Source organism: Terriglobia bacterium (assembly GCA_035712365.1).
GTDB lineage: Bacteria > Acidobacteriota > Terriglobia > UBA7540 > UBA7540 > SCRD01.
This window is the reverse complement of record DASTAW010000021.1, coordinates 57,672-115,342: the sequence shown is the minus strand read 5'-3', so window position 1 is coordinate 115,342 and position 57,671 is coordinate 57,672. Positions and strand designations below refer to the sequence as shown.

Annotated in this window: 50 protein-coding genes and 2 tRNA genes (2 of these 52 cut by a window edge); 32 read left to right on the top strand and 20 right to left on the bottom strand. The window is 59.1% G+C overall.

The features are described from left to right. A protein-coding gene (locus tag VFQ24_06540; protein HET9177998.1) for an ATP-binding protein crosses the window boundary here: on the top strand, positions 1 to 1,207 show its 3' portion. Its footprint begins 641 nt before the window's first position; only the last 1,207 of its 1,848 coding nucleotides appear in the window; the start codon falls outside the window, past its left edge; it ends in the stop codon at positions 1,205 to 1,207. After that, on the top strand, positions 1,188 to 1,664 hold the full coding sequence (locus VFQ24_06535; GenBank protein HET9177997.1) for a response regulator: 477 nt from the start codon (positions 1,188 to 1,190) through the stop codon (positions 1,662 to 1,664). Before VFQ24_06540 ends, VFQ24_06535 begins: the two co-directional genes overlap by 20 nt. Before the next feature lie 139 nt (positions 1,665 to 1,803). On the opposite strand, the gene VFQ24_06530 is transcribed toward VFQ24_06535, so the two are convergent. After that, positions 1,804 to 1,891, bottom strand: a tRNA-Leu gene (locus tag VFQ24_06530). 331 nt (positions 1,892 to 2,222) lie between these two features. On the opposite strand from VFQ24_06530, the gene VFQ24_06525 reads away from it, so the two are divergent. The 4 genes from VFQ24_06525 to VFQ24_06510 all read left to right on the top strand — a co-directional run bounded on the left by VFQ24_06525 (position 2,223) and on the right by VFQ24_06510 (position 7,224). After that, positions 2,223 to 3,356, top strand: a complete 1,134-nt coding sequence (locus VFQ24_06525; GenBank protein HET9177996.1) for a mandelate racemase/muconate lactonizing enzyme family protein — start codon at positions 2,223 to 2,225, stop codon at positions 3,354 to 3,356. 297 nt (positions 3,357 to 3,653) lie between these two features. Next, positions 3,654 to 4,097 (top strand): large conductance mechanosensitive channel protein MscL, encoded by a 444-nt coding sequence (gene mscL / locus VFQ24_06520; GenBank protein ID HET9177995.1) that lies wholly within the window; start codon positions 3,654 to 3,656, stop codon positions 4,095 to 4,097. A 291-nt stretch (positions 4,098 to 4,388) separates the two neighbouring features. Continuing rightward, positions 4,389 to 6,014 (top strand): citramalate synthase, encoded by a 1,626-nt coding sequence (gene cimA / locus VFQ24_06515; GenBank protein HET9177994.1) that lies wholly within the window; start codon positions 4,389 to 4,391, stop codon positions 6,012 to 6,014. Positions 6,015 to 6,597: 583 nt separating this feature from the next. After that, positions 6,598 to 7,224 (top strand): dihydrofolate reductase family protein, encoded by a 627-nt coding sequence (locus VFQ24_06510; GenBank protein ID HET9177993.1) that lies wholly within the window; start codon positions 6,598 to 6,600, stop codon positions 7,222 to 7,224. A 101-nt stretch (positions 7,225 to 7,325) separates the two neighbouring features. On the opposite strand, the gene VFQ24_06505 is transcribed toward VFQ24_06510, so the two are convergent. The 4 genes from VFQ24_06505 to VFQ24_06490 all read right to left on the bottom strand — a co-directional run bounded on the left by VFQ24_06505 (position 7,326) and on the right by VFQ24_06490 (position 12,356). Next, positions 7,326 to 8,375: a YncE family protein gene (locus VFQ24_06505; GenBank protein ID HET9177992.1), complete on the bottom strand. Its 1,050-nt coding sequence runs from the start codon at positions 8,373 to 8,375 to the stop codon at positions 7,326 to 7,328. A 345-nt stretch (positions 8,376 to 8,720) separates the two neighbouring features. Then, positions 8,721 to 9,965, bottom strand: a complete 1,245-nt coding sequence (locus tag VFQ24_06500) for an MFS transporter (protein HET9177991.1) — start codon at positions 9,963 to 9,965, stop codon at positions 8,721 to 8,723. 96 nt (positions 9,966 to 10,061) lie between these two features. Further along, positions 10,062 to 10,940: an MqnA/MqnD/SBP family protein gene (locus VFQ24_06495; GenBank protein ID HET9177990.1), complete on the bottom strand. Its 879-nt coding sequence runs from the start codon at positions 10,938 to 10,940 to the stop codon at positions 10,062 to 10,064. 150 nt (positions 10,941 to 11,090) lie between these two features. Continuing rightward, positions 11,091 to 12,356 carry a cation:proton antiporter gene (locus VFQ24_06490; GenBank protein ID HET9177989.1) on the bottom strand — a complete coding sequence of 422 codons (1,266 nt, stop codon included), beginning with the start codon at positions 12,354 to 12,356 and terminating at the stop codon, positions 11,091 to 11,093. Positions 12,357 to 12,705: 349 nt separating this feature from the next. On the opposite strand from VFQ24_06490, the gene VFQ24_06485 reads away from it, so the two are divergent. The 17 genes from VFQ24_06485 to VFQ24_06405 all read left to right on the top strand — a co-directional run bounded on the left by VFQ24_06485 (position 12,706) and on the right by VFQ24_06405 (position 32,779). Further along, complete coding sequence (locus VFQ24_06485; GenBank protein ID HET9177988.1) at positions 12,706 to 14,406, top strand: proline--tRNA ligase; 1,701 nt, start codon at positions 12,706 to 12,708, stop codon at positions 14,404 to 14,406. Positions 14,407 to 14,599: 193 nt separating this feature from the next. After that, positions 14,600 to 14,734, top strand: a complete 135-nt coding sequence (locus VFQ24_06480; GenBank protein HET9177987.1) for a hypothetical protein — start codon at positions 14,600 to 14,602, stop codon at positions 14,732 to 14,734. Positions 14,735 to 14,785: 51 nt separating this feature from the next. Then, complete coding sequence (locus tag VFQ24_06475) at positions 14,786 to 17,371, top strand: PBP1A family penicillin-binding protein (protein HET9177986.1); 2,586 nt, start codon at positions 14,786 to 14,788, stop codon at positions 17,369 to 17,371. 32 nt (positions 17,372 to 17,403) lie between these two features. Continuing rightward, positions 17,404 to 18,231 carry a tetratricopeptide repeat protein gene (locus VFQ24_06470; GenBank protein HET9177985.1) on the top strand — a complete coding sequence of 276 codons (828 nt, stop codon included), beginning with the start codon at positions 17,404 to 17,406 and terminating at the stop codon, positions 18,229 to 18,231. 104 nt (positions 18,232 to 18,335) lie between these two features. After that, complete coding sequence (locus VFQ24_06465) at positions 18,336 to 20,003, top strand: tetratricopeptide repeat protein (protein HET9177984.1); 1,668 nt, start codon at positions 18,336 to 18,338, stop codon at positions 20,001 to 20,003. Beyond that, on the top strand, positions 20,000 to 21,316 hold the full coding sequence (locus VFQ24_06460) for a nodulation protein NfeD (protein HET9177983.1): 1,317 nt from the start codon (positions 20,000 to 20,002) through the stop codon (positions 21,314 to 21,316). The genes VFQ24_06465 and VFQ24_06460 overlap by 4 nt, the downstream gene beginning before the upstream one ends. Positions 21,317 to 21,436: 120 nt before the next feature. Further along, complete coding sequence (locus VFQ24_06455) at positions 21,437 to 22,228, top strand: slipin family protein (GenBank protein HET9177982.1); 792 nt, start codon at positions 21,437 to 21,439, stop codon at positions 22,226 to 22,228. Between the two features lie 21 nt (positions 22,229 to 22,249). Beyond that, positions 22,250 to 22,927, top strand: a complete 678-nt coding sequence (locus VFQ24_06450) for an SPOR domain-containing protein (protein ID HET9177981.1) — start codon at positions 22,250 to 22,252, stop codon at positions 22,925 to 22,927. Positions 22,928 to 23,026: 99 nt separating this feature from the next. Continuing rightward, complete coding sequence (lnt, locus tag VFQ24_06445) at positions 23,027 to 24,622, top strand: apolipoprotein N-acyltransferase (protein HET9177980.1); 1,596 nt, start codon at positions 23,027 to 23,029, stop codon at positions 24,620 to 24,622. A 9-nt stretch (positions 24,623 to 24,631) separates the two neighbouring features. Continuing rightward, positions 24,632 to 25,739, top strand: a protein-coding gene (gene prfB, locus VFQ24_06440; GenBank protein HET9177979.1) for a peptide chain release factor 2 whose coding sequence is annotated in 2 segments (ribosomal slippage) — positions 24,632 to 24,700 and positions 24,702 to 25,739 — 1,107 coding nt in all. Because the reading frame shifts where the segments join, the coding sequence is not laid out codon by codon here. A gap of 130 nt (positions 25,740 to 25,869) precedes the next feature. Next, positions 25,870 to 26,130 carry a hypothetical protein gene (locus VFQ24_06435; protein ID HET9177978.1) on the top strand — a complete coding sequence of 87 codons (261 nt, stop codon included), beginning with the start codon at positions 25,870 to 25,872 and terminating at the stop codon, positions 26,128 to 26,130. A gap of 270 nt (positions 26,131 to 26,400) precedes the next feature. Continuing rightward, positions 26,401 to 27,555: a methionine adenosyltransferase gene (metK, locus tag VFQ24_06430; GenBank protein ID HET9177977.1), complete on the top strand. Its 1,155-nt coding sequence runs from the start codon at positions 26,401 to 26,403 to the stop codon at positions 27,553 to 27,555. Further along, positions 27,555 to 28,829 (top strand): adenosylhomocysteinase, encoded by a 1,275-nt coding sequence (gene ahcY, locus VFQ24_06425; protein ID HET9177976.1) that lies wholly within the window; start codon positions 27,555 to 27,557, stop codon positions 28,827 to 28,829. The genes metK and ahcY overlap by 1 nt, the downstream gene beginning before the upstream one ends. 206 nt (positions 28,830 to 29,035) lie before the next feature. Then, a complete protein-coding gene (locus VFQ24_06420) occupies positions 29,036 to 30,493 on the top strand; it encodes a TldD/PmbA family protein (GenBank protein ID HET9177975.1) in 1,458 nt (485 codons plus the stop codon). A gap of 74 nt (positions 30,494 to 30,567) precedes the next feature. Beyond that, entirely contained in the window at positions 30,568 to 31,902 is a 1,335-nt protein-coding gene (locus VFQ24_06415; protein HET9177974.1) for a TldD/PmbA family protein, read from the top strand. A 156-nt stretch (positions 31,903 to 32,058) separates the two neighbouring features. Continuing rightward, positions 32,059 to 32,133: transfer RNA gene (locus VFQ24_06410), tRNA-Glu, on the top strand. A 403-nt stretch (positions 32,134 to 32,536) separates the two neighbouring features. Further along, on the top strand, positions 32,537 to 32,779 hold the full coding sequence (locus VFQ24_06405) for a hypothetical protein (GenBank protein ID HET9177973.1): 243 nt from the start codon (positions 32,537 to 32,539) through the stop codon (positions 32,777 to 32,779). A gap of 90 nt (positions 32,780 to 32,869) precedes the next feature. Here the strand turns inward: VFQ24_06405 and VFQ24_06400 are convergent, their stop codons facing one another. Beyond that, positions 32,870 to 33,109, bottom strand: coding sequence for a hypothetical protein (locus VFQ24_06400; protein HET9177972.1), 240 nt, complete (start codon positions 33,107 to 33,109; stop codon positions 32,870 to 32,872). Between the two features lie 152 nt (positions 33,110 to 33,261). Between VFQ24_06400 and VFQ24_06395 the strand changes: the two genes are divergently transcribed. From VFQ24_06395 to VFQ24_06385, 3 genes are all read left to right on the top strand, one after another. After that, positions 33,262 to 33,894, top strand: a complete 633-nt coding sequence (locus VFQ24_06395; GenBank protein HET9177971.1) for a hypothetical protein — start codon at positions 33,262 to 33,264, stop codon at positions 33,892 to 33,894. Between the two features lie 267 nt (positions 33,895 to 34,161). Continuing rightward, positions 34,162 to 34,626, top strand: coding sequence for a hypothetical protein (locus VFQ24_06390; protein HET9177970.1), 465 nt, complete (start codon positions 34,162 to 34,164; stop codon positions 34,624 to 34,626). A gap of 101 nt (positions 34,627 to 34,727) precedes the next feature. Further along, positions 34,728 to 35,162, top strand: coding sequence for a polymer-forming cytoskeletal protein (locus tag VFQ24_06385; GenBank protein ID HET9177969.1), 435 nt, complete (start codon positions 34,728 to 34,730; stop codon positions 35,160 to 35,162). 147 nt (positions 35,163 to 35,309) lie between these two features. Here VFQ24_06385 and VFQ24_06380 read toward each other — a convergent pair whose 3' ends face one another. The 4 genes from VFQ24_06380 to VFQ24_06365 form a co-directional block, all read right to left on the bottom strand. Beyond that, positions 35,310 to 36,428, bottom strand: a complete 1,119-nt coding sequence (locus VFQ24_06380; GenBank protein ID HET9177968.1) for a hypothetical protein — start codon at positions 36,426 to 36,428, stop codon at positions 35,310 to 35,312. A gap of 107 nt (positions 36,429 to 36,535) precedes the next feature. Continuing rightward, a complete protein-coding gene (locus tag VFQ24_06375) occupies positions 36,536 to 37,849 on the bottom strand; it encodes a di-heme oxidoredictase family protein (GenBank protein ID HET9177967.1) in 1,314 nt (437 codons plus the stop codon). A 249-nt stretch (positions 37,850 to 38,098) separates the two neighbouring features. Further along, positions 38,099 to 38,992, bottom strand: coding sequence for a VOC family protein (locus VFQ24_06370; GenBank protein ID HET9177966.1), 894 nt, complete (start codon positions 38,990 to 38,992; stop codon positions 38,099 to 38,101). 129 nt (positions 38,993 to 39,121) lie between these two features. Continuing rightward, positions 39,122 to 40,840: a pyrrolo-quinoline quinone gene (locus VFQ24_06365; GenBank protein HET9177965.1), complete on the bottom strand. Its 1,719-nt coding sequence runs from the start codon at positions 40,838 to 40,840 to the stop codon at positions 39,122 to 39,124. 909 nt (positions 40,841 to 41,749) lie between these two features. On the opposite strand from VFQ24_06365, the gene VFQ24_06360 reads away from it, so the two are divergent. The 4 genes from VFQ24_06360 (at position 41,750) to VFQ24_06345 (ending at position 45,676) form a co-directional block, all read left to right on the top strand. Continuing rightward, the gene (locus VFQ24_06360) at positions 41,750 to 43,327 is read left to right on the top strand and encodes a sigma-70 family RNA polymerase sigma factor (protein HET9177964.1); all 1,578 of its coding nucleotides are present in this window, start codon (positions 41,750 to 41,752) and stop codon (positions 43,325 to 43,327) included. Between the two features lie 280 nt (positions 43,328 to 43,607). Continuing rightward, positions 43,608 to 44,009 (top strand): hypothetical protein, encoded by a 402-nt coding sequence (locus VFQ24_06355; GenBank protein ID HET9177963.1) that lies wholly within the window; start codon positions 43,608 to 43,610, stop codon positions 44,007 to 44,009. 397 nt (positions 44,010 to 44,406) lie between these two features. Further along, the gene (locus tag VFQ24_06350; GenBank protein ID HET9177962.1) at positions 44,407 to 44,919 is read left to right on the top strand and encodes a response regulator; all 513 of its coding nucleotides are present in this window, start codon (positions 44,407 to 44,409) and stop codon (positions 44,917 to 44,919) included. A gap of 172 nt (positions 44,920 to 45,091) precedes the next feature. Further along, positions 45,092 to 45,676, top strand: coding sequence for an NAD(P)H-dependent oxidoreductase (locus VFQ24_06345; GenBank protein HET9177961.1), 585 nt, complete (start codon positions 45,092 to 45,094; stop codon positions 45,674 to 45,676). Positions 45,677 to 45,744: 68 nt separating this feature from the next. Here VFQ24_06345 and VFQ24_06340 read toward each other — a convergent pair whose 3' ends face one another. From VFQ24_06340 to VFQ24_06320, 5 genes are all read right to left on the bottom strand, one after another. Beyond that, on the bottom strand, positions 45,745 to 46,029 hold the full coding sequence (locus VFQ24_06340; GenBank protein HET9177960.1) for a hypothetical protein: 285 nt from the start codon (positions 46,027 to 46,029) through the stop codon (positions 45,745 to 45,747). Positions 46,030 to 46,313: 284 nt separating this feature from the next. Beyond that, positions 46,314 to 47,363 (bottom strand): class I SAM-dependent methyltransferase, encoded by a 1,050-nt coding sequence (locus tag VFQ24_06335; GenBank protein HET9177959.1) that lies wholly within the window; start codon positions 47,361 to 47,363, stop codon positions 46,314 to 46,316. A gap of 99 nt (positions 47,364 to 47,462) precedes the next feature. Continuing rightward, a complete protein-coding gene (locus tag VFQ24_06330; protein HET9177958.1) occupies positions 47,463 to 48,557 on the bottom strand; it encodes an alanine racemase in 1,095 nt (364 codons plus the stop codon). Positions 48,558 to 48,570: 13 nt separating this feature from the next. Next, a complete protein-coding gene (locus tag VFQ24_06325; protein ID HET9177957.1) occupies positions 48,571 to 48,963 on the bottom strand; it encodes a RidA family protein in 393 nt (130 codons plus the stop codon). 160 nt (positions 48,964 to 49,123) lie between these two features. Continuing rightward, positions 49,124 to 49,885: an SDR family oxidoreductase gene (locus VFQ24_06320; GenBank protein HET9177956.1), complete on the bottom strand. Its 762-nt coding sequence runs from the start codon at positions 49,883 to 49,885 to the stop codon at positions 49,124 to 49,126. Positions 49,886 to 50,218: 333 nt separating this feature from the next. Here VFQ24_06320 and VFQ24_06315 point away from each other — a divergent pair, with 333 nt between their 5' ends. After that, on the top strand, positions 50,219 to 51,583 hold the full coding sequence (locus VFQ24_06315) for an amino acid permease (protein HET9177955.1): 1,365 nt from the start codon (positions 50,219 to 50,221) through the stop codon (positions 51,581 to 51,583). A gap of 98 nt (positions 51,584 to 51,681) precedes the next feature. On the opposite strand, the gene VFQ24_06310 is transcribed toward VFQ24_06315, so the two are convergent. The 4 genes from VFQ24_06310 to VFQ24_06295 all read right to left on the bottom strand — a co-directional run bounded on the left by VFQ24_06310 (position 51,682) and on the right by VFQ24_06295 (position 55,252). Beyond that, entirely contained in the window at positions 51,682 to 52,275 is a 594-nt protein-coding gene (locus tag VFQ24_06310; GenBank protein ID HET9177954.1) for a cysteine hydrolase, read from the bottom strand. Between the two features lie 15 nt (positions 52,276 to 52,290). Then, complete coding sequence (locus VFQ24_06305) at positions 52,291 to 53,670, bottom strand: nicotinate phosphoribosyltransferase (protein ID HET9177953.1); 1,380 nt, start codon at positions 53,668 to 53,670, stop codon at positions 52,291 to 52,293. 135 nt (positions 53,671 to 53,805) lie between these two features. Next, a complete protein-coding gene (locus tag VFQ24_06300) occupies positions 53,806 to 54,006 on the bottom strand; it encodes a hypothetical protein (protein HET9177952.1) in 201 nt (66 codons plus the stop codon). Between the two features lie 70 nt (positions 54,007 to 54,076). Then, positions 54,077 to 55,252, bottom strand: coding sequence for a glycoside hydrolase family 27 protein (locus VFQ24_06295; GenBank protein HET9177951.1), 1,176 nt, complete (start codon positions 55,250 to 55,252; stop codon positions 54,077 to 54,079). 190 nt (positions 55,253 to 55,442) lie between these two features. Between VFQ24_06295 and VFQ24_06290 the strand changes: the two genes are divergently transcribed. Further along, positions 55,443 to 56,633 (top strand): integrase, encoded by a 1,191-nt coding sequence (locus VFQ24_06290; GenBank protein HET9177950.1) that lies wholly within the window; start codon positions 55,443 to 55,445, stop codon positions 56,631 to 56,633. Between the two features lie 180 nt (positions 56,634 to 56,813). Here VFQ24_06290 and VFQ24_06285 read toward each other — a convergent pair whose 3' ends face one another. Next, positions 56,814 to 57,671, bottom strand: the 3' portion of a protein-coding gene (locus VFQ24_06285; protein HET9177949.1) for a TlpA disulfide reductase family protein. The gene runs 354 nt beyond the window's last position; the window shows 858 of its 1,212 coding nt (coding positions 355-1,212); its start codon lies off the right edge, out of view — the gene reads right to left on this strand; its stop codon occupies positions 56,814 to 56,816.

Below are 57,671 nucleotides of genomic sequence, written 5' to 3'. Positions count from 1 at the left end.
TGAAATCTCCATTCTGGTCGAATCTTTCAACGCCATGCTGTCGGAGATTCAAAAACGTGATACCGCCCTCCAGGAGCGTGAGGAGCAATTTCGGACCCTTGCCAATTCGGTCCCGCAATTGGCCTGGATGGCGGACGCGGACGGTGGGACCCTCTGGTATAACGAGCGATGGTACGATTACACGGGAACAACGCCTGAGGATGTGCTGGGTTGGGGATGGCAGTCGGTCCACGATCCCAAGGTGCTTCCGGAAGTCCAGGCAAGGTGGCGCGCGTCAATTGACACCGGGAAGCGTTTCGAGATGGTTTTCCCAATTCGCGGCCGGGAAGGGACCTATCGCGAATTTCTGACCATCAGCGTTCCCGTGCGTGACCACCTCGGAAACGTTGTGCGCTGGTTTGGAACCAATACGGACATCACGGAACAGCGCCGCGCTCAGGAAGCGTTGCGAAAAAGCGAGAAACTTGCGGCAACCGGACGCCTGGCGGCCAGCATCGCCCATGAGATCAACAATCCGCTGGAGGCCCTCGCGAATCTGCTGTATCTGGCGAAGAAAAAACCCTCGGAAGGCGAGAAGTATTTGTCGGTTGCGGAACAGGAACTGGACCGTATCGCCGAGATCACCCGGCATACGCTGGGCTTCTACCGTGATGCGGCGGCCCCTGTGAAGGTAAATATCGCTGAGCTCGCAAGCGGCGTCCTGGCGCTGTATGACCGGAAGCTGCAATTTAAGCAAGTCCACGTTCAAAAAATATTTTCGGAAGCCACGGAAGTTTCGGGCTATCCTGGCGAAATTCGGCAGATACTGGCAAATCTGGTGACCAACGCAATCGACGCCCTGGGTCCGCGGGGCCGCCTGGGCCTGAAGGTTACCCGTGCGCTGGAGTGGGGCGGCAGCCGGCGCCAGGGGGTCCGTGTTATAATAGCCGATAGCGGTTCCGGTATTACTCGTGAACAAATGCGGAACATCTTTGAACCGTTCTACACTACGAAGAAAGACGTGGGGATCGGCCTGGGTCTGTGGCTGACGCAAAACCTCGTACAGAAGCACCATGGAACCATACGAGTGCGAAGCACAGTCGATTCCGGCCGGAGCGGGACTGCCTTTGCAATATTCTTTCCCCGCGAAATTGCGCAGGAGGCGCAGCGGGCGGAAAATAGCCAGGGCAGGACGGAGGGGAGGCCCAGTGTTACAAAGCCATCTTGATTCTGAAGTCTGGTGCATTGAGCCAGGTAAACTGTCCGCGGGATTTCCAACTGAGGACGATCAGTCCCGGAATTCAAGCGGCGGGCCGGAGAAACTCAAGGTCCTGATTGTGGACGACGAACTCACAATCGCCGATACGCTTGTCGAGATCCTGACCGGCGAGGGATATAAAGCAGTGGCTGCCGCCACCGGCGATTCTGCGCTTGCTTCCGCGCGAAGTTTCCTGCCGGACATCGTGATCAGCGACGTTGTCATGCCGGGCATTAATGGCGTGGAGCTTGGCATCAGAATCCGGCGGGACCTCCCCGAGTGCCGCGTCATCTTATTCTCCGGCCAGACCGAGACTTCAGACCTTCTCGGCGAAGCCCGAAATCGCGGCCATGAGTTCGAGATCATTGCGAAGCCGATCAGGCCGCAGGCTTTGCTCGCCAAGATTCGATTTCGCGCGGACCGCTGAGAACGGCCGCGGCAGCTCTGGTTTTTTCCTGCTCTTGTGCCTGTTCCACCTGAAGATGGCTTTGTGTCCGAGTGCGAGCAGACAGGCCGAGCGCGCAAGAATATCCCCATCAAAAATCAGACAAGCAGTTGGAAAGCAATGGTGCTGGAGGAGGGAGTCGAACCCTCACGCTCTTTTGGAGCGCCAGATTTTGAGTCTGGTGCGTCTGCCAGTTCCGCCACTCCAGCGAAGGCAAGTAAGTGATTATGGCAGGCCGTATGCGGACGGTCAACCAAGGGGGATTCCCTTCCGCGAGCGGCCAAAGGCCTCCTCCTCAGTCGCGTCCAGACTGCGAGCATGGATCTCGTTCTGCGGCCTACGCGCTCGTTGGGCGAGGCGCCCGCGGCCTCATTTTTTCTGGACTGACACATCCCAGAAAATGCGCTCCCCTGCTTCGAAGCCTTCAGGCCAGGCTTTGGCCTTGTATCTTTTGGACAAACAGCTTGAATTTGCTGTCCCTGTGGGCAAAACTGTGCTATCCGGTCCTAAGCCGTTTCGAACGGAGGAGACCTTGTGAGCATCAAGATCCGCGAAATTCGGGCAGCCGGGCTGCGAGGCCGAACACCCAAAGGCGGATGGACAAATGAGCCGCAGCCGCAGGATTGCATCCACACCTTGATTGCGGTCCTGACGGACGACGGTGTTACAGGCTGGGGGAGCGCCTTCACCAATGACGATCTCGTTCGCGGCGCGTTGGCGGTGCTGCGCCCGCTTTACCAGGGCCAAAATGCGCTGGAACCCGAGCGAGTGAGCGAGATGCTGCACCAGAACACCTTTTGGCTGGGGCGTGGCGGCTCGATCACGCACACCATCAGCGGCATCGACATCGCGCTTTGGGACATTCTTGGGCAGGCCACGGGACAGCCGGTCGGACGCCTCCTGGGAGGCCGTTACCGCGATCGCGTCCGGCCTTACGCTTCGCTCCTGATGCAGGAGCCGGACCGCATGGCCGGAGAGTTGCTCCCTCTCAAGGAGCAGGGGTTTCGCGCCTTCAAGATCGGCTGGGGACCCTTTGGGCGGCACGACGCGGCAAGGGACGAAGCCATCGTCCGGGCAGCGCGAGAAGCGATCGGCCACGACTGCCTTCTGATGGTCGATGCCGGCGCCAGCGACGCCTTCTGGCCGCGCGATTTCAAGTGGGCCTTGAGGACCGCTGAGATGCTGGCCGAATATGAGGTTGCCTGGTTTGAGGAGCCTTTGCCGCCGGATGCCCTTGATGATTATGTGGCGCTGCGCCGCCAGTCTCGTGTGCCCATTGCTGGCGGCGAAGTGCTGACGCGGCGGCAATCTTTCCAGCCTTGGCTGCAGGCGGGCGCATTCGATATTGTCCAGCCGGACGCCACCAAGGTGGGCGGGTTGAGCGAGTCCCGCCGCATCGGCTGGATGGCGGAGGAACACGGCGCGCGGATGGTCCCGCACGGGTGGAACACGGCCGTAGGTCTTGCCGCTGATCTGCAACTGGCCTCGGCATTCCACAACACTGACCTCGTGGAGTACCTTACCGGATCTCCCTTCATCGACGGGATTGTTGACCATCCCTGGAAACTCGACACGGACGGTATGCTTACCATCCCGGAAAAGCCTGGGCTCGGAATCGCAATCGACCTCGAGGCCCTGGAGGAGTTCACCGGCCTGAATTCTTTTCTCGATTGACTGGAACGTGACAATCGTTCCAGCACGGGCCGAGGTCCGCTCGATACGGCGCCTCATGGAAGCTCAGCAGATAGACTTTCTGCGCACGGAGGGGCGTGGACACGTAGCTCACAACCCCCGCTGCAGACCGCAAGAAAAATACCATTGCCTTCGCAACCGGATTGGGTTATAGCTTTTCATACCCTTGTGCATCGGTTACCGAAATCAGAAGAATTGGCCGAGTATTGGAGCGTCGGGGGGCCGGCGCCCCGGTACGGCAGGGAGTAGTGCGATCTCAAATCTCAATGGAGGAATCCCATGTGGAAAGAGTTCAAGGCTTTCGTAATGCGGGGCAACGTGTTGGATATGGCCGTGGGAATCATCATCGGGGTTGCGTTTGGCAGGGTCGTCACCTCGCTGGTGAATGATATTCTTATGCCTCCCATCGGCAAGCTGCTGGGCAATATCGATTTCTCGAACTTCTTTGTTACCCTGTCCACCCAGCAATTCGCTACGGTGGCGGATGCCAAGAAGGCCGGGGTAGCCACTATTGCCTACGGGACCTTCATCAATACAGTGATCGAGTTTATCATCGTCGCCTTTGCCGTTTTCGTGCTCATCAAGTGGGTTAACCGATTGATGCCAAAACCCGCCGCGGCGCCGGCAGCCCCCACCACGAAGGATTGCGGCTATTGCAAGATGAGCATTCCGCTGACGGCTACACGCTGCCCACACTGCACCTCGCAGCTCAGTGCAGCTTAAGGCGTCTGGGAACCCTGCCTGTGTCAGCAGTCAAGTCTTGCGAGGGTGCAGACCAGGACGTGAAGCTGATGCCGTTTCGGCGGGCCGGGCCGTCCCCATGTTCAGGGGCGGACCAATGTCCACGCTGATAGAGGCTCTGCCGCAGCCTGCTCTGCCGCATCGAACAGATCACGGCGGACGCTGTCACGCGTGCGCGGGTTCGCCCGCGGGCGGTTTTTAAGGTAGAATTGACTTCTATCGGGGGACCGTTCAACCTCGTTTCCTCCGTATTTTACGGGCGTTTGTAAGCCGATGAGAAAAATTGAGATCTACGATACGACGCTCCGAGACGGTTCGCAGGGCGAAAATATTTCCTTTTCGCTGGAAGACAAGCTTCACATCGTCCAGAAGCTCGACGGGCTGGGCGCGGATTATATCGAAGGCGGCTGGCCGGGCTCAAACCACAAAGACCTGGAACTCTTCCGCCGCGCAAAGGAATTGACGTTACGGCACGCCAAAATGGCTGCCTTCGGCAGCACGCGCCACCCGCGCCACCAGGCACACCAGGACCCGAACCTGCACGCACTGGTGGAAGCGAGCACGCCGGTGGTGACGATTTTCGGGAAGAGCTGGGACCTGCACGTAAGGACCGCGCTGGAAATCACTCTGAAGGAGAACCTCGATTTGATTCGCGAGTCAGTGGCCTTCCTGAAATCATGCGGCAAGGAAGTGATTTACGACGCCGAGCACTTTTTCGACGGGTTCAAGGCCGACTCGGAATACGCGCTGGCTACGTTGAAGGCGGCCGAACAGGCGGGCGCAGACACGATCGTGCTGTGCGACACCAACGGCGGCACGCTGAGTTCTGACATCCGTGATCGCTTCGCGCGGGCCTCCGGGCACGTCAAGACGCCGCTCGGCATTCACACGCACAATGACAGCGAAATGGCGGTTGCCAACTCGATTGTGGCGGTGCAGGCGGGCGCAATGCAGGTGCAGGGAACCATTAATGGCTATGGTGAGCGTTGCGGAAACGCCAACCTCTGTTCCGTCATCGCCAACATCGAGCTGAAACTGGGCATGAATTCGATTGGCAAGGAGAATCTGAGCCGGCTGACAGAGGTCTCCCATTACGTCAGCGAGCTGGCCAACCTGCTGCCCCGCACGGAGCAGGCGTACGTCGGCAAGAGCGCGTTTGCCCACAAGGGCGGAATCCACGTGAGCGCGGTGATGAAGGAAGCTTCCGCTTATGAACACATCGATCCGGCGCTGGTGGGGAACGCCCGCCGGGTGCTGGTGTCAGAACTGTCCGGGAAGAGCAACATTCTCTACAAGGCCGCCGAGCGGGGACTGAATATCGATAAGTCCAGTGCCGCCGCCAAAGTCGTGGTGGACAAACTCAAAGAGATGGAGCACTACGGCTATCAGTTCGAGGGCGCCGAGGCCTCGTTCGAAGTGCTGTTTGACAGGCTGGTACACGAAACGAAAGACCTTTTTGAGCTGGATGGCTTCCGCGTCATAACGGAAAAGAAGGGGACGGCGGAGCCCCAGTCCGAGGCCGTGATCAAACTGCGGGTGGACGGCGCGGAAGAGCATACGGCTGCCGAAGGTTCGGGTCCGGTCAACGCACTGGACATGGCGCTGAGAAAATCCCTGACCACATTTTTCCCCTGCATCCGGGATGTTCGTCTGACCGATTTCAAAGTGCGCGTGCTGAATTCGGAAGGCGGGACCGAGGCCAAGGTCCGGGTTCTGATCGAGTCGAGCGACGGACAGGAAAGCTGGGGAACGGTGGGCGTCTCAGAAAACCTGATCGAGGCCAGTTGGCAAGCGCTGGTGGACAGCATCACCTACAAGCTGAAAAAGGAGTATGGCCGGCATGGGAAGGGAAGCGAGGCCAGACGCCCCGCGCCGCACGAGCCGGTGCCACACCATTAATAACCTGCCGCTTCAAAGCTTTCCAGGCGCAAGGCGCCGGTATTTCATTCAGTAGGCTCAGGACATTTCACATTCGCGTCAGCGGGATAAGTAGACCTCTGCAATTCGCCGACTATATCTCCGGGGAACTTTCCTGAGTGTGGTAAGGCGATTTCTTACGCTCTGGCAGGGAAACAGCCGATTGCACTGCCTCAAGTTGACCCATAGCATATTACGAATGTAGCTGTGCGGAAATCACATGGCGGGGGAAACCTTGGGGACGCAGTTTGCGGCTCATCGATGCGACCCTTCCAGGCTGAATGCCAGTTCAGCAATTGCACACGCCAACTCTAGTCCTGATACTGAACGGCGCCCAGACGACCCCACAACGAAACACAGGATGTTTTTGGACCGAGCCTTGAGGGTTTTGACGGACACGATGGTCCCCTAAGGAACCGGGGCATACGGGCCAGCTAAACGTTCCAGGCCGGGTAACATCCGCTCAACACAACCCCATCGGATGAACTCGGCAGACGCACCTCAGCGGGGTTGTCAGACCCAGGTTATGAACTTGCAGGGAGGCGCGATGCGGGGCAGAGCATTATTGAAATCAATAGGTGAGGATTATAAGTCAATCACACATCTGGGGCTCCCTGGGTTTGGCGACCATGGCCCGCCAGTGCTTGCCGAGGAGACCCGGGCAGTCAAAATCCCGGCGTGCTACTACGTGGCCAGCAGCATGGATGGGCTGATCGCGGACAGGCTCGGCAATGTCGACTGGCTAAACCCTTTCTTCGGAGTAGACTACGGCTTCCATGGTTTTCTGGATTCCATCGACACCGTGGTGATGGGCAGGCGGACCTATGAGCGCCTCCTGATGAACTCGACGAGGAAGAACCCCTACGAGGGAAAACTCTTCGCCGTTCTCTCCCGCACACGGACAAGCGGGCCATTTGCCCATCTGTTCTGGCAGGGCCACTTGGAGCGGCTGATGGTTCGACTGGAGGAGATGGGATCAAAGTCGCTGTGGATTGTTGGTGGCGGATCAGTGGCAGGGACATTTCTCGATGCCGGGCTGCTTAGCGAAGTGCAGCAATTCGTGATGCCTCTGGTGCTCGGTTCGGGCACGCCCCTCTTTGGCCCGCTGCGGCAGCAAACCTCGCTGCGGCTCATTGACAGCCAGTCGTTTGAAAATGGCGTTCTGCAACTGCGATACGCTGCCGAAATCTAATCCCAGCGAGCGCGCCTGCCAGATATTGCGCGCGCGGCGTTACGTCCCGTGTCGAGAATTACCGCCTCCTTCGGACAGTCGGTGGGCGGTCGCTGGATCTATTACTTTCTCACCGCCCAGGCCAGCCCATCGGGGCCGCGGTCCGTGTTAATGCGTCCGACTTGCTTGAGCGTCTTGAGGTCGATCACGGCCACGTAGTCATCGGGACTGCAGGAAACGTAGGCCCTCGAACCGTCCGGCTGCATCAATATTCCTCCAGCGCCCCGGCCGAGGCCCAGCCGCTTCACCTCACGGCGCGTCGCGACATCAAAGATCGCCACATCCCCGCCGTTGCTGGCCAACATCGAGACGAATACATATTTACCATCGGGGGTGAACTTCAGCCGGTTTGCGCGCGTGACGTGCGCATCCAGAGTTTGTGCCAACTTTTTTGTCGCAAGATTGATGATGGAGACTGTGCCTGCCTCGGCAGCGGCAGACCAGAGCTCCCGGCCGTCGGGAGAAACATCAAATCCCTCAGTCCCCAGACCGGTGTGGAGCACCGTTTCTTCCCATCCCTGCGCGCCGCGTGGCGGGCCTGGGCGACGGCTGGCGCTGGGCGGCGGTGGGGGCGTGCCTGAGTTTCCGGCGGTTTTTTCGATGATGCTGATGGTGCCCGAGTTGACATTCGAAGTGTAGATGCGCGTGAGGCCGCTCGAGACAATAAGCATGTGGGTGCGGTCCTGCCCCGTGCCGAGTATCCAGTCGATTTTCCGGGTGGCTGGGTTCAATCGGCCTATGACCTTGTTGACTTCCGCGGTGAAGTAAAGTTCTCCGCCGGCAAAGTCCAGCCCGTGCGGCCCGCGCAGCGGGCCGAGGTCGACGAGCGGCAGCGCCCTCTGGGCCACGAGGTCCGCCACGGAGATGGTGTTGAAGGCCCCGGAGCCGTAGTTGGAGATGTATGCCAGTTTCCCATCCGATGACGCCGCCACCTCATGAGGGTCGTTTCCGGCTGGGACCTTTGCCACCACTTTGAGCGTTGCCGGATCAACAATTTCGAGGGTATGGTCCTGCTTGGCAAGCACCAGCAGCGCCGGCGAAGGCGTGCTTCCGGCCCACAGCGTTACGCTGCCCAGACACAGCACGAAGGCAAGAATCAATCGCGGTCTCATCAGCCCCTCACTTCTCCTTATCACCGAAGGTTGCATAATCTAGTGATACGTTGTTTTTGTAGCGCCGCCGTCTCGGCGGCATTTATCGAGGCCGGTCCCGCTTGGCGGGACCGGCGCTACGCGAAAACGTCACTATATTTTGCAATCCTCAATAAGTTGTTTCAGAGCCTAGCAACCGCCCTAGGCCACTGCGGCTTTCCGGGGGAGGCGCCAGCCGGCTGCCGCGTTTGATTCTACATCCAGCAATCCTGAATGGCGATTCTTAAATTCCGGGCTACGGGCCCTTATCCTTACACTTCCGAACCAGCTTGGATAAAGGGCGAGTGAGCGAGAGCTCCAGCAAAATCAGGATACGTGGGCGGGGCGTTCCGAGTGGACTATTCTCGATGCGGGAACTGCCAGCATCAGGGCGAAACCCATAACGGCAGCTATCATCAGTGTTACCATCATGCCGGTTTCGGCCGCTGCGTGCGCAAGCGCCCCGGCGATGGCATAGCCCGCGAAACTGCCCAGGAACTGCATGCTGCTATAAACGCCCAGCGCGCTGCCCTGCGCGGTGTCCGGACTGGCTGAGCTGACCATGCTGGGAAGCATCGGCTCGAGACCGGTGAAACCGATGTAGAAGAGCGTTCCGCCCGCCAGAAGGGCGGCGAGGCGGCTTGGATCAATCCCCAACAGCGCAGGATGGAACAGCAGAATGGCGCTCGGCAGAAAGGCGAGGAAGGCGATTGCCGCAAGCGGCCGGGCCATCCCATGGTCCGCTCCCTTCGTGAAGGCAAACATGGTAACGCCGCTGATGACGATCATCGGAAGCAGGACTTCGTAGTATTGGGTCATTTTCATGTGGTAGCGGCCGGTGACGATCAGGGGAAAGTAGAAAAAGAACGTGCTCATAAAGAAGTTCATCAGAAAGCCGCCGGCGTCCAGGGCCAGCAATGCCTTTGTGCGGATGATTTCGCCCAGCGGGACAGGCGCAGCGCCCGAGGGGGTCGTTTCCGGCAGGTAACGTATCAGGAGCATGTCGGTGCCAATCCCCAGGACCCCGGTTATCCAAAAGAGCGACGCGGTCCCGAACATACCAGCAATGATGGGACCTATGATTACCCCAACGACGAATGCGGCGCCGATCGGTACGCCGAGGATGGCCATGGCGGTGGACCGTCGCTCGGGCTGAATGTGATCGGCGACCGTGGCAAAGGCCACCGAAATAATGGCGCCGCCGCCTTGGATCAGGCGGCCGGCGATCAAAACGCCGATTTGGATACCAGAGGGAAACCAGTGTGGCACTGCGCAGATAAAAGAGCCCAGGCTGAAAAGCGCCATGCCAAGGATCAAGACTTTGCGGCGGCCAATGCGGTCCGAAAGGCGGCCAAGCGGAATCTGAAGGACAGCCATGGTGAGGCCATAGCATCCAGAGGCAAACCCCACCAGAAAGCGCGAATGCGTGAAATGCAGCCCGTAAAGCGTAAAGACCGGGAGGACGAGGAAAAGACCCAGCATCCGCAGTCCGACCACGCTGGCCAGCGTCCCCAGTATCTTCTTCTGAAGGCTGGTGAATGGAACGCGGGCGGTTTTTGGTTTTTCGGCCATGTCGGAGCAGGGAAATCAAACTGCTGAAGAGTTCGTCAGGTTATCGGCGCAACCGGACAGGACCGCACTCTGCCTATCCGATGAACGGAGGGCGGATCACTGCCCCACGAACTCCGCTTTGACAGCCTGAGGGATGACGCCGGCCTGGAAGCCGCGGTCGAGTAAGGTTTGCACGGCCCGCCGGCCCTGTTCGCCGTAATCGAGTGTCCATTGGTTGACGTACATTGAAATAAAGTGTTCAGCCGTTGCGCGGTCGAGTCCCCGGGCAAAGTTCAATGCGTATTCCAGCGCTTCGTCCCGATGTTCGAGGCCATAGGCGATGCTTTCGTGAAGCAATTCATCCGCCCGGCGGATGACTTCCGGACCCAGCGCGCGCCGGATGACGTTTCCGCCCAGCGGCAGCGGCAATCCCGTTTCATTCTTCCACCAGACTCCCAGATCAACCTTCCGGGCAAGTCCGAAACTTCCGTAAGTTAACTGGCCCTCATGGATAACGACGCCGGCTTCCGCGTCTCCTTTGATCACCTTGTCCAGAATCTCGTCAAAGCGCGTCTCGACGGGCTCGAAATCGGGTTCGTAGAGGCAGAGCGCCAGATATGCCGTCGTCTTCCTGCCCGGGATTGCAATGCGTTTGCCTTTCAGGCTTTCTCCCTGGAGGGTGGCGCGGGTGACGATGATGGGCCCGTAGCCGTCTCCGAAGCTGGCGCCCGAAGACATCAGGATGTAACGGTCTGCCAGTTCCGCGTAGGCGTGAAATGAGACCGCCGTGATGTCGTAAATTTCCTCCCGGGCTTTCCGGTTGAGGGTCTCGATGTCTTCGAGCACGTGCGCGAAGTCCATGTTGCCGGTGGCGATCTTCTTCGTCGCCAGCGCGTAAAACATGAAAGCGTCATCGGAATCCGGGCTGTGGGCCAGGCGGAGATCGACGGTCGAAGCAGTCATCCTGGGGCTTTGTTCGGCAGAATTCTGGGGCATCATCACCCTTGTGTCGCTTTGGCGATAAACAGAAACAGCGATTTTAGCACAATGCTGAACTGCCCCTCAATCGCGCATGCCGTGCTGGCGAGCGCCTGGCCTTGCATTCCTGCCCGCCATTGACGAAAGGGCGCGCCAGGCTGAGGGATGTCAGGTCGCGATAACGGACGAGTGTTCGCTTTTGGCTTGGGTCTCGAACGAGTCTGAGTTTGAAGGGATGCGGGAAGCGCGAACGCTTCCGATGATCACCATCAGATTGGTCGCCAGGATGGTGGCAAAGGCCAAAGCGGGTAGAAAATTGAAGGTGCTGCCGCGGACCTGGACAACCTCAAGGGCGAGGACGACAGTGATCAGGCCGCGCGGCATGATCCAGAGAATCAGTTCGCGCTCCGGGGCGCGCAGACCGTTCCAGGACCAACTGCTGGCCTTCACCGCCAGCGCGCGCGCAAGGATCACGGCGCCCAGCACTCCCAGCACCTGGGGCAGGTAGTAGAGCAGCGCTCTCAACTCGACGACGGCGCCCAGAAGGACAAAGAAGAAAGTCCTGACCAGAAACGACAGCTCGGCGTGGAAGGTGAGCAACTGCGCATGGTGCTCCTCACCGGCGAATTTAAGCCCCAGTGAGTCCCTGATGACGTCCAGTTGGCCCCGCCGGACGTTGGCGAGGAAAATCCCAAAAAAGAAGACGGTGATCAATCCGCTGACCCCGACTTGCTCTGCCGCGGAATAGAGCAGAAGCACCACTGCGAGCGTCAGCGGGTTCCTGAAGCGGCGGTCCGAGACTTTCGGCAGAAGATATGACCACGCGACGGCCATGACGATGGCAAGCAAAAAGGATATGAATGCGACGTAAAGGAATTGGCCCAAAAAACGCGCCGCAATCAATTCCTTGCTGTGTCCGAGATCGATCAGGACGCCCACCGTGAGGATCGCAAACGTATCGCTGAGGGACGCGTCGAGCGTCATGATGACGCGCCCCGGCGTGCTGGTTTCAATTTGTTGCAAAACCGGCAGAGTAATGGAACTGCTGGTGCATCCCAGCACGGCGCCGACAATCAGGGCGGTCCTGGCGGGAATGTGCATGCTCCAGCGCATCACCAGGGCTATGGCGGCCAGGCTGAAGACATATGCCAGAAACGAAAGCAGCAGCCCGCCGGGAAAGTGGCGGAGCACCGTACGCAGGTCGAGCTCGAGGCCGCCCTCAAAAAGAATAAGGATAAAGGCCAGCGTGCCGAGCGTGTAGGTGATAGGTTCGAACTGGCTTCCCTTTACCAGGCCCAGGATCGGACCCAGGAGCACGCCCGTCACCATCAGCACAATGACGTCAGGGACGCGGGTGCGCCGGAAAAGCTGGCGGGCCACGAAGGCAAGCGCGGTCAGTGCTCCCAGCAACGCAAACAAGAGTGTGGTGCTCATAGCATGCCTGGCACGCTTTACCAGAGTCCGGAGAGGGTCCGCTGGCGCCCCGCGAAACCCCGCCGCCGGCCCAACCTGACATTCTCCCACAGTCCCGGCGAATCAAGGCCCTCCAACAAGGCTGATGAGGGATCCCCTCCGCCATCTGTGAGGCGAACGCGGCCGACGCCCGCCGCCGCGCGGCGCGCTAATCCGTCCGGGCGGTCCTCACCTTGACCGCCGCAAGCCGGCCCTTGCTTTTCTTGACATTACAGGCAGGTTTCCACAACAATGACGGATTGTCAACCGGCAGACTTGATTCGGAGTGGACCGGGGTCCTCAGAAACTGAAGGCAAGAAAGGCTGCAACCATGCGCTGGAGTCAGGTTTTCATCCCAACGCTTCGTGAAGTTCCGGCTGAGGCCGAAGCCGTGGGCCATCAACTCCTGTTGCGGGCGGGCTACATCCGCCAGGTTGCGGCGGGAGTGTACGCGCATCTGTACCTGGCCCAGCGGTCCTTTCTCAAAATCAAGCGGATCATTCGCGAGGAGATGAACCGGATCGGGGCACAGGAATTCTATCTGCCCGCGCTCAACCCGGCAGAGCTCTGGAAGGAATCCGGCCGCTGGGACTCCGTGGACGTGATGTTCAAATTCAAGGACCGGAACCTCCACGACATGTGTCTTGGCGTGACCCACGAAGAAGAAATGACGAACATTGCGCGAAGCGAGCTGCGATCGTACAAGCAACTACCGCAAATCTGGTACCAGATTCAGGAAAAATTCAGGGACGAGCCGAGGCCCAAGTCCGGCCTGTTGCGTTTGCGTCAGTTCATGATGAAAGATTCCTATTCATTTGACCTCGACGAAGCGGGCCTGGATGCGAGTTACGACAAGCATGTGGATGCTTATCACCGCATTTTCAGGCGCAGCGGCCTGCGATATTTGCATGTGGACGCCTATTCCGGAATGATGGGTGGCAAAGTTTCCAGCGAATTCACCGCGCCGGCCGAGTCGGGCGAAGACTGGATTGCACAAAGTGATTGCGGCTACGCTGCCAACCTCGAGAAGGCCGAAGGGCGCGCCGTTCCCGTCGAAGATCCTGCGGGTGATATGGCTATGGAGTCTTTCCCGACTCCGGGACAGAAAACAATTGATGATCTGGTCAAGTTTACGGGCGAGCCGGCCTCGCGGATGATTAAGACTTTGGTTTACGTTGTCGAGAGTAAACCTATGGTTCTATTGCTGCGCGGCGATCACACGCTGAGCGAAACCAAGCTGGCTTCGGTGCTGGGCACTTCGGTGTTCCGCCCTGCCACGCCAGGGGAAGCGTTTGAACTGCACGGAGCCAACCTGGGGTCGCTGGGGCCGGTGGGAATTAAGGGCGCCAGGATTGTGGCAGACCTTGCACTTGAGTCGCGCCGCGGTTTGATCACTGGGGCGAACCGGGACGACACGCACCTGAAAAACGTCGTGCCGGGCCGAGACTTTGCCGCCGAGTATGCAGATCTGCGCGCGGTCCAGGCTGGGGACCTTTGTATTCAATGCGGCAAACCACTGCGGCTGACCAAGGCAATCGAACTCGGGCACGTTTTCAAGCTCGGACGCCGCTATTCGGAGACCCTGCACGCCACGGTGTTGGACGCGAACGGCAAGGAAGTTCCGCTGGTCATGGGGTCATACGGCATCGGCGTCGAGCGCATCCTCGCCGCTGCTGCGGAACAGAACCACGACGTGGATGGATTGTTCCTGCCGCGGGCCATTGCTCCGTTTGACGTTATTTTGACCGCCGCCAACATGGACGACCCGGGCGTGAGAGCAGGCGCGGAAAATATCTACAAGCAATTGCAGGGGCTTGGCTTGGACGTTCTATTTGATGACCGGGAAGAAAGACCGGGGGTTAAATTCAAGGACGCCGACCTGATTGGCGTGCCGCACCGCATCACGCTGGGCAAGAAAAAGCTTGCCCTTGGCCTGGGCGAAATCTATGATCGCTCGACAAAGCGGGTTCACGATGCTAACCTTGACTCGTTGGCGGTCGCGCTGCGGGAACGCTTAGAGGGCCGGAATTAATGAGGATTGCATAATTGAGTGACGGACTTTCGTAGCGCCGGTCCCGCCAGGCGCGACTGGGCCTCAAAATTGCCGCCGGGACGGCGGCGCTACAAACGACTCGGCCATGGACGCCGCCGTTCGCCAACCACAACCGTGGCCTGAGGACTTTCAGGCGGAAATTTATTCAAGAGCCGAGTCTCTGGGGCTGCCCATGGAACGTCAGGACATAAAGGTTTCAGTCGGCCGAACGATTACGATTGACCTCAGGTATGAGGTTGACGTCAACCTGAGAATCTACACGCTCCCTCTCCATTTCACCCCATCGGCGAAGAACAGCAACACCTAACCCGTGAGCCGCCGCTCGAAGTCATCAATCCGGAAGTCCTTACCGCCCCGAGTGCAGGGCTGGCTATCCCATTTTCAGAGACTGCTTCTGTGGCAAAAGCTGGCGCTGGCCGGCGGAGTGCTGGCGTTGCTCGTTGCCGTGCTGGCTTACACCTACTTTTACGTGCATTTCTCGCACATGATCGACGCCCGGCTCAGCGGAGACGTTTTTAACCACGCTTCCCTGGTGTATGCTGCGCCCACTCCGGTGGAAGTTGGCGAGCGCGCTACTCCGGAAGGGTTTGCGGCCAGGCTGCGAAGGGCGGGTTACACCACGGGCGCCGCAGAGTCGCATTTCGGCAACTACGAAATGGGAGCCAGCCGCCTGGTAGTCAAGCCCGGCCCCGAATCTTTCTTTCATGGCCCGGTAATGCAGGAGGAGCCTGCAACACTGACTTTCAAGGGCGGGCGGCTGGCCTCGATTGCGCCCCTTCAGGGCGGCGCGCCGCTGCGGAATTACTGGCTGGAGCCGGAAGTCATCACCACGCTTTTCGGCAGCAACCGCTCCAAACGCCGGATCGTAAGATACCAGCAGCTTCCCAAAGACCTGGTCGATGCGGTCGTCGCGGCAGAGGACCACACCTTTTTCACGCACCACGGAATCAACCTGCTCCGTATGTTTTCGGCTGCGGTTGCCGATCTGCGCGCAGGCCGGATGGCGGAAGGCGGCAGTACCCTGACGATGCAATTGGCGCGGAATTTTTTCCTGACGCCGCAGCGGACCATCCGCCGCAAGCTGCAGGAAATTTTCCTCGCCATGCTGCTCGAACACAGACTTGGCAAAGAACAGATTTTCGATTTTTACGCCAACGAGATCTACCTGGGGCAGAGCGGAAGTTTTTCGATTTACGGTTTCGGAGAAGCGGCGAATGCCTACTTCAACAAGAACGTCTCTTCCCTGACCCTCCCGGAAGCTGCGCTGCTGGCTGGCATCATCCGCGGCCCCAATTATTATTCCCCGTACCGGCATGAAAAGCGCGCGACGGAGCGCCGCAATCACGTCCTGGACGAGATGGCCTCGGGCGGTTTCATCAGCAAGGCGCAGGCCCGGGAAGCTTCGGCGGCCCCGCTCGGTCTGGCGCCTGAAAACGTGGGAGGCAACCATGCCCCCTATTTCGTGGACATGGTCCAGGATGAGCTTCTTTCCCATTTTTCCGAGCAGCAGTTGCTTTCGCAAAGTTACCGGATCTACACCACGCTCGATCCGGATTTACAGCGCTTGGCCTCGGAAGCGGTTGTTACGGGCATGGAGGAGGTTGACAAGCGGATTTCCAGAATGCGCCACCCTCCACCGCAGCCGCCCAACGGCCCCAAAGAGCCCCAGGCGACACTGGTGGTCCTTGATCCCCACACGGGAGCCATCCGGGCGCTGGTGGGAGGGCGCAACTACGCCCAGAGCCAGTTGGACCACGCGCTGGCACATCGGCAGCCGGGCTCGTCGTTCAAGCCTTTTGTTTATGCCGCAGCCTTGAACTCCGCCATCGATGGCTCTCAGCCACTGGTTACTCCGACCACCCTGTTGATGGATGAACCGACCACGTTCCAGTTCGGCGACCAGGTCTACGAGCCCAGGAACTACAAGGATGAATATATGGGTATGGTTACGGTCCGGGACGCCCTGACCCATTCCTTGAATGTGGCGACGGTGCGGCTGGCGGAGATGGTCGGCTACGAGAAGATCAGGGACCTGGCGATGGCCGCAGGCATTAACCAGTACATCAAAGCGACACCCGCCATTGCGCTCGGGGCCTATGACGTGACACCGTTGGAGATGGCCGGGTCATACACGATTTTTTCCAATTCCGGCGCCTATGAGCAGCCTCGATCAATCCTTCTGGTGAACAGCGCCGACGGCCAGGCGATTTATCGGGTCCCGGAAGTTTCGCGTCAGGTGCTGGACCCCCGCATCAGCTTTTTGATGGTCAGTTTGATGGAAAGCGTGATCAACGAAGGCACCGGAGCGGGCGTCCGGGCGCGAGGATTCGCGCTGCCGGCGGCGGGCAAGACCGGCACTTCGAATTCCTACCGCGACGGCTGGTTTGCGGGATTCACGTCAAATCTTTTGGCGGTGGCCTGGGTGGGTTATGATAATGACCAGGCATTAGACCTGTCGGGCGCTACCTCGGCGCTACCTGTGTGGACGGCATTTATGAAAAACGCCACCAGGCTTCCGGACTATGACGACGTTCAGCCCTTCACTGAACCGCCGGGGATCGTGAGCGTCCCCGTGAATGATCAGGGCCAGCTTATAGCCTCAAACTCTACAGACAAGGTCCATGACGAGTTCTTTATTCAGGGGACCGAGCCCCATTCCGAAAACCCGATTGAACGGATCGGCGGAATCCTGGGACGGATTTTTCATCCGGACAGCAAGTCGGCGGCCCAGGCCGCACAGGGCGTGACGCAAGGGCCGTCCATGCCGCCCTCCGTCCCTCCGCAACCGCCGAATCAGCAGACCGGGCAGGCGGACAATTCCGGCCAATCGCCTCGCCAGACGCAGAAAAAAGGCGGCCTCCTTCACAGGTTTTTTTCCATTTTCAAGAGTGGAGATTCGAAAGAGCAACCGAAACAGCCTTCGACCAGCACGCCGCAGCAATAGGGTGTGGCCACCCGGCGCCGGGAGGGTGAACCATGACACGGGTGAACTCGATTCGAACAATGGGCGCCCTGATTGGGGTCCTGGTCGCGCTGGGCGTTGCGAGTGGCTGGGCGCAGGACCAGCACATCCGGCCGTCAGAGCAATCCGGGAATTTACGGCCGACATCTGAAAAGGGCGTCAACCTTACTGAAGAAGAATGGGGCGACCTCTACATGGCGCGGAAGACCTACGACGCAGCCATTGATCACTATTCCCTAGCTATCAATTCCCACAAGGATTCGCCACAGGACAAGGCAGAAGTTGCTTTGCTCTACAACAAGCTGGGAATCTGCTTCCAGCAGAAGCTCGATTATGGAAAAGCCCGCAAGGCATATGACAATGCAATTCGGATGGACAAAACACTCGCGCAAGCCTGGAATAACCTGGGCACAACTTATTACCTGGACAAGCGCGCGAAGAAGTCCATCAAGTACTATCGCCGGGCCATCAAGCTGAAGCCGGAGGGGCCTTCCTTTCACTTGAACCTGGGGACCGCCTATTTCGCCCGCAAGAAATACCAGGAAGCCTCGAGTGAGTACCGGACGGCGATCCAACTTGATCCTGACGTTCTGACAAGGAGCGCGGGCGCAGGTACAGCAATTGAGACCCGGCATGTTGACGCCAAATACTATTTCTACCTTGCCAAAATCTTCGCCTCGATGGGCAACCCCGTCGAGGCGGTCCGCTATCTCGAGCACGCCATGGAAGAGGGTTTCACGGACCGGAAACGCATTCTTGACGACCCCGATTTCCAGAAGATCAGCAAATACCCCGCATTCATTACTCTGATGAATAACCCTCCCGTTGCAATCAAGGATTGAATTCGGTGCTGCACGGAGGCGGTCTGCGGGCGGAAATGTGCCGGTTGCCTTCGAGCGATGTGTGGCGGATGCTATAATGGCGACCGTTGGTCTGGCTGAGAAACATGAAGCAGTTCTGCATCGGGTCCATCATCTGGTTACTGTTCGCTGGGGTGGCATTGCAAGCCGCGCCGCCGAGAGTGGTCCTGGTGTTCCCGCTAGAAAACATGAGCGGAAACGCAAGCCTGGGGTGGATGTCCGAAGGACTGGCGGAGCTGATAGGAACCCGGTTGTCGTCCTCCTCCCGATGCATTCTTGAGCGCAGCGAACGTAATGACGCCTATGAACAGCTCGGGCTTGCCACTCAGACGCCGCTCACCCTCGCCAGCCAGTACAAAGTAGCCCGCCTGCTGGGCGCCACGGTCGCCGTGGTAGGACACTTTACTCTGGCCGGAGACCAGCTCACGACACAGGCGCAATGGCTTGACGTTCCAAAGCTGACCCTCTCCCACCCTGTTACGGTTGCCGGCAAGCTGACGGACCTGGATGCGCTGGAAACCCGCCTGGCCTGGGAGCTCTTGCGAGCTCAGTCCGGCGAACCGGCGCCGGCGACAGAGGAAGAATTCAGCAACCGGTTTCCTCCGGTCCGCCTGGGCGCTTTTGAGAGCTACATTCGAGGAATGTTATCCACGGACCTCAAGACTCGGGTTAATTTTTTGAGGGAGGCGGACCGTCTCGATCCCCGTGACCACCGAGCTGCGGTTGCGTTGGGAGAGTATTATTTTGACCAGGAGGCTTACGCGGATTCAGCCCGATGGCTTCAACTGGTGAATTCCGGTGACCGCGACTACGCCGAGTCGCTGTTTTTACTGGGCGTTGATGAGTATTCTTTGGGCCACAGCGCGTCTGCGGCGGCTGCTTTTAACAAGCTTTCAGTTATGCTTCCACGGGGTGAAGTTTTCAATAATGTCGGCGTGGTGGAATTCCGCGCAGGCCACTATGACAAGGCCCTGAAGGACTTTGAGCACGCCGTCCAGGGAGACCAGACGGATTCCGATTATGCTTTCAACATGAGTCTGGCCCTCTGGCAGTTGAAAAAATATCAGGCGGCTTCGACTTATCTCCAGAAGGCTCTGGCGCAGGATGGGGATGACCTGGAGACGCACGTCCTTATGGCGCAAGTGGCGGGTGAATTGGGTGAAGCTGAGACCCGCCAGAACGAGCTGGACTGGATTTCCGGGCACAACACGGATTCCTCCGATGATCCTCCGGGAGATCATCAGACAGCACGGCCGGCCCCTGACCCATCGCCGCGAATTGAGAAAGAATACGACGCCAAATCGTTTCATCTGCTCCCGCTCGAGAACGCGCGCGTCGCCCAGGCCAGCAGGGAGAAACTTGCGGCCCCGGAAGTTCCGGCTGCCGGACAAGCCCGCCTGAAGCAGGGTCTCGACCTGCTTGCGGCGGGGAGTTTGTTTGAGGCGGAGCGCGAATTGGTCCAGGCGGTGGTCCTGCTTCCGCATAGCAATGAAGCTCACGAGGCTCTCGGAGAGGCGTATGAACGCGAGGGCAAACACACGCTGGCGGCGGCGGAGTTTGAATCCTCGCTGAAGGAAAAGGATTCATTCGCCGGACATCTGTGGCTGGCGCGGGTCTATGTGTCCCTCGAACATCTGGGACCGGCATTGAACGAGGCCCAGGCCGCTCAGCGGCTCGATCCCGGCAACACCGAGGCCAAAGAACTGGCGGACCGGATCCAGGCGCAATTGTCCGGCCACCGAGACAAACCTTGAGAACGACATTCTCCAAGCCAGCTCTGATGAAAGCGATTCTGCTGACCGCGGCCTTTGCGGTCTCGACGCTCAACGCTGCCCAACCCCCTCCCGTGGTTGTGCAGATCGATTTGGACGGAGTTGTACAGGCCGTGAGCGCGGATTATGTCGTTCGCGGGATCCAATATGCAAACCAGACCGGAGCCAGCGCCATCCTGCTGGTATTGAGCACGCCCGGCGGGCTGGGAGATTCCATGCGTGACATCGTTAGCGCCGTGATGAACTCGCGCGTGCCGGTGATCACTTATGTTTATCCCTCTGGAAGCCGCGCCGCTTCGGCAGGTTTCTTCATTTTGCTCTCGGGCGATATCGCCGTGATGGCCCCCGGGACCAACACAGGAGCTGCGCATCCTGTGATGATCGGCGGAATGGGAGGAGGGAAGACCGAAGAAGCCAAGATCCTGAACGATGCCGCCGCGTTCATGCGTTCGATCGCAGACACGCGGAGGCGGAATGAAAAAATGGCCGAGGATGGCGTCCGGCAGAGCATATCGCTCACCGACCAGGAGGCCCTGAAGAACAATCTCATCAATGCCGTGGCCAGCAGCCCACGCGATATTTTCGATGAGTTTGACGGCAAAACCATCAGGCGCTCGGATGGCTCTCAAACGGTTTTGAAGCTGGCGGGCGCCCGAATTGTTCATTATCAGATGCCCTGGTTCAAACGACTCCTTTCCTGGGTATCGAATCCCAACATTGCATTTATTCTGGGCGCCATCGGCGTGCTGGGTTTGTACGTGGAGTTTACCCATCCCGGCGGAGTTTTGCCGGGGGTGGCGGGCGCCATTGCGCTGGTCCTGTCGCTGTTCGGCTTCCACCTGATGCCGATCAATTATGCAGGCGTCGCGCTCATTCTGATCGGACTGGCGCTGTTTGGGCTTGAGGCGACCTACTCTTCGCACGGCATTCTGGCCACGGGTGGAATTGCCGCCCTGGTTTTCGGCTCGATGATCCTTATCAATTCGCCGTGGCCCGGCGCGCGAATCTCTCTGACCACTATCCTGGGCGTCGCCTTGCCGCTGGCGGCCATCACCATTGTCCTGACCCGCTTCGCATGGAAAGCGATAAAGAGCAAGGCGGTCACGGGTGAAGAGGGCCTGGTGGATTCGATTGGGGTCGCACGTACCGATCTGAACCCGGAGGGCAAGGTGCTGGTTCACGGGGAATTGTGGGATGCGCGGGCTGAACAGCACATTCCGCCCGGCGGCCGTGTCAGGGTTCGAAAAGTCGAGGGGCTTACATTGCATGTTGAGCCTGCGGAAGAATCCCGGTAGACTGTCCAGAACTGGAGCTGATGGCCTGCCCTGACTCTTTGGAGACACGGGCCGCGCCATGGCAGCGGGAACCTTGAGAACAGCCCCTTTTGTTCCGTAGACGAAAGGGAAGGAGGAGAGATGGGCTATATAGTTGCCGCCGTGATCGTTTTCTTCTATGCCGTTTCCTGCTTGACTGTCCTCAGGGAATATGAGAGGGCGGTGGTGTTTCGGCTGGGCCGGGTGCAGCAGCCCGACAAAGGTCCGGGGCTGATCTGGCTCTGGTGGCCTATCGATAAACTCGTCAAGATCTCGCTGCGGATCGAGACCTGGGACGTTTCACCGCAGGACATCATTACGCGCGACAACATCTCCGTGAAGGTCAATGCAGTCCTCTTCTACCGCATTATCAACGCCCAGAAGGCGGTGATCGAGCTGACCAACTTTCGCTATTCCATCGAGCAGCTTGCCGCCACCACGCTGCGGGCGGTGTTGGGCGAGGTCGAGCTTGACGATTTGCTTTCCCAGCGGGAAAAACTGAACCTGCGCCTGCAGAATATTATTGATGAACAGACGGAGGCTTGGGGCATCAAGGTGACCCAGGTCCAGGTGAAACAGGTCGACATTCCGCAGGAGATGCAGCGGGCGATCGCACGGCAAGCCGAGGCAGAACGGGAACGCCGCGCGAAAATCATTAACGCCGATGGAGAATTTCAGGCTTCACAAAAACTTGCGGACGCGGCCAGGATTCTGGCGGTAGAACCTGTCACCATTACCTTGCGGTATCTCCAGACTCTGTCAGAGTTGGGGACGGAGAAGAACACGACAATCGTGTTCCCGATACCCGTGGAGCTTCTGTCCCTCCTGATGCAAAAAGCGAATGTATCGCCGAACGCCCAGAGCTCCGGGGGGATTAAATCAGACGAGTCGTAATTTGCGAGCGGACGGAGAGATATGGTCAAAGCAAATGATTATTTTCGGGATGAGAAAGGCGCCTCGGGCCGCCAGTTGGTTCTGATGTTCCTGGCAGCAGTTGCAGTGTGTGCCGTATTTTTTTCACTCGGCTTTGTGGTGGGATACAATCACGCTCCTTCAAAAGGGGCCCCTGTCGCAGAAAATGTAAGCCCGTCAGGCGACGTCCCTCCCACGTTGAATCACACTGCCGTCGGCTCGGACGCGGCCTCGCCACAGAACGTGCAGACGGAGAGCATCAACCCAATGCCAGCCTCCGTTCTTCCGCCGGAGCATCCTCAACCCTTGACTCCGGAACCCGCAGAGCAGGAACAGTCGCTGGACGTCAATCCTACGAAGAAGGCCGTTCCAAAGACTGTTGTAGCAAAGAGCAAACCCGTCGCGGTCCCGCGGAGCCGGCCAGTGACATCGGCCCCAACCATCTCGAGCTCTCACTTTGCCGTTCAAGTGATGGCGTCAAGGACCCGGTCTGACGCAGAAAACCTTGTTAACCTACTGAAATCCCGAGGCTACCCCGTCTATATTCAAACTCCAGAGCAGGCCCGCAGCCGAGACAAACTTTATCGCGTCCAGGTGGGGCCGTTCGTAACCCGTGTAGCTGCCGACACTACTCGAGACAAACTGGAAGGGGAGGGCTTCCGGCCATTTGTCGTACACTGAGCAGCCCGAGATTGGGCCTGTCACATGCCTCGCCAGAGGCCGACCGTTCTCTGCCCTATCAAACATGTTCCAAATTGGGACACTTTTATTCGGTGGGGAATGATCGGTAGCAACTTATCCCCAGCAATCTGGTTCAAGAAGACTTCGGTTCGATACGCGGCGAGCTGTTTCAGCGGCTTGCTGCTCTTTGCCTGTTTTCCCTTAGTCAACTGGAACAATCTGGTGTGGGTGGCGTGCCTGCCCCTGTTGATGGCGTCCATCGCTGAAAGGCGCTCGTGGCACGGCTTCTGGCTTGGGTATCTGGCGGGCGCCGTCTTCCTTTCGGGTAGCTGCTACTGGTTTGTGGGCGTGATGCAGGGCTATGGCAACCTTAATTCCGTGGTTGCGGCAGGGATCCTTATTCTATTTGTAATTGTATTTTCAACGTTTTATGGTGTTTTTGGGTTGTTGGAAACCACCGTGGCCCGGCGATCGGTTGGTGCGGCGCTGATCCTGAGCCCGTTCCTGTGGGTTGCGTTGGAGCTGGCAAGGACCTATCTGGTTACCGGCTTTCCATGGAATTTGCTTGGATATGCGGTTCGCCCCGAAGGACTGCAGCAGGTGGCATCGGTCACTGCGGTATATGGCCTGTCTTTTCTGGCTGTTGCAACCAGCGCTCTGGTTGTTTGGGCGATGCTGAAGCCCGGTCGGCGAGTGTCCCTGATGACCCTGGCTGTCTGGGTAGCGGTTCTTCTGGCCGGCAACTGGCTGCTCGATCCCCCAACGCCGAGGACTGAGCCCAACCTCGCGCTGCTGGTCCAACCCAACATTCCCTTGGGTGAAGCCGCCATGGATGCCTGGATGCCATGGACGAATCCGGCGCCGCTCGAAAGCCTTGTTTCGGACAGCCTTGAAGCCGTGCGTGAGGCTGGTCCAACGGCTGCAACCCCGCCGCTGCTAGTCTGGCCAGAGACTTCCGCACCATTTCTTTATGGCCGTGACCCAGTCTTTCGCGGAGCGCTCCAGAGCATGGCAAAACAGGCGCGCGCGTACGTCATCAGTGGGACGGTCACCTTTTTAGGGCCGGGTTCTTCGCGGCCACAGAACTCGGCCGTCCTGCTCGGGCCAGGCGGCAATTTACTCCTGCACTATGCTAAAATTCATTTAGTGCCCTTTGGCGAATACGTGCCGTGGTGGGCATTTCCGGGGAAGGTCGGGAAAATCACGGCCGAAGTGGGCGATTTTGTTCCGGGAAAATCCGTTGAGGTGGCCAGGACCCCGGAAGGCGCAATCGGCATTTTCATCTGCTACGAGGCCATTTTCCCCCAGTTGGTGCGGAAATTTGCCGCTAAGGGGGCCGGCGTCCTGGTTAATATTTCTGATGACGGCTGGTATGGCGACTCATCGGCGCCTTTTCAACATTTTGAGATGGCGCGTTTTCGCGCAATCGAGAATGGGCGGTTCGTGCTGCGTGGCACCAACGATGGCATCACGGCAATCATTGACCCTTACGGCAGGGTCCGGAAAGAGATTCCGCGGAAGCAGTTCGGAATCCTGACCGGCCATTTCCGTTACCTGGCGAAGAAGACGTTCTACACCGAATACGGTGACGTTTTTGCCTGGCTGTGTGTTGCGGTGGCGGCGGGAATAATTGTCGCGCTGCTCGCGCTGCCGGGTTTTCGGCGCGCCGAGCCGCCTGGAATCCAGAAGTCTTGAGGAGTAATCGTGATTGAAGAACTGGCGAGAGAATTTGACGAACTAAAGCATCGAGTCCAGGAACTTCGGAGTTTTCTTTGACGCCGCCGGACAACGCCGCGAACTGGAAGCCATCGAGAAGCAGATAGCTCGCCCCAATTTCTGGGAAGACCAGCAGAATTCTCAACCAATCCTCGCGCAACGCAAGCGACTGGAGTCGGCCATTCGCTCGGATGAACGCCTGGGCTCGAAGTTATCTGACCTTGAAGCCTACTTTGAACTGGCCGGGGAAGGCGAGAGCGTGTTGCAGGAGATCCGCGGTGAAATGGACTCTCTGCGCGCCGAGGTGGACCAGTTGGAAACCACCAGCCTTCTGCCCAGTGAAAACGACCAGTTGAACGCTATTGTGACCATCCATCCAGGGGCGGGTGGAACGGAATCGCAGGACTGGGCGGAAATGCTGTTGCGCATGTACCGGCGATGGGCTGAGCGTCACAACTTCAAATTCACGCTGAATGATTACCAGCCCGGCGAAGAAGCGGGGCTGAAGTCAGCAACCTTCACGGTGACGGGCGATTATGCCTACGGCCTGCTGAGCGCGGAGAGCGGCGTGCATCGCCTCGTCCGCATCTCGCCGTTTGACCAGGCTGCGCGCCGGCACACCTCATTCGCGTCGGTGTATGTAAGCCCGGAAATCGACGACACCATCGACGTTGAAATCAAGCCTGATGAATTAAGGGTTGATACGTACCGCTCCTCGGGGAAGGGTGGCCAGCACGTCAACACCACCGATTCCGCCGTGCGCGTTACGCACATTCCCACAGGAATTGTGGCGCAGTGCCAGAACGAGCGGTCGCAGCATCGCAACCGCGAGATGGCCATGAAGTTTCTCCGCTCGCGGCTCTACGCCCTGGAGCTTCAAAGGCGGCGGGAGGCGGCGCAGAAGCTGGAGGATTCCAAGGGCGAAATCGCCTTCGGCAATCAGATTCGTTCCTATGTGCTGCATCCTTATCGGCTGGTGAAGGACCATCGCACCAAGTTTGAGGTCGGCGACACTGACCGCGTACTCGACGGCGATATTGATGCCTTTATCCGGGCCTATCTGACATCGCGGCGGGCCGTGGCAAAGGCGGGGTAGCAGCACTGCGACGCCGGATGTGAGATTGAGCACTTGCTGGTTGTAAAGGTCTGATCGGACGACTAGTCCGAAAAGCGGCGGCCCGCTGCGGTAGATTAAAAAACGGCAGAGAAGGGCGGGAAGCGATCCTGTGAGTAACCTGTCGGCTTTTGGACTTTTCGCAGTGACGGCTATGCTGGTCTGCTACGGGCTCGAGAAGCGGAGCCATTGGTTTATCCTGGCATTTGCCGCTTCGTGCCTGATGGGTTCGATCTATGGATTTCTCCAGGGCGCGTGGCCGTTCGGCATTGTGGAGTCTGTATGGTCGCTGGTTGCCCTGCGGCGCTGGTGGATGGAGAAGGCCTCGACGCTGCTCGATAGCAGCCATAGCTTATCGAGTCCGGCCCGTTGATGAAAGAAATGAATTATTACTGAGGATTGCAAAATATGGTGACAAGCTCGTTTGTAGCGCCGCCGTCCCGGGGGCAATTTTCAGGGTCGGCAAGATGCCGGCGCTACGGAAGTCCTGGCGGCGCTACGGACTGTTGGGCCCTGCAAAAGCGCAGTTGGCTGACTGGGAGCGGGTTCCGAGCATCAAACGGTTGACGGTTCCAAACTCGCTGTGCTAGCGTTGGATGTTTGCACTGTGCGGGATATTTTTGCATAACGGAAGGAGACCCACGTGCCTGGGCTTGAGCATCACTACTTCTTTACTTCCGAGTCGGTGACGGAAGGGCATCCCGACAAAGTGTGCGATCAGATTTCCGACGCGGTGCTTGACGCCGTGCTGGCGGCGGACCCGAAGGGCCGTGTTGCCTGCGAGTCGATGGTCAAAGACGCAGACGTCTACGTGATTGGCGAGGTGACTACCAGCGCCAAGCTGGACATCGAACGTCTGGTGCGTGACACCGTCCTCTCCATTGGCTACACAGATCCCGAAGGCGGATTTACCTCGGACAATTGCAAGGTCCATGTGAATCTGACGCGGCAAAGCGGCGACATCGACATGGGCGTTTCAACCGGCGGCGCGGGCGACCAGGGCATGATGTTCGGCTACGCCTGCGACGACACCGAGGAACTGATGCCGCTGCCCATCACCCTGGCCCAGAAGCTCTGCCTGCGGCTGGCGGAAGTTCGAAAGAAGAACATTCTGGATTTCGTCCGCCCTGACGGGAAGTCTCAGGTGACGGTCGAATACAAGGACCACAAACCTTTGAGGGTGGATGCCGTGGTGGTTTCCACCCAGCACTCCGCCAGCGTTTCGAACGAGACGCTGCGCGAAGGGATCATCCAATGCGTCATCAGGCCGGTGATCCCGTCCGCCATGATGGACGCCAATACCAAGTACCACATCAATCCTACAGGGCGCTTTGTAACCGGCGGGCCAGTGGGCGATTCCGGCCTGACGGGAAGAAAGATCATTGTTGACACCTACGGCGGGTGGGCGCGCCACGGAGGCGGCGCTTTCTCCGGGAAAGATCCCACCAAGGTGGACCGCTCGGCCGCCTACATGGCCCGCTACATCGCCAAAAACATTGTCGCCGCCGGTCTGGCAACCCATGCGGAAGTTCAGCTTGCCTACGCCATTGGAGTGGCAGAGCCGGTGTCCGTGCTGGTGGATACCTTTGGCACGGGAAAAGTGGAAAACGGGCGGCTGGTTGAACTGGTCCGCAAGCATTTCAAACTGTCGCCACGGGGTATCATCGAATCGCTCGATCTGCTCCGGCCGGTTTACAGAAAGACAGCAGCTTATGGCCACTTTGGACGGCTCGATCCGGAGTTTGCCTGGGAGCGGACCGACAAGGCTGCGATTTTACGGAAGGAGAGTGGCTTGTAATGCCTGTGACCAATAAGATCACTCACGACGTCAAGGATTTGGGTCTGGCCGCCAAGGGCAAAACGCGCATCGAGTGGGCCGGCCAGTGGATGCCGGTCCTGAAGCTGATTCAGGAACGGTTTTTGAAGGAGAAGCCCCTCAAAGGGCTCAAGATTGCCGCCTGCCTGCACGTCACCACTGAGACAGCGAACCTGGGCATCACGCTTCGCGATGGCGGAGCCGACGTTGTTCTCTGCGCATCGAACCCACTGAGCACTCAGGACGACGTGGCGGCCTCTCTTGTGCAGGACTATCAGATACCTGTCTTCGCCATCAAGGGCGAGGGCAATGACACTTATTACTCCCACATTCAATCCGCCCTCGAGCACCGGCCGCACATCACCATGGATGACGGCGCGGACCTGGTGACGACCATCCTGACCAAGGGCAAGGAACTGATCCCGGACATCATCGGCGGAACGGAAGAGACCACCACCGGCGTTATTCGCCTGCGCGCCATGGCGAAGCAGGGCGTGCTGAAGTATCCCATCGTCGCCGTGAATGATGCCGACACCAAGCACCTGTTTGACAATCGCTACGGAACGGGGCAATCGACGGTGGATGGCATTGTCCGCTCGACGAACATTCTGCTGGCCGGCGCGGTGGTGGTGGTTGCCGGTTACGGATGGTGCGGGCGCGGCTTTGCCATGAGGGCGCGTGGCCTGGGCGCTGATGTAATCGTGACGGAAATCAATCCCACTCGCGCGCTGGAAGCCCGGATGGATGGCTTCCGGGTTATGCCGATGAGCGAAGCGGCGAAGACTGGCCAGGTGTTTGTGACACTCACCGGCGACAAGTCGGTGCTGAGGAAGGAACACTTTGAGTTGATGAACGATGGCGCCACGATTGCCAATTCCGGACACTTCAACGTGGAAATCGACATTCCGGAGCTGGAAGAGCTTGCCACTTCCAAGCGCCCAGTCAGAGAGTTTGTCGACGAATATGCGATGGCGGACGGCCGCAAAATATATCTGCTGGGCGAAGGCCGATTGATCAACCTGGCGGCGGCTGAGGGGCATCCTGCCGCCGTGATGGACATGAGCTTTGCCGACCAGGCGCTTTCCGTCGAGTACCTTGCCAAAAACAGCAAGGACCTGAAACCCGATGTCTATCCCGTTCCCACCGACCTTGACGAGATGGTCGCCAAGCTGAAGCTGGAGTCGATGGGCATCCAGATTGACACTCTGACCCCGGAACAGGTGGCTTACCTGGCATCCTGGTCTGAAGGGACCTAATCTGCCGGCCCTGGAAAATGCCACCGGGACGGCGGCGCTACAAACAACGCGGCAGGACTGCTGCCTGTGATGGCTTTGCTGTTCACCTTTCCCGTCAATTTACAGTCCATGATTCTTTGCAGGAAACCGGACCAAAAATCGAGAAAGCTCGGCTGATTAGTAAACGCCAGGGGACCAGCAGCCCCTTCCTGGAACAGGTTTGCGCGATGGAAAATTTCGGAGCTCTGGCGCTCGACGCAGCCACATCGCAGGGCGCAACTTACGCTGACGCCCGCGTGATGGACATTCGCCAGCGATATCTTTCCACCAAGGACGGCAAAACAGCACAGGTGAGAGAATCGGAGTCGCTCGGCCTGGGAGTACGGGTGATTGTGGACGGCGCCTGGGGCTTTGCCTCCACCGACGATCTCTCCCGCCAGGGCATCCTCGCCGCCGGACTTAAGGCGGTGGAGATTGCCAGGGCCAGCGCGCTGGCAAAACGCCAGGATGTTCAACTCGCTCCGGAAGCAAAGACCGTGGACCAGTGGGAAGGCCCCTGCCGGATTGATCCTTTTTTGATTCCCGTGTCAGGCTGCCTGGACCTGATGTTGAAAATCGATGCCGAGCTGCGCAGGGTGAAGAACATCACTCTCGCGGAAGTGGCGATGGACTTCCACCGCATCGATCAGCTTTTTGTTTCGAGCAACGGCTCGGAAATCCGGCAGATCAAAAATCAGACCGGCGCCGGATTCGTGGCCACGTCATTTGACGGGACGGAAATCCAGCGGCGGTCTTATCCGAACTCGTTTGGCGGGCAATACCAGACTAAAGGTTACGAATTGATCGAGGAGCTGGACTTGCTGGGCAACGCTCCGCGCATTGCCGAGGAAGCGGCGGCATTGCACGCCTGCGACCAATGTCCGGCAGGTGAACGGGACATCATCCTGGGGAGCTCTCAGGTGGGGCTGCAGATTCATGAGTCGATCGGTCACCCCATCGAGCTTGACCGCGTGCTGGGAACGGAAGCGAATTTTGCGGGCATGAGTTTTCTGACGCTCGACCAGCTCGGCACTCTCAAGTACGCTTCAGACATTGTGAACGTGGTTGCCGATGCCACGCCTGCGCACGGGCCGGGCCTCGGCACATTCGCCTATGATGACGAGGGCGTGCCGGCGAACAACACTCCGATTATCACGGCAGGGCTCTTCACCGGTTATCTGACTTCACGCGAAACCGCGGCGGCGATCGGCCAGGAACGCTCCAATGGAAGCATGCGGGCCGAAGGCTGGAACAGGATCCCGCTGATCCGCATGACCAACGTCAGCCTGCTTCCGGGCCAGGGCAAGCTTGAAGATCTGATCGCCGATACCGACGACGGAATTTACATGGAAACCAACCGGAGCTGGTCCATTGATGACCGCCGCTACAATTTTCAGTTTGGAACGGAAATCGGCTGGGAAATCAAGAACGGCAAGCGGGTCCGGATGCTGAAAAACCCCAGCTACGGCGGGATCACCACCGAGTTCTGGAATTCCTGTGACGCCATCTGCGGCCCGGAAGAATGGACGCTGTGGGGTACGCCGAACTGCGGCAAGGGACAGCCAATGCAGACCATGGGGACCGGGCACGGCGCTTCTCCCACGCGCTTCCGCAAGGTGCAGGTGGGCGTGGCGTATTCAAAATAGCGGGATTGTCCCTCTGGCTGGTCAGCCGCGCAATGCCGGGCGGCAAATGACCACGGGAGATTGCTGGCGAAACGATGCTCAAACGCGAACGGGCAAAGGAAATCTTCAAGAAGGTCCTCAAGTATTCCACCGCCGACGAGACGGAAGCTTTTATTACCTCCACGGCTTATGCGCTGACGCGCTTCGCCAACAACGGAATTCACCAGAACGTTGCCGAAGAAGGATTGAACCTCTCGGTGCGGGCGGTGGTCAACCAGCGGACGGCGCGTGCCAGCACCAATAAGCTCGACGAAAATTCCATCCGGCAGGTTTGTGAAGCGGCGCTGGCGCTGGCGCGACTGCAGCCCGCCGACCCTGACCTGCTGCCGATGCCAGGCCCTCAAATGTACCGGGCGGTGGACCGGTTTGACACCGAATCTGCGGAGTTGAGTCCGCAGGCCCGCGCAGAGACGGTCCGGACAGCCATCGAGCGCGCCGGGAAGGACGGCCTGACGGCTGCGGGGGTCTATTCAAACGGGACGTTCGTGACGGGCCTGTTCAACTCGCGCGGCCTGGAAGCTTTCCACGAAGAAACCAGCTCCGAGTTCTCGATCACCATGCTGAAGGAGGAAAGCTCCGGGTGGGCCAAGAAGACTTCGCCTTCCTGCATGGAACTCGAGCCGGAGATGCTGGCAGACCGCGCGGTCTCGAAGGCGCTCGAGAGCGAGCGCCCGCAGGACATCGCGCCGGGCAAATACACGGTGATCCTTGAGCCGGCCGCGGTGCTGGACCTGCTGGGTTTTCTCTTCTTCGATTTTGGCGGCCTCGCGGTCCAGGAGCGCCGAAGCTGCCTGACCGGCCGGGTTGGCGAAAAGCTTTTTGGCGAAAACATCAACATCCGCGACGACGTGTTTCATCCTTTGCAGGCAGGCGCTCCGTTTGACGGCGAGGGAATTCCGAGGCAGCGCGTGAAGCTGGTGGAGAAGGGAAAAGTCACCAATCTGGTGTACGCCAGAGCGACGGCCCGCAAGATGGGAAAGACCGCCACGGGCCACGGCTTTCCGCTTCCCAACGAATACGGCGAGGCGCCGATGAACATCGTGATGGAGGGCGGCAAAAAAACCGTGGAGAACATGGTCAAGTCCACCGCGCGCGGCCTGCTGGTGACCCGGCTCTGGTACATCCGCGAAGTCGATCCTTACCAGAAAATCCTGACCGGAATGACGCGCGACGGGACTTTCTGGATTGAAGATGGCGAGGTCAAGCACGGCGTCAAGAACCTGCGATTCAACCAGAGTCTGTTCGACATGCTGAATCAGGTCGAAGCCATGGGCGCGGCACAACGGACCGCCGGCGAAGAGTCTTTTGAGATGGTGGTTCCCGCCATGAAGGTGAATGAGTTCAATTTCTCGTCTGCCACGCGGTACTGAGCGGGCGTTGAATTTGTGGCACAGCCATACTGGCTGTGTCTCTTGAACGTAACACGGGCTAGGAGGCCCGTGCCACAGGCCAATGAGCCACTGCCCGACCGGCCATGACTTGACAGCCTTTGAAAGCGGATGTTAGAAAAGCTGTACACGTTCAACGGCGCTATCGTCTAGGGGTTAGGACGTCAGATTCTCAATCTGAAAACCCGGGTTCGATTCCCGGTAGCGCTACCAAAGCCCTGGCACGATGCTGAAAAGGGCTGATTCATCATGCTGAGCACTCCGCCTGTCATCCCACATAAATTTCAAAGCGCAATGCAGAGATCTTTCGCGGAAGCCAAAAACCTTTCACGCAGAGGCGCGAAGGCGCGAAGCTGGCTGAAGGACCCCTGACCTTCCCGTTGAGTCCGCCTGGTGCTGGAGGTGGAGCATCCCGGGACCGGGTGAGCTGAACATTTGCAAAAAAGGAAATGCTGCTTGTAAGAATTACCAGCACGGCTTGCAGCCGAGGCCCCTCTGCCTGAATACAACCTCCGGCCAACGTGTCTGAAATTTGCCTTCCGCGCTCGCTGTGGCGGGTGAGTTTTGCGAATGGAACGAGACTTGCTCTGTCGTTGATTGGAATGGGAGGAATATGATGGAAACACGACAAGCATCTGCGATTGCAATCGACACGACGTCCGAGGCAGAAACCGCAGAAGTTTCCTTGCACCGTGTGAAAACATCTCCAGAGGACCTGTTGGCGCGGCTTGAGAGGGCCGATCAGACCATCAGAACGCTCGAGAAGAGAGTCGCCACGCAGGAAAAGAACTACGCTGATGCCATGCAGGAGAAGAACCGGAAGATTCGCGAGTTGTTATTGGTCCTGCAAAGCAACTGATCAACCCGCGTGTTAAGGGGCGGCCGCGTCATGCGTCCTGATGCGCCGGTCTGCCCAGTTCAAGCGCGAGTCTGTCCTTCGGCCCTTGCCTCACCAAGAATCCCCAGCCCTCGAACCATGGATCGCACCGAGCATTTCAGGATCCATCCGGCGGCCCAGGTAACCCTTCCCGTTTTTCACCAGGCGCCAGCGCTTCCAATGCTTCGGCGACATCGGAAATGGCAGGTGGGCGCGGACAAAGCCTGCGGTTTTAAGAAGATCTTCGGACACGTCTTCAAATGCCATCGAAATCCGCCGTGCAAGTTTTACTGGCATCGCGAAGATATTCATTGCTCCCCAGAATGTCCTCGCCTGAATAGAACCACTTACGCCGTTTGGCAAGGTATTTGCACTCTCACTCGTCGGGTTCTGCGCACAAGTGAACCTGAGCAGGGGGGACGGTTACTGAACAATGAAGATCGTGCAAGAAAAAGGAGGATGAAATGGTTAAACAACTTGTCAGGCTAAGCTTCGCGTGCGTTGTGGCGCTTTCGCTGTGTGGAGTGGCCTCTGCTCACCAGCGCTATGACCAGGGCCCACAAGGCTCGAACGCCTACGGCTTCCGCAATGGATACCTGGACGGATTTCAGCACGGAAGCGAGGACCGCGGCGCGCAGGTTGATTTCAATATGGAGAGCAGGGACTACGACAACGCGATGCGCGGCTACGGTGCTTACATGGGAAATCCGGACCTCTACAGGGATGGCTACCGTCAGGGATACGCGGCGGGCTATAACGACGGCTATTATGGCCGCGAAAGCCGCTTCGAAGCACGTGCCAGCGGCCCTCCCTACCCGGGTGGCGAGGCCTACGAGCAAGATCGTGGCTCTGGCTACTACGGGCGTACCAATGTAGCTTTTCAGGCAGGCTTCAGCGATGGAGTGGTCCAGGGCGAAAAGGACCGCAGGAAAAATAAGGATTTCAGACCTGAAAAGAATGATCGGTATGAAGATGCCGATCACGGCTACCATCACGATTTTGGTCCAAAGCAGGAATACAAACGCCAATATCGCGAAGGTTTCCTGGCGGGCTATCAACATGGGTATCGAGGCGTCGAGCAGGGCTGGAACCGATAACGTGGATCTGAATGTTGCTCAGAGTGAACCCCGGGGCGCGGGCGTGCTGGCCCGCGCCGCGGACGAAACGTGCTCCTCAGGTATCCCATCTCTCTCTCCTCCCACAACATGGCCCATTGGCGGAAGGTATCTGCTGATTTCAGCGCGGCTTGGTTCGCGGCGAGCCGGCTGACCGAGCGCAATCGGCGCAAGGGTACTAGAACTTTAGTAGCATTGCATCGTTAATAACTAGGCAGTTATTATGTGCCTTTCGAGCGCCAAACGGCGATGAGAGTGAAAGGTCCCCTGATGCAGGTTGGCGAAAGGCACGTCCTGACGATCGACAGAACGCCCGTTGTTAAAAGCGTGCTGGATGAGCTTTCGGCGGATGGGTCCAACTGCGGCGTACCTGATGAAATTCGCAGAGGCTTTGCAGAGTTTTCCAATCGCGGCGGCACCCGGCTGATACTGGATCTGCAAGTGATAGAGCCGCCAGTCGGGGAACCACCCAGAATCAAGAACATCTCTGCGTATTTGGCCGGGGAAGTTTTGATCGTCATCGGCCAGGTCACTCTTCCCTGGCTGCTTCGGATCAGGGAACTCTGTCGCCGCCATTCCTTCTCAAAGCAATTGGCTTCGTGTCTGAGAGCTCTGTTTTCAGGCAATACGGCCCAGACAGGAACTGCCGCTTTGGGTGTGGCCAGCCCCATCAGGGGAGACAACGAGGAACTGGGCCGCGCTCATGCTCGATAGAAGCAAAAAGCCTTCCGCCAGGGGAGGCCGCACGTTGGGTCCTCGCCTGCTCCAAAGCTGAATTTTCGGTCGCAACAGCGTAATGACTCCTGGAGGTTCCTATGGGTCTTAACTTTATTGCACGACAACTTCGGCAGGCTAGCCAGGGCACGGCTGACGACGACGAAATCGTTGCCTTGCTCGATCCGGGGATTGAGATTGAAGGCCGGATCAAAGTGCCCTCGGGAATGATCCGGCTGGACTGCCAGTTCAAAGGCACAATCTGCTCGGCGGGGACCGTGGTGGTGGCCAGCCAGGCAGAGATCGAAGGCGACATCGAGGCGGAGAAAGTCAGCGTCGCGGGCAAGGTAAAAGGGAGCATCCACGCCACGAAGCAACTCGAAATCAAAGAGCACGGCATATTGTTGGGCGATATTGAGACGCCCTCGCTAAAACTCGAGTCCGGCGCTTACTTCACCGGCCACTGCGACATGCCCACTTGCGTCATTGAGAAATCGGCGCGGAATGAAGTTGCTACAGACCGCGAGCAGGCATAGCCCGAGTCGTGATCCGGACCCCGAGAAGAATGTTGCGCACAGTCTCGATTTCCAGTTCGCGGTGACTACGGCGCCGCCTTCTATGCTGTGGTCTGGCGCTCGATATCCCTGCAATCCCGCCACATTACCCGTGCCACCGGTGAGCCGCTACGGTCCCGGCTTCAAAGGGGGAATGGGCGCAGGGGCTGTTGCGACGCAATAGGATTGGCCTCCTGTCGCCATGTCATCCGTCTTGCTGTAGGTCCTTTGAACAGTCCAGGAATTTCCTCCGATTGAGATCGTCGCTGATTCACCATTGCAGATGTCGCCATTTTCCCCGGCCTGGGGATCCAGCCAGGCGTTCAGTTCCGGGTCGGTCGTCATCTCTGCGAATTCGTGGCTCGCCACCTGGGTTTGACGCTGTTCCTGAGTTTCGGCAAGATGCAACGAACAGCCTGAGTCCTGGGCGCAGGACTCCTTCAGGCACATATCTGTCAAGCCGGGGATTACGGCGTAGTAAAACTTGTGGCCTGCCGTCGTGGTGAAGAAATTGTGGTAGCCGAAAGCACTATCGTTCTGGGGCTCGCACAATACCAGTTGATCGGAGGGATCGTTGACTCCGCTGTTCTCATCCAGGTAGATGATCAGCGCAATATTCGAGGGCGCCGCAGGCTCAGGGATGACTCCCCGGTCAATCGCTGACTGGATGGTGGCCTGGATTGTGGGGTCGGTCAAGGTTTCCGGAGTGTCGCTGATCAAGCTATCGCCGACGAAGGCGCCGCTATTGCCTGCACCGTTTCCCACGCCGTACTGGGAGAGTACATTCATGAATCCGCTGGCGAGCAAGTCGCGGTGGAACTGATTGAGGCGCAGGGCGCGAGCCTGATGCAAAGCGTCGGACCAGAGGGCGCCCCAGAAGCTGGTATAGACCTGCGGCGAGGCGATCACCGGCCCGCCCTGGTAAGTGAAGTTGGGAAACTTGCCCGCCTGCTTCTTTCCTTTCTGCCTTTTCGTTCTGGCGCCGCGAATGGCGGGTGCGTGCATGCGGGGACTCACTCCGCCACGATGATTGCGAAGATCAGGCGGCAGCCGCCTTGCAGGCTTCTTCGGTATTACATTCTTTCGTGTGACTTTCTTCCGTGCGGCAGGCGGCCGCCTGGCCGGCTTCTTCCGTGCAGCTCTCGTCCGGGCTGGGCCGCGCTTCGCCTGCTTCTTCGGCCTGGTTTTCCTGCGTGTGGAAGTGCCCCGCGCACTCGATTTCCTGGCTTTCTTCTTCTTACCTGGCATGTTCACCTCCAGATGGGTAGTCACCGCATACGTTTCCTGCCGGTGTTATCGTTTGCCAAGCGCAATCGCCGGTGCTCATCAGGCCTCGCTGTGCCAGACTTTCATCCTTACAGCGAGTCGAGAAAGGTAATAAGAGCGGCCTTTTCTTTGGGCTTGAGGCGCCTGAACTTTTCCGCGACCTCGTGTGCTTCTTTCTGGTGGCGGAGGATTGCGTCAGCTAGCGTCAGGGACATCCCGTCATGCATCAGGCGGGAATGCGTGCGCACTCCCCAAAGCGGCGCCGTGCGAACTTTGTTGGCAGCGTCCTGAAAGCTCTTGTAAGAAAGATTCTGCCACGTCCGCTTCATGGCGGCGGAGCCGAAATGTTCCTGCACGGCGACGGCAATGCCGTCGCCCGTTCCTACATCGTGGAGCAGAAAGTCGCTATACGGATGGAATGTCTTGCTGCCGAGCGCGTCGGGGACTTTAAATGTGGCCCCATCGATCTCAGTCCCTGCCGGTGCTGTCACCAGTGTGCCGACGTGGCAGGTGGAGCAGCCAATCTTGTCGAAGAGCTTGGATCCCGTCTCGGCCTCGGGCGTGTCTGCGAGCGCCATGTCGCGCGGCGGCGCTTTGGTGGCGCGAATGAAGCGCGCGAAGTGGTCGATGTCCTCCAGGCCGTCGGCTCCGGGCTTGTCATTGGGTTCGGGCGCCGTATTGCAGATCGCCGTGACCTCCGTGGGAAGCAATTTGTTGGTGATCCCCATTTCATTAAGGTAGGCGTCGCTTGCAAAGGAGAGCAGGCTGGCCTGCTGGTCCTTCCAACCAAAGCGCCCGATGGCGGTTTTGCCGGGTGCTTCGAGGAGGGGAACGTAGAGCGCTTGACCGCAAATCCTGCGGTGCGACCGGCGGCACTCCGTCCTGGCGAGATCGAGCAGTTCCTGGTCGGGAACAGCTTCTACAAATCCATCGCCGAGAAGGTTTACGGCCATGCGCGTGGCTTGAATCACTTCGGTGTCCGGCACTCTCTCCTGGAGTTCGACACTTGGAAAGGCGCCGCTGGGGCAGATGGCGCGGTCGTTGACCAGGGTTCGACCCGTGATGACGGTTTTTCCGTGGGCCACGGGTATGCTTGGGTTCTCGAACTGCCCACCCGGGTCTCGGTGCCCGACGCGAAGTTCGGACATCTGGCTAACTCCGCCGGAGACCGGACTCTGATGGCACTCGCGGCAGGATTGGGCATTGTACAGCGGCCCCAACCCGTCGCTGGTCTGTTCGACTTCGTCAAACTTGTCCTGGTCTGCGACGTGGGTTTTCTGATCGACAAGCCCGTTGGTTTGGCCGTCAAAACCCGCCGGAGCTTCAGAACTGCCTGGAAACAACGTACAAGTTGCAATGAGGCAAAGTGCCAGCCCGCTCCCGACCAGCGCAACTTTTTTCATAGGACTACCTCCTTGTAGCCTCTCCCTGAGTCGCTGCCTATAAAGCCGGGATTGCCTTCACGGTCTGCTTTTCGTGACCATTATACATCGCGGCATTTAGTAACCAAAATGTAAATTAGATAGGTATTTACCGTGGGAGCTGGGAGCTAACGAACGTGGATCAGGCGAAAACGAGGCTCCGGGCGGATCCCGTTCGGCAAAGGTCGACGGCAAAAACTGGCGCCGGAGTCTGCCCGTCCTCGCACGCACTCACTGGCTGGCGGCGACGTGTTGCAATTCTGCGATATCGAACTTTTTCATTTTAAGCAAGGCCTGCGTGACTCGTATCACCTGGTTCTGGTCGGGGCTGAACATCAGTTCGTCCAGGATGGCCGGAGTAATCTGCCATGACACGCCAAATTTATCCTTCAGCCAGCCGCACTGTTCGGCTTTGGGATCGGCGGAAAGCTTCGCCCAGAGCGAGTCGATTTCCTCCTGGCTGTCGCAAGGTACCATGAAGGAAATCGCTTCATTGAAAGCGAAATCGTGCCGGCGGGCGGAATCCATGGCTCCGAACTCCTGGCCCAGCAGGGTGAATTGGGCGTATTGCACGGTCCCCTCCTGGTCCGGTTCGGCTGCCTTGCCATAACGGGCAAAGACCGTCGGCGACGGAGCGTTGAACACTGAAGCGTAAAAGTGCATTGCTTCTTCCGCCTTGCCGCACGCGTTGCCCACAAACATCAGCACCGGCGTGATCCGCTGTTTGATCCCGCCGCCGCTCACATAAATCACCTGCCAGGAAAGCCCGAACCGGTCTTCTGTCCAGCCAAAGCGCTCGCTGAAGGGGTAGGCGTCGAGCGGCATCAGAACCTTTCCGCCCTCGGAGAGCTTCTGCCAGGCGGCATCCACTTCGTCTTTCGTGCCGCACTTGATGTGGAATGAGATCGCGGGGTTGAATTTGAAAAGCGGTCCGGCGCTGATGGCCGCGAACGGCTGCCCGGAGAGTTCAAACCAGACAAGGTCGCAATCGCCCGAGGGCGTGTTGTGCAGCGTCATGGCGTGCGTGATGCTTGAGCCGGGAACTGCCGACGTATAGATTTCGGCCGCCTGCTTCGCTTGCTTATCAAACCACAAATGCGGAGTGATTTTTCGCATGGTTGCCATTTTAGCACTGCCTGGAACGAGGGCCGTCAGAACCCCAGCGCAGGCTGCTGGTCCGGCTGCGATGCTTATTTCATTATCATCGGCCTGACTCCGGGCGCGATGGCGGCTTTCCCGCCCCGGCGCCGGAAGTCAATTACGGCCACCCGTTTTGGCAGCGGGCGATAGCAGGCCATAGACGTCCAGTTCGCCCTTGGCGCCCACGTAGACTCGCCCGTTGACAACGGTGGGGATGTTGAAGCGCAGCCCGATGCCCGCGCGATCGCGCGAAGCGTTCATCTCGCTCGAATAGAGCTCGCGGGCGATGTTGGAGGCGTCGAACGCGTAGAGCACGGCGGCTGGCCCGTCGGGCTGGTTCCATCGCTTTGAAGTCAGCGCCCAGACGATGCCGTCCTTCGATCCGTTGGAGGACACCGTCGGAGTCGCGCCTGGATCGAGAAATCTCCGGCTGCCTCGAGCGGGCTCGACTGAGAGTCTGCCGCGCGAAAGGGTAAAATCCTTCGGCACTTCACCGGTGAAAATAAAATAGACGTGCCCGTTCCAGTACGCGGCGGCGCCAAAGTTCTCATCCGGTCCGCCGGGGAGAGTTTGCACAATCTGGCTGTCGCTGCGCGAGTGATAGCCGCCGAGCTGGTCGCGATCGAGCACGTAGATGAGGCCGCCTTTGCCCGTGACGACGAGGAGATGAGGATGCGGCCCAGGCTGGTCAGGAAGCAGCAGTGGTCCGCCCGACCCGAGGTCCTTGTCTTCGGCGTCCAGTTCTTGCTGGTTGAAAGGCGTGAAATAGTCGCGCACCAGCAGTTGATTTCCTGCGAGGCTGAGCTTCAGCATGCTGTCGCCGTAGTCCCTCCCGCCCGTCACTACGTCAAATTTTCCATTGCCGGTGGCAAGAAAGAGGTTGCCCTCCGGGTCTGCCGCCGGGCCGGTGTCGCCCGCCCAGATTCCGCTGTCATCCGCATCGGGCGAAGTGTTGAGGGCCGCCACCTGGGCCAGGGTGTGCGCGTCATAAGCCATCACCCAGCCGTGGTACGGGCCTACATCGCACGAGGAGGCCCAGGTTAGATACACCCTGTCGCTCACAAGCAGCAGCGCCGCGCGCGGGTTTTCGCGCAAGGGTTCGAACTCGATCTGCCCGTTGGAACTGCCCGCTCCGCTTCCCCTGGCGGACGACTTGATTTCCACCGGCCCGCCGAATTTTTCCGCGCCGGTGGTCACCGCCAGGGCGTGCAATCGCTGCACGTAGCGGTTGCTGAACGCGCCTTCCTTCTCCCTGGTTCGCGCCAGCACATAAAGCGTTCCGCTGCGGACGTCGATGACGGGCGTGGAAGTGATTCCGATTTCAGGCTCGATGAAGGGGCAGTCGACGTCGCGCGCGGGAATTGTGGTGACACCTTTCTGCGGATTGATGAAGCTGACCTGCCAGAGCGCCTCTCTGGAATTGCCATCAGCGTCGAAGGCGTAAACGCTGTCGTGCTCCGTAGCCACAAAAACGATGTTGTGGACGCCTTTTCCCGGTATCTCGATACGCGGCACGTAGAGCGGCTGGGCGTAAATGGAGCCGTCAACCGGCATTGAGAACAGCTTGCCAAACTGATTGGCGTTGACGTTCCGCGGCGTCAGCACCGTCTCGCGTTGGTTCGACCCCGTGCGCGAATTATCGTATTGAGAGGTGGCCACCTGCGCCTGCGCAGGCCGTGGCAGTTCGCCAGCAGAAACCAGCAGCAAGCACGCGAGCATAAGCCTGCGGACCCGTTGCCAACGCCCGGCTGAAACCGCAGGCCCCTGCGGCGTGTCCCACTGCTCCGCCCGCCCCGTGGACCGTGCTGACCAGGAAGCGCGTTGTGTTTTCATGTAGTCCTTTCGTTCTGCCTTAACTGCCGGCCCATGTTGGAAAATTCTGCAAACTTTCGGATTGGCGCGGCTAGCCGCCGCAAGTCACATGCTATTCGAAGTCCGCCGGTTTTCCAATGCAATCAAGCAAAATTCGGGACACCCATGGCTGGCACGCTTCGCCTTGCAGGCAAACCCGAATCGGCAGCGTGGGCCTCAGGTCTTTGTGGCGCGAGAGCACGTTCTAAACGCCGAGGCGAGGGTCACGCAGCGGTCGCACAGTTTAGTTCGGGCTTGCGTGCTGGTTGTTTTTGTAAGCCTATTATAATCAATAAGGTAATAGGGGTACTTATTCGGTGTGAGGGGGGGCCTGATTTCCCGGTTGGGTACGGGCTTCGGGCCAGGAATAACGCCAGTAGGGTCTGCCTTGCTCGCGAGGCTGGCTGGGCGCCGAAACCCACGCCTCCGGGCACGTAGGCGGTTCCTTGGCCCTGTGGTAGTGGCTCAGTTTGATTTGTGGCACGGGCGTCCTCGCTCCCGCCCGGGCGGGACCAGGATGGCCGTGCCACAAATAGGAACCAAACTGAGCCACCACCGGCCCTGTTAACTTATTGATTTTGCGCCCTGTTTTATGATATCATTTCCCTGAGTCTGCCGGGGATTGGCCAACTGGATCAGGACACCTACGGACGAGTGCTCCTGTCTGACTAGCATTGCGACGACGCGCCAGCCTGTGAATCCATTTGCCTTTTCTTTGCATCTCATAGAGTGAATGTCGAAGCCTGATAAAACGGGCCAACTTTTGAACAGGGTACTGACCTTCTGCACCATCTGATTTCCACTATTTCTTTAAAGGCACGGAGCGTGTGGCTGTAGGGGATACGGGTTCCCGATGGCTGCGTGAGTTTGTGACCCTGAAAAGGAAACAACATGTTGGACGTCAAGCTTAATTTCCGTCATCCGAGCGACGCTGATCTTGCGGAGGATGAGGAGCGGGACCTGCTCGCGGAGGAAGAGGCGGACCTTCCGCTGGGCGACGCGGACTGGGAAATTTCAGCGGAAGAGGAAGACGAAAGGGAATATGACCTGTCGCCAGGCCCGCTGGAAGGTTCCATCGATCCGGTGCGGACCTACTTGCGAGATATGGGCCGGGTGCCGCTGTTAAACCGCGCGGGCGAAGTGCGCCTGGCGCAACGGATTGAGCGGGGCCAGCTTGTGGCGCGGCGCGCCATGTCGCGTTCGCCGCTGGCGCTGAAGGAATTGCTGACCGTCGCCAAGGCCCTGCGGACGGAGAAGGCTTCGATCCGGGACATCGTCAATTTTGACGCTGAGGAACTGGCCGATCCAAAGCAGATTGCGGCCAAGACTCGCGCGACCTTGAAGTCGCTGGATGAACTTGCCAAACTTTACCGGCTGGCGGTGCGTCAGGCTTCGGCGGGTCCGAAATCCAGCAAGCGCGCTGCATTGCACGCCCGGTTCCGCCTGGCGCGGACGCGGGTCCGCATGTCAAGGCTGGTGATGGGGCTCAACCTGACCAACCACGAAACCGACTGCCTGATCAGCCTGGTTTCGCACACCAGCCACCGTATGCAGGAACTGAAGCACCAGATTGATAGCCTTAAGGCGCGCAGCTCCGCCCGCGGACGGACCCCGGCCGGCGTGCTGAGTGAACTGCGACTGCACCAGAAGCGCTTAAAGGAAATGGAGACGGAATCGGGCGCGAGCGCGCTGGAGATGAAGCGCACCTGGGAAAAAATCCAACTGGGACAACTCCACGCTGAGCAGGCCCGCAAGGAATTGACCGAGGCCAATCTTCGGCTGGTGGTTTCCATCGCCAAGAAATACATCAAGCGAGGTTTGCACCTTCTCGACCTCATTCAGGAGGGAAACCTGGGATTGATGAAGGCGGTGGAGAAGTTCGACTGGCGGCGCGGTTATAAGTTTTCGACCTATGCTACGTGGTGGATCCGGCAGGCGATTACACGCGGCATCGCCGACAAGGCCCGCACCATCCGCGTGCCGGTACACGCGAACGACACCATCAACAAACTTGCCCGGGCCCGCGGAGAATTGACCCGCGAGCTGGGTCGCGACCCCAGCATTGCTGAGGTGGCGCGGCGGGCCCAAATCTCCGTGGCCAAGGCGCGCCAGGTGATGAAGATCGCACAACAGCCGCTTTCGCTGCACACGCCCATCGGCGATGACGGCGAATCGCAGTTGAGCGACTTTCTGGAAGACAAGCGCACGCCTTCTCCTTCGGACTCCGCAATTCATGTAAACCTGAAGGAGCAGACGGCTTCCATGCTGAAAACGCTGACGCCGCGCGAGGAACAGGTGCTGAAACTGCGCTTCGGACTGGAGGATGACCACGCCCGGACGCTCGAAGAAGTGGGCAACTGTCTTTCGCTGACGCGCGAACGCATCCGCCAGATTGAAGGGAAAGCGCTGCGCAGCCTGCGCTCGCCGTGGCGAGGCGGGCGGCTGCGCTCGTTCCTTTCGGACAATTAACCGTTCCCTGGCTGGCGGAAAGACCGGAAAGGCAAACCTTACGGGGCGTACGTTTGTGCGCCCCTTTTTATTTCACCTCCAACTTGACTTCATTGCAGACGCGACGCCGATGCAAGTGACAAAGTACCGTCTATCCGGCGGAATGTTGACTTTTTTACATAGGTAGTCCCACCGTACAGCTATTTTATCTAAAGATAATTGAGCAACTTATAAGATCGGCTGTTTTGGTGTTTGGATTGCATTGTGGATGCGTGTCCAGTCGAGCGGGAGAAAAATTCTTATGATTCAGGAAAACAGCGTGGTGATTGTATCGGGCTCAGGTGAAATCGATCCTCCACTCTGCCGGGCGCTGCACGAGGCAGGAGTGGCGGTGCACGTGGTTCGGAGTTGCGCCGAGGCCGAGGAGTTGCTGAATGGAACCAGCGTTCCCGCAGCGCTGTTTTGCGAAACCTCAGTGACTGACGATGCCTGGGCCGACATCATGAAATTCGCCGCCGAGGCGCGAACGCGGGTGCCGGTGGTGGTGGTCTCCCGGATGGCGGACATTGACCTTTATATCAATGCTTTGGACCACGACGCTGCGGACTTCATGGTTTCGCCTCTCTGCCAGGAGGATGTCGCGCAGGTGCTGGCTTGCGCCGTCCAGAGCATTGTGGCGGTCCAGGCGCCGGGCGCCGCCTGAAAAGTTTGCTGCACCTGACAAAGTTGTGCGAAAACAGCGGGTTATTTAATCGGTTGTAAAGATTGAAAAAGAGAGTTTCCCTTCTGGGGCTTTTCAGCATCTAACTGCTCGTGTGGGGCAGTGCGGGACCTTTGAAAAACCTGGCGGCCGTTACGTCCCGAGACCCTGCACTGCCTGGCCGGGCAGCGGGTTTGGCTGCCTGGATGTCAGCGCTCCGGCAGGCTGTTGAATGACACTCCCTGTCCACGCTGCGCGCTAACTGGTGAACGGGTGAAGGAGATTCTTCAGCAGCCTGCCTGGCGACGGGCCAGGATTTTTTCGGTTTAACAAAAAGAGAAGTGGTCCAGAGGTCTGGATCAGGGGGTGGTCACGGGCATTTTCGATTCAGGAGGACGCGATGAAAATAGCATGGCAGAGCAATGTGAGTGAACATCCAACCGACGGGCGGGAACTGAAGCTGCTGCTCGTGGACGAAGATGCGAATGATCTTGACTACTACGCGGAGGTCCTGCGTTACCTGGGATACAACGTTGTCCCAATGGATTCCTATGTCAGGGCAGCCGCCATGCTTGGGCGCGAACGGTTTGATCTGGTGATTGTGGACCAGGGCAGCGCCAACTTTGAGGGACGGTCGGTGCTGAGCAGGGCGGTCGAAGTTGATCGCCATGTGCCCGTCCTGGTGCTGACGCGCGCGGTTGACGCCGGCTGCTGCATTGAGGCGCTGGACGCAGGCGCCCACGAGTACGTCCAGAAACCTCTCACCGCAGCCGAGGTCCGTGAACTCGTGAGCGACTATGTGAAAGCCCCGGACGATAGATTCCAGGACATCAGGCCCTACGAGATGCCGCGGAACATCGCAGGCGTCGGCAGTTCGCAGGCCAGAGATGAATCTTTGCGCAAGGCGTCCTGAGCCTTACCTGCACAGACGGGACTTTTGTTGTCCTCCACGACGGCTCGTGCGGGGTCCCACGCTATCCAGGTCCGTTGCGCCAGCTGCGCTGGGTCCCAAACCAGGGTTGTGCGAGGCGAGAGCTAAACCAGACTAATCTGCACTCGCAATCCGTTTCACAGGGGGAAGACGAATGGCCGTTCCGTTGACCATCCTTGGCTTTGCAGGCAGCCTTCGGAAAGGCTCCTATAACCGCGCGGCGTTGCGGGCCGCGAAGGAACTCGCCCCGCCGAACGTTACCATCGAAATTTTTGAACTGGACGGCATTCCTGCGTTTAATCAGGATGAAGAAGGACATCCGGCTGAGAAGGTTGTGAAGTTCAAAGAACGGATCCGGGCGGCAGACGCCATCCTGATCGTCACGCCAGAGTACAACTACTCCGTTCCTGGGGTTCTGAAGAACGCCATCGATTGCGCCTCGCGCCCTTATGGCGACAGCGCCTGGGCAGGGAAGCCGGTGGCCGTGATGGGAGCCTCGATTGGCAGTCTCGGCAGCGCGAGGGCCCAGTATCACCTGCGCCAGTCGTTCATTTATCTGAACATGTACCCTCTGAACAAGCCTGAGGTGATGATCTCAAACGCGGCAAGCAAGTTCGACCAGCAGGGAAACCTGACCGACCAACCCACCCGCGACCTGATTGGAAAGCTTCTGGAAGCCCTGGTGGAATGGACTTTGCTGCACAAGGGCAGGCAGGTGCCGGCGGGCGCCCAGCCGTAACTCCAGAAATATTCTTACCCGCTATTCCCAAATTTCCAGGCAAGGCACGCTGCGTGATGAGCCACAGGTCAGTGCCGTCGTCGCCGGTCCTTGTGGCGTTGATGGTGGGGGTGCGAAGGCGCGCGCCGGTGGTTCTCGGCCGGCGGTTGCCGATAGAGCAGGGCGCGTTCGATGTTCATGCCCAGCTTGCTCATCTCTTCGAATCCCTTGGGCGTGATGAAGTATTGCCGCTGGCGTTCGGTCTGGTCCTCTACGATCCACTCCAGCGTTTTCGCGGCATCGATAAAGACGCTCCCAACCGTAAATGGGTTCACTGGTCCCAGACGTTCCTCGTCATTGGCCTTGGGTTTCATGGAGCTCCACTTGTTGAAGATGGAAAAATTCCTGCGTTGTCTACTTCTTGCGTTCAGGACGCGTTGATTGAGATTTCTATGCCGGGCAAACAGCAGGTGGTTGCCCGTGCGCCTCGATAAAAACCCGCCACGAAGCTGCTTAAGTCAAACTCATGCGGCAAGCTTCATTATATCTCCGGTCGGCTCGGTTTCCCTAAGAATTCAAGACGTCCGGTTGAAGCACCGCCCGGGTTTGTGACGGAGCGATAATCGCTCGTCAGATGACACATATCGGCCCGTACAATTTAAGGACGGGCCTCAAACACCAAACTGAACGGTGTCACTGCAGCCCTGCGGAAGCGGGTAAATCCGGCGGAGGTTGCCACCTTCCGGATGCGTTCTTCCCCTGCCTGCGCGCCGAGCGCTGCGCCCACTTCCTGCGCCAGCGATGCCGGCGTGCAGATCATGGTGGACGCGGCATAATAGATGCGGCCGATGGGGTTGTGGTTCTGTTCCGGCCGGTCGCCGGCGAACGGTTCGACGATCATCCAGGTTCCCTCAGGCTTCAGGGTCGAGAGGACGTGCCGCGCAGCTCCCACCGGATCGCCCATGTCGTGCAGGCAATCAAAGAAGGTAACCAGGTCGTAAGCGCCGGCGCCTGGATAGCTCTTCGCGGCAGCCACCTCAAACGTGATCTGGTCCAGCAGGCCGTCGCGGCCGGCCACGTGGCGCGCGTATTCTATCGAGCCATTGTGATAGTCGAAACCGAAAAAGCGCGATTTCGGAAATGCCCGGGCCATCAAAATAGTGGATGCTCCGTGGCCGCAGCCCACGTCTGCAACCGTCCCGCCCGACGCGAGCTTTGCGCTGACGCCGTCAAGCGCCGGGATCCAGGAGCTGATCAGGTTGTTGGCGTAATTGGGCCGGAAAAAGCGTTCGGTTCCAAAGAACAGGTTTGCGTCGTGCTCGTGCCAGCCAACACCTTCGCCCGTCCGGAATGCCTGGGTAATTTTGGGCTCGTCCTTGAAGCAGGCTGAGATGATATGGAAGGCGCCCGGGAGGTCGAGCACCGTGAGAGCAAATTCCTGCTCGGGCGGCAATTGGTATTGCTGAGTTTCGCCATTGTAGCTGACGTACCCGCTGGCTGCGTTGGCATCCAGCCACTCGCGGACGTATCGTTCGGCAGTGCCGGTCTGCGCTGCAAGTTCTGCCGGCGTCAGCCACCCTGCTCCGGCCATGGCTTTATACAATCCCAGCTTGTCGCCCAACACCACCAGCGCCGCGTGTATCGCGGCGCCCATATCCGCGACTGCCTTTTCCATAAAAGCGTTAAGCCTGGATTCGTCGGGTTCCACAGCTTTTGGCAGTGTAGCCATGCTTCCTCCTCTTTGACCCCCCCGGTGAGGATGAGTGGTCTGATTCTATACGTAAACAGGCGGTGCGACAACCTGCTGTTAGCGCACTTTTCCGCGGCCGGCAACTTTCCAGGAGCCCTCTACCTGGCCCTTGCGGACAAGGAAAACTTCATCGTGCATATTCACACAGGTGCAGACGTGATTGGGAATGACGGTGACCACCTCGCCCACGTGAAACTTGTGCGAGGAATTAGTGATGTCCAGATGGCCGTGCTCTTCGTTCAATTTGATCAGCGCCGCATCCGGAACTTCCACGACATAGCCGTGGCCTTTGGCGGGACCCGAACCCAGTGCGTCGGCAGAAAGGGTCTTCGAGCCGGCGTCAATCATGGCGCGCTCCGGGACGGCCGTTGAAACCACCGTTGCCACCACGCGAGCGGCGCAATCTTCCAGTCGGCAGGCGCCCTGGTAAAAAGTGTTCAGATCATTGTAGACGTAGGTGCCCGGGCGAATCTCCGTCACTCCGGGAATTCGGTCGGTCAGGAAAGCCGACGGAGTCGAGCCGCCGGAAACAATTTCCACTTCCATCCCGGCTTGGCGAAAGGGTTCGAGGGTCATCTCGATCCGTTCGGCCACCTGCTTCGCGATCTGTTTACGATCAACATCCATGCCCCAGATGTTGCCGGGGTATAACATCAGACCCTTGAACTTCAGGCCCGGCATTCTGGTGATTTTGCGGGCCAACTCGAGGGCCGCAGGGCCGGCCTCGACGCCGCAGCGGCGCATTCCCACGTCGAACTCCACCAGCACGCCGACGGTTGCTCCGGCGGCGCTTGCCGCCCGCGATAGACCCTCGGCTGTGGCTTCGTTGTCGAGCGAGAGCAGGATGTTGCGGTCGCGTGCAATGCTGGCGATGCGGCGGAGCTTTTCTTCTCCCCAGATGGGAAAGGCGATCAGGATATCATCCAATCCCGCCCCTGCCATCACCTCCGCCTCGCCCACCTTGGCGACGGTGAGGCCCACGGCGCCGCGTTCCACCTGCATCCGGCCGACTTCCGGGACTTTGTGGGTCTTGGTGTGCGGGCGCAGTCCAATGCTGTGCTCGCGGCAGTACCCGGCCATCCGGTCGAGGTTGCACTCGAGGATGTCGAGATCGATGGTCAATGCGGGCGTGGGCAGTTCCTGGTAATTCATAGTTCACTCATCCTTATTTTCGTTTGCGGGACTTGCTGAGCTGTGCGATGCAGTCGATTTCCACCTTGATTTTCGGCATGCTGACGCCGACCGTGGTGCGGGCCGGCGGGTCGGTGGGAAAATACTCCTTGTAGACTTCATTCATGGCGGCGAAATTTTTCATGTCGGAAAGAAAGACCCCGACGCGGACAACATCTTTCAGGGAGCTTCCGGCGGCTTCGAGAATCGCCTTGATGTTCTCCAGCGTGCGCCGGGTTTCCGCCTGAATGTCTCCGAGTTCCATCTCATCGGTCTCGGGATTGATGGCCGCCTGGCCCGCGACGAAAACAAAGCCTCCCGACACGATGGCCGGAGAATAGGGACCGCGAGGCCGAGGTGCCTTCTTGCTTTTGACCACTTTGCGCATTTGAACTCCTGTTGATTGAGATTACGGCTGTCGCCAATTCAAGGGACTGTAGCGGCGGCTTTATGCCGCCAGGTGGCGAGGTAAACTCGCCGCTACTGCTCCAATGCGAGGTAAACTCGCCGCCACTGCTCCCACGTCTGCAAAGTAACCGAACGGCGGGTCAGGCGAGCTGGCCGCCGTCGACGAACAACAGAACTCCGTTGATGTAATCCGCGTCCGAAGACGCGAGAAAAGCCGCCGGACCCGCGATATCCTCCGGCTCGCCGAGCCGCCCGACGGGAATCAGGTCCTTATACTTGCTCATGAATTTCTTGTCTTTCAGGATAGGGGCTGTGAGGCGGGTGCGAATGAGGCCCGGCCCGATGGCATTGGAATTGATTCCGCAATGCCCCAGTTCGCGCGCCAGCGTTTTGGCCAGCAGAAACAGGCCGGCCTTGGAGGCGTTGTAAGGAGCAAGCTCGGCCTCGGCGTCCCAGCTATTCGTGGAGGCCATGAAAACCATTTTCCCTTTGCGCTGGCGGACCATGTGCGGGGCCACCTCGCGCGCCACCAGGTACGCGCCCTTCAGATTGATGTCCACGATCCAGTCCCAGTGTTTCTCATCCGTCTTTGTAAATGGGACCAGCTTGCCGACTCCGGCGACGTACATCAGAACGTCAAGGCGGCCCTGCCAGCTCAGCGTTTGTGCCACCATCCGCTGCACGTCGCGCTTGCGGCGGACGTCGCAGCTCACGGTGCGAATAGAGCCGCCTGCTTCGGAGATTTCGCGCTCCGTCCGGGCCATCATGTCACGGTCGATGTCTCCAATCATCACGCTGGCGCCTTCACGCGCCAGGCGCACGGCGATGCCCTTGCCGATGCCTTGCGCGCCTCCCACCACCAGGACGCATTGGCCGCGAAAGCGATCGGGAATAAAATTCATAGTGGTGCGCAGCTCCCTTGCCCGTTTCGGGACAATCCGGTAAAAGTAGCCGAAGGTTCTGACGTAGCGGCGGCTTTACGCCGCCACTTGGCGAGATAAACTCGCCGCTACGCTTCCCAAGCCCAGCCGCCATCCGAAAAGTTTACCTAGGTTCTTGAGGCAGTCTCCCAGTATAATGGCGCCCAATGCAGCCGTAAAGGGTTGCGTTCGAGGCAGAGCCAGCCAGGCAGGAAAACCTGAAACGCGAATTTTGGGTATGACAAGAGATATCGGGAATAAGGAGCAGCGCGGGGAGCGCCGGGCCGCGAACGCCGCGCTGGAAGGACGAATGGAATGGCTTCACAACTGAATCACGTGTCCCAAAAGGCTGAAGTTCGGAGCTTGCCGCGCGAAATCGGCCTCCTGGGTTCCACAACGATTGTGGTGGGCACCATCATCGGTTCGGGAATTTTCCTGGTGCCGCACAACGTCGCCATGGAGGTGGGAAGCGTCTTCAGCCTCTACCTGGTTTGGATTGTGGGCGGCGCGCTGGCGTTGGCCGGGGCGTTGTCACTGGCGGAACTGGGCGCTGCGATGCCGGAAGCCGGAGGCATTTACATCTACCTGCGCGAAGCCTACGGCAAACTGCTCGCCTTTCTTTACGGCTGGGGATCACTGCTGGTGATTGACGCCGGTTCCGCCGCCACGCTGGGCGTCGCCTTTGGAATCTATGCTTCGGGTTTTGTGCCGCTCACTTCGCTCGAGCAGAAAGTTCTGGCGGGGCTGGTGATTGCGGTGCTCACCGCGATCAACATTCTGGGTGTGAAAAAGGGCACGGCGGTGCAGACCATCTTCACCATCGCCAAGGTCGGCGGGCTGGTCATCATCATAGGCTGCGCGATTTTTCTGCCGCCGCTGACCCCCGCCGCAGCGGCCCATCCGCTTCCCACGCCCCACACGACGCTCAGCACGTTTGGCGTCGCGCTGGTCGGGGTCTTATGGGCCTACCAGGGCTGGCACCAGCTTTCTTACACGGCGGGCGAGGTGAAGAACCCGTCAAAATACCTTCCCCTCGGGTTTTTCCTTGGGACCACTATCATCATCGTCGTCTATCTGGCTGCCAACGCAGCCTATCTGCGCGTCCTGCCCATGCCGGTGATGGCGGAGCATCAGCGGGTGGCGGCAACCGCCATGGAGTTCCTGATCGGCCCGCGAGGCGCGCGGTTTGTCTCAGCGCTGATCCTGTGCTCGATTTTTGGGGCGTTGAATGGGACCATCCTGACATCACCGCGGGTCTATTACGCGATGGCGAAGGATGGCGTGTTCTTCCGGATGGTGGCCCGCGTTCATCCGAAATTCCAGACGCCCGCCGTCGCCCTCATTGTGCTGGGAGCATGGTCAACCGTTCTGGCCGTCAGCGGATCGTTTGAGGAACTTTACACGTACGTGATCTTTGCCATGTGGATCTTTTCGGCGGCGGCGATTGCCGGTGTGATCATCCTGCGACGGCGCCTGCCTGATCTCGATCGTCCTTACCGCGTCTGGGGATATCCGGTGCTGCCCATCGCCTTCATCCTTGCCGCCCTGGCCATCGTGGCCAATACGATGATGACCAAGCCGCTGGAATCCGCGCTGGGACTGGCCATTATTCTGGCGGGCGTCCCGCTCTACTACGCCTGGAGATACTGGGGCGGAGCAGGGGGTCGCTCGCTCGAATAAACACCTCCGGGCCGCTATCAGGATGGGAGCGGATTCCTGCAGGGCCGTTAACGCTTCCGGGTTTTCTGCCGAGCCGCCTTAGCAGGCACAATGCAGTTTCACTTGCACACGTCGGCGGTCGTCACCAGTTCGACTCCGGCGGCGGCCATTTCGTCAAGCGCCTTGCGCCCGCCTTCCTCGCTGATCGCTTTGATTGCGTCCACGACCAGCGCGACGGGTTTGTTGCGTTCTCGCAGCGCGAGCACGTCGGCGCGCACGCAATACTCCGTGGCAACGCCAAAGACGATATAGCGGCGCGGACCCAGGGCCTGCAGAATGCCGTCAAAATTCGGGTTTGCCGTGGTCTCATAGACATCCTTTTCGAGAATGATCTGCGGCGGCCACTTCTCAGGCGGAATGAAAGGCCCGGAGCCCATCGAAACAGTCAGGGCTCCGGGCAGAAAGGTTTCCTTGATGTGCTGCTGGCCGCGCGTGCCGGCAACGCAGTGGGGCGGCCACACTTTGAATTCGGGATCGTCGGGTGCGTGAGCATCAGCGGAGGAGATTACAGGAATATTCCTTTCGCGCGCGTACGCCATCAAGCGGACCAGATTGGGAATGATGTCTTCTGCGTGCGGAACGTAAAGCTTCCCTGCCGGCTCCATAAAGTCAATTTGGGTATCAACATCAAAGAGGGCCAGAGGCAGTGCCATTCGATCCTCCGCGCGTCAGCTTGATCGCGGCGCGCCAGCAGGCTTGCGTGCCGTCACGTACTGGCTGCGCACCTGCTCGTGCAGTTCGAGGAGTGCGCGGCTCTTCTCTACGGGATAGTCGGGAGCACCGCGCAGCCGTCGGTATGGCGCTGGAAGCCGGCCCAGACCGGCCAGCACCGTTTCGCGGATTGACGACGCGCTGCGCCGCGCCTCGAGACGGCGCCCGTTGCGCATCAGCGGCTGGAGCAGAGGCTCGCCGTCCGCGTAAGTCTCGCCGAAGCGCGCGATGACGTCGTGATGGTATTTGCCCTCATGGCTGAAGCGGAAGACCTGCTTGCGTCCCGGGCAGTAGACTTTCTCTTCGCTGAACTTGGCCTTGTATTCCACCTGACCGCCGCGGTCTATCTCCACCAGCTTGTAAACCACGCTCAGCGCCGGCACGTCGCGCGAGGTTGCAAGGTCCGTGCCGACGCCGAAGGAGTTGATGGGCGCTCCCGCTTCAACCAGCTTTTCAATCCGGTCTTCGTTCAGATCGCCGCTGGCGATGATCTTTACGTCACGGAGCCCATGCTCGTCAAGGATGGCGCGGACCTTGCGGCTCTTCTCGATCAAGTCTCCACTGTCAAGCCGCACGGCGCTGAATTTTCTGCCGAGCGATGCCGCCGTTTCCGCGCCTGCCAGATCATCGTAAGTATCGATCAGCAGCACGCCGGTGTCCGGGAAGACTTCGAGCAGTGCCTCAAAGCTTTCACGCTCAGAGGGAAAAGCCTGCGTCCAGGAGTGGGCTGCCGTTCCGGCGACGGGAATGCCATAGAGACGGCCGGCTTCCGCGTTGGAGGTGGCGTCGCAGCCGCCAAGATAAGCGGCGCGGGCGGCCCGCAGGCCGGCTTCCGGCCCCTGCGCGCGGCGTGTTCCGAATTCCAGCACGCTGCGTCCCGCGGCGGCATGCACTACGCGCGCGGCTTTTGAGGCCACGAGTGTTTCAAAGTTGATGACGGAAAGCAGGTAGGTCTCGACGATTTGCGCAGCCGCCACCGGCGCCGTCAATTGCAGGATGGGTTCTTCGGCGAAAACGACAGTGCCTTCCGGAACGCCCGCAACGTCCCCTTCAAAACGGAACGTTCTTAAGTATTCGAAGAAATCTTCCGGTAACGCCCGGAAGAGCGCGAGACCGCGGAGGTAGGCGATGTCATCGTCGGAGAAGCGCAGGCTTTCGAGATAATCGAGCGCATCATCCACTCCTGCCGCAACCAGGAAGGACCGTTCGGCGGGCAGGGAACGGACAAACAGTTCGAAGGTGGCCTGGAAATCCATGGCGTGCTCGAAATACCCCGCCGCCATGGTGAGTTCGTAAAGATCGACCAGCAAAGCCCGGGTTGGGAATATAGGGTCCATTGGCGTTCTTGAGGGTCTGTTGCGTGGCCGCAAGGGTCCGCCCGAACTCCGGAGCCCGAAAATTAAAGATAGTTCACGCGATTCGAAAACTCAACCCGTGACGCTCAGCAGAAGTTTACTGACTGCGATAAAGAATCAGGCGGTGTCCATGCCGAAGGTGGACCGCGGGATTGGGGCGCGGTACTCCCAGTCGGAGATGGGAGCTACCTTGTAGCGGTAGAGCCGGCACAGTTTGCAGAGCTGCGCGACAAGAAAGGGGCTCTCCTGTTCCAGCCACTGATGTTCGCAGGTCCCTGCCAGGGGCTTTGCGACCTTGAGTGAGTCCTTAAAATCCATACTCCAATCCTTGCCTCCGGGTGGCGTGGCCTGGCGTGGCGTCCTGACAAAGCGAGCTGCCTTCGCGTATCTAACTCCCTGATTTTAGCCTGACCATCACGACGCCGTGCCGCGGGACCCTGGCCGAGTAGCTTCCACTGAAGCCGCCCAGGTCCTTCCGCTCCCACAGGTCACGCACCGAAACTTCGCCGCTGAGTCCGATGTCCTTGAAGCGGATGGTGACCGGCATGGGCGATTCGCCCGCATTAAAAAGCCCCACCGCCTTGCTGTCGTCGGCCAGCGGCTTAACCCACACCTGCAACGGACCTTCCTGCGACACACGGTAACCCTCAGTTCCAGCCGGGTCCTGGTCCACGGCAATCACTTCCGGATTGGTCAGCGTAGCGAGGGTTTCCTGCGACATGCTGGCGAGGTCATTGCCGGAAATCAGCGGCGCCGCCAGGATGCACCACAGGCTCATGTGGGTGCGGTATTCATCCGCGCTCATATGCCCGTTGCCCACCTCGAGCATGTCGGGATCGTTCCAATGGCCCGGGCCGGCGAATTTGGCGAGACCCTCCTGCCCAAAACCGATGAACGCCATGCGCGCGTAATTGTCCTCGATGTCATCCGTGGTCCGCCAAAGATTGCCGCCAACCGACGGTCCCCAGCGCCACACGCGGTCCATTCCGTACTGGCACAGGCTGTAGACAATCGGCCGGCCGGTTGCCACGAGCGCCTCGTGCATCTTCTTGTAGGCGGCGGGCATATCGGACGGCTTGTAAACAGTCCGGGCGCTGCACCAGTCGTACTTCAGATAATCCACGCCCCAGGACGCGTAGGTTTCAGCGTCCTGCTTCTCGTGATGGTAGCTGCCTTCGTACTTTGCGCAAGTCTTGGGGCCGGGCGAGGAATAGATGCCGAACTTCAGGCCCAGGCTGTGGATGTAATCGCCGAGCGCTTTCATATCCGGGAAGCGGTCGTTCGGATGTATGATTCCTTTGGCGTCGCGCTTGCCCTGCCAGCAGTCATCGATGTTGATGTATTCGTAGCCCGCGGCCTTCATGCCGTTGGCGGCCATGGCGCGGGCCTGCTCGCGGACAATCGCATCGCTCACTTTGCAGGCATAATGGTTCCAACTGTTCCAGCCCATGGGCGGAGTAGCAGCCAGCTCTTGAGCTCGCGCTGCGGGGCTTGCGCACGCCAGGAATAAAAATAGAATTGCGGACGAGATGACCATCAGCTTCAGGCCTGGCTTCGGCGCCATCAATTGCTCCTTGTCAGCAGATCAGAGGAAATAAAGACTGCCAGTGTACTATCCGGTTCCGTAAAAGTCTACAAGCCGTATGGAGACATGTTAAATGTAACTGATGAGAGGCTGTCGAGACATTTAAGGATGTAACCCGTCGCGCCGTTTTAGGTGTAACCCGAATCCAGGGAGATGGAGGAGGGTTGCCATGAGTCGTCACTCGAGACGGGAGTATTTTCTTTCGATCTACGGCCGCTATCGCCGAGCGGACCGAAAGCTGAAGCAGGTGATCTTGAACGAATTTTGTGCCAACACGGGCTACCACCGGAAGTACGCCATCCGGATGCTGAACGGGCCTCCGCCCAGCCGGGTGCGGCCGTGCCCGCGACGGCCACGGTCGCCCAGTTACGGGCCGGGAGTGATGGCGGTGCTGGCGGCGGTCTGGGAAGCGGCGGGCTATCCCTGGTCGGTGCGGCTGAAGGCGCTAGTGCCGCTATGGATGCCTTGGGTGAAGAGGCGCTTCCGGGTGAGCGCCGAGGTGGAGCGCCAATTGCGCTCGATCAGCGCCCGCCAGATCGATCGCCGCCTGCGGGCGCGGAAGCAGCGGTTGAAGAGGCGCCGGTATGGGCGCACCCAGCCCGGCGCCTTGCTCAAGCACCAGATTGCCATCAAGACCGACTCCTGGGACGTGAAGGTCCCGGGGTTCACCGAAGTGGACCTGGTCTCGCACTCGGGCAACGCCGCCAGCGGCGAATTCGCCCACTCGCTGAACGTCACCGATATCCACACCACCTGGACCGAGACCCGTGCGGTGCTCGGCAAGGGCGAGACTGCGGTGCGCGACGCGCTGGAAGAGATTTCCACCGCCCTGCCTTTCCGCCTGCTGGGCATCGACTCCGACAACGGTTCGGAGTTTATCAACTGGCACCTGGGTCGCTGGTGCGCCCGGCGTGACATCCAGTTCACCCGCGGACGCCCCTACAAAAAAGACGACAACGCCCACATCGAGCAGAAGAACTGGACGCATGTCCGCAAGCTGCTGGGCTGGGACCGCTACGACACGCCGGCGGCCGTCGAGGCGATGAATGACCTGTACGGCCACGAGCTGCGATTGTGGATGAATCTGTTTCTGCCCTCGGTGAAGCTGATCCGCAAATCCCGGGTGGGCTCCAAGTTGAGGCGCCTCTACGGCCCCGCCCAGACCCCGCTCGACCGCCTGTTGGCTTCACCCGGCGTCGATCGGGAGCGGGCAGCCGAACTCCAGACCCTGCGCCGGCGCCTCGATCCCTTCGCCCTGGCCCAGACCATTGATCGCAAACTGGAGCAGATTCACGCCCTGGCCGACCGACGCCTCAGCCCCAAAGCTCCAAATTCGTCTCAAAGCTCGGTTACATTTTAGATGGCGCGACATGTACAACCCAAAGTTACTTTCTTAAATGGCTTGATAGGCAAGCGCACGGCATACGACTGGGCACGAGCTGGCTGCAGCGGATAAAAGATCTTCGTTCGCAATAAGCGAAAGCTGCAAAGATCTTCTGCTCCAACCGGGCAAACCTTGGCCGCGAAGGCGCGGCGGTGCTCACTCGATCTTCTTGAGCTCAGAGAGCAGTTCGTTCTCAGTCAACGATCCCTTGTGGTATAGGACGACATTCCCGGTGCTGTTGATCAGCACTAGAGTGGGCAACACATAGACATCAAAGCGGTCCCAGACTTTCTGGCCCAGAACCAAGGTAGGAAAATTCTCGTGGTTCTCGGCAAGGAAGCTTCGCACCCGGCCAGGTTCCTCGTTGGTGATCCGAAAAATCGTCAGTGACCCAGGTGGCAATTGCTTCTTCAACCGTTCGAGAGAGGCTTCTACACCCCTGCACGGGACGCACCATGTCGCCCAGAAGTCAATCAGAACAGGATTGCCGCGGGCGCCTGCTAGGCTCTCGCTCTGGCCCTGCAGGTCCTTGAGGGTAAACTCGGGCACAATGCTGCCAATTGCCGGAGGCGGAGACATGTGCCGGGGTGCTGCGACGCCGGAGTTCGGTTCTCCTTCCCCAAGGGGGTGATCATTGGCGTGATACCAAGACGGAACCGCTCCATTGAGTTGATAAGACTGGAACGCTATGACCCAATGCTCCACAAGGTGGGGATGGGCGGGGTTTTTATCATTGAACCCGGCGAAGCTTGCCTTGAGAACAAGGTGGCTGGCTTTGTCCACCCACAGTTTTTCAACACCGCCCTTCACCGCTTCTTGGTTGTTAGCGGTTAGCCGCCAATGTATCTCAACGATCAGGCAGGAGATTGCCTTGCCGTTGGCGGCTACAGAACCTTGCCCCATGATTTTGGCCGAGTCCACTGCTTCAGGAAGACGATAAAATTGAAATCCTAGCCCGGATGGAGCCGGATACGCCAAGCCGGGTTTCGCAGGGCCGGTGCCAGCTATTTTTCT

What these genes read in the sequence shown, in the direction of transcription:
- mscL (HET9177995.1), top strand. Translation starts at nt 3,654, where the DNA reads ATGTGGAAAGAGTTCAAGGCTTTCGTAATGCGGGGCAACGTGTTGGAT.
- cimA (HET9177994.1), top strand. Translation starts at nt 4,389, where the DNA reads ATGAGAAAAATTGAGATCTACGATACGACGCTCCGAGACGGTTCGCAG.
- VFQ24_06505 (HET9177992.1), bottom strand. Translation starts at nt 8,375, where the DNA reads ATGAGACCGCGATTGATTCTTGCCTTCGTGCTGTGTCTGGGCAGCGTA.
- VFQ24_06500 (HET9177991.1), bottom strand. Translation starts at nt 9,965, where the DNA reads ATGGCCGAAAAACCAAAAACCGCCCGCGTTCCATTCACCAGCCTTCAG.
- VFQ24_06495 (HET9177990.1), bottom strand. Translation starts at nt 10,940, where the DNA reads ATGCCCCAGAATTCTGCCGAACAAAGCCCCAGGATGACTGCTTCGACC.
- VFQ24_06490 (HET9177989.1), bottom strand. Translation starts at nt 12,356, where the DNA reads ATGAGCACCACACTCTTGTTTGCGTTGCTGGGAGCACTGACCGCGCTT.
- VFQ24_06485 (HET9177988.1), top strand. Translation starts at nt 12,706, where the DNA reads ATGCGCTGGAGTCAGGTTTTCATCCCAACGCTTCGTGAAGTTCCGGCT.
- VFQ24_06480 (HET9177987.1), top strand. Translation starts at nt 14,600, where the DNA reads ATGGAACGTCAGGACATAAAGGTTTCAGTCGGCCGAACGATTACGATT.
- VFQ24_06470 (HET9177985.1), top strand. Translation starts at nt 17,404, where the DNA reads ATGACACGGGTGAACTCGATTCGAACAATGGGCGCCCTGATTGGGGTC.
- VFQ24_06465 (HET9177984.1), top strand. Translation starts at nt 18,336, where the DNA reads ATGAAGCAGTTCTGCATCGGGTCCATCATCTGGTTACTGTTCGCTGGG.
- VFQ24_06455 (HET9177982.1), top strand. Translation starts at nt 21,437, where the DNA reads ATGGGCTATATAGTTGCCGCCGTGATCGTTTTCTTCTATGCCGTTTCC.
- VFQ24_06450 (HET9177981.1), top strand. Translation starts at nt 22,250, where the DNA reads ATGGTCAAAGCAAATGATTATTTTCGGGATGAGAAAGGCGCCTCGGGC.
- lnt (HET9177980.1), top strand. Translation starts at nt 23,027, where the DNA reads ATGATCGGTAGCAACTTATCCCCAGCAATCTGGTTCAAGAAGACTTCG.
- ahcY (HET9177976.1), top strand. Translation starts at nt 27,555, where the DNA reads ATGCCTGTGACCAATAAGATCACTCACGACGTCAAGGATTTGGGTCTG.
- VFQ24_06420 (HET9177975.1), top strand. Translation starts at nt 29,036, where the DNA reads ATGGAAAATTTCGGAGCTCTGGCGCTCGACGCAGCCACATCGCAGGGC.
- VFQ24_06415 (HET9177974.1), top strand. Translation starts at nt 30,568, where the DNA reads ATGCTCAAACGCGAACGGGCAAAGGAAATCTTCAAGAAGGTCCTCAAG.
- VFQ24_06405 (HET9177973.1), top strand. Translation starts at nt 32,537, where the DNA reads ATGGAAACACGACAAGCATCTGCGATTGCAATCGACACGACGTCCGAG.
- VFQ24_06400 (HET9177972.1), bottom strand. Translation starts at nt 33,109, where the DNA reads ATGAATATCTTCGCGATGCCAGTAAAACTTGCACGGCGGATTTCGATG.
- VFQ24_06395 (HET9177971.1), top strand. Translation starts at nt 33,262, where the DNA reads ATGGTTAAACAACTTGTCAGGCTAAGCTTCGCGTGCGTTGTGGCGCTT.
- VFQ24_06390 (HET9177970.1), top strand. Translation starts at nt 34,162, where the DNA reads ATGAGAGTGAAAGGTCCCCTGATGCAGGTTGGCGAAAGGCACGTCCTG.
- VFQ24_06385 (HET9177969.1), top strand. Translation starts at nt 34,728, where the DNA reads ATGGGTCTTAACTTTATTGCACGACAACTTCGGCAGGCTAGCCAGGGC.
- VFQ24_06380 (HET9177968.1), bottom strand. Translation starts at nt 36,428, where the DNA reads ATGCCAGGTAAGAAGAAGAAAGCCAGGAAATCGAGTGCGCGGGGCACT.
- VFQ24_06375 (HET9177967.1), bottom strand. Translation starts at nt 37,849, where the DNA reads ATGAAAAAAGTTGCGCTGGTCGGGAGCGGGCTGGCACTTTGCCTCATT.
- VFQ24_06370 (HET9177966.1), bottom strand. Translation starts at nt 38,992, where the DNA reads ATGGCAACCATGCGAAAAATCACTCCGCATTTGTGGTTTGATAAGCAA.
- VFQ24_06365 (HET9177965.1), bottom strand. Translation starts at nt 40,840, where the DNA reads ATGAAAACACAACGCGCTTCCTGGTCAGCACGGTCCACGGGGCGGGCG.
- VFQ24_06360 (HET9177964.1), top strand. Translation starts at nt 41,750, where the DNA reads ATGTTGGACGTCAAGCTTAATTTCCGTCATCCGAGCGACGCTGATCTT.
- VFQ24_06355 (HET9177963.1), top strand. Translation starts at nt 43,608, where the DNA reads ATGATTCAGGAAAACAGCGTGGTGATTGTATCGGGCTCAGGTGAAATC.
- VFQ24_06350 (HET9177962.1), top strand. Translation starts at nt 44,407, where the DNA reads ATGAAAATAGCATGGCAGAGCAATGTGAGTGAACATCCAACCGACGGG.
- VFQ24_06345 (HET9177961.1), top strand. Translation starts at nt 45,092, where the DNA reads ATGGCCGTTCCGTTGACCATCCTTGGCTTTGCAGGCAGCCTTCGGAAA.
- VFQ24_06340 (HET9177960.1), bottom strand. Translation starts at nt 46,029, where the DNA reads ATGAAACCCAAGGCCAATGACGAGGAACGTCTGGGACCAGTGAACCCA.
- VFQ24_06330 (HET9177958.1), bottom strand. Translation starts at nt 48,557, where the DNA reads ATGAATTACCAGGAACTGCCCACGCCCGCATTGACCATCGATCTCGAC.
- VFQ24_06325 (HET9177957.1), bottom strand. Translation starts at nt 48,963, where the DNA reads ATGCGCAAAGTGGTCAAAAGCAAGAAGGCACCTCGGCCTCGCGGTCCC.
- VFQ24_06320 (HET9177956.1), bottom strand. Translation starts at nt 49,885, where the DNA reads ATGAATTTTATTCCCGATCGCTTTCGCGGCCAATGCGTCCTGGTGGTG.
- VFQ24_06315 (HET9177955.1), top strand. Translation starts at nt 50,219, where the DNA reads ATGGCTTCACAACTGAATCACGTGTCCCAAAAGGCTGAAGTTCGGAGC.
- VFQ24_06310 (HET9177954.1), bottom strand. Translation starts at nt 52,275, where the DNA reads ATGGCACTGCCTCTGGCCCTCTTTGATGTTGATACCCAAATTGACTTT.
- VFQ24_06305 (HET9177953.1), bottom strand. Translation starts at nt 53,670, where the DNA reads ATGGACCCTATATTCCCAACCCGGGCTTTGCTGGTCGATCTTTACGAA.
- VFQ24_06300 (HET9177952.1), bottom strand. Translation starts at nt 54,006, where the DNA reads ATGGATTTTAAGGACTCACTCAAGGTCGCAAAGCCCCTGGCAGGGACC.
- VFQ24_06295 (HET9177951.1), bottom strand. Translation starts at nt 55,252, where the DNA reads ATGGCGCCGAAGCCAGGCCTGAAGCTGATGGTCATCTCGTCCGCAATT.
- VFQ24_06290 (HET9177950.1), top strand. Translation starts at nt 55,443, where the DNA reads ATGAGTCGTCACTCGAGACGGGAGTATTTTCTTTCGATCTACGGCCGC.